Source organism: Pseudomonas sp. GM48, from assembly GCF_000282335.1.
In the GTDB taxonomy this organism is placed as follows: domain Bacteria; phylum Pseudomonadota; class Gammaproteobacteria; order Pseudomonadales; family Pseudomonadaceae; genus Aquipseudomonas.
In genome coordinates, this window is the sequence record NZ_AKJM01000106.1 from 1 (window position 1) to 57,671 (window position 57,671).

General features: G+C 58.7%; 46 protein-coding genes, 3 tRNA genes and 1 pseudogene (1 of these 50 running past the window's edge). 12 read left to right on the forward strand and 38 right to left on the reverse strand.

Annotated features, from left to right (window positions below):
• Positions 1-391 precede the first annotated feature (391 nt).
• From PMI28_RS10645 to PMI28_RS10625, 5 genes are all read left to right on the forward strand, one after another.
• On the forward strand, positions 392-1,108 hold the full coding sequence (locus PMI28_RS10645; RefSeq protein ID WP_007988628.1) for an ABC transporter permease: 717 nt from the start codon (positions 392-394) through the stop codon (positions 1,106-1,108).
• A 20-nt stretch (positions 1,109-1,128) separates the two neighbouring features.
• A complete protein-coding gene (locus tag PMI28_RS10640) occupies positions 1,129-2,022 on the forward strand; it encodes a glycine betaine ABC transporter substrate-binding protein (RefSeq protein ID WP_007988629.1) in 894 nt (297 codons plus the stop codon).
• 12 nt (positions 2,023-2,034) lie between these two features.
• Positions 2,035-2,688 carry an ABC transporter permease gene (locus PMI28_RS10635; RefSeq protein ID WP_007988630.1) on the forward strand — a complete coding sequence of 218 codons (654 nt, stop codon included), beginning with the start codon at positions 2,035-2,037 and terminating at the stop codon, positions 2,686-2,688.
• Positions 2,685-3,842 carry an osmoprotectant ABC transporter ATP-binding protein OsmV gene (locus tag PMI28_RS10630; protein WP_007988631.1) on the forward strand — a complete coding sequence of 386 codons (1,158 nt, stop codon included), beginning with the start codon at positions 2,685-2,687 and terminating at the stop codon, positions 3,840-3,842. Before PMI28_RS10635 ends, PMI28_RS10630 begins: the two co-directional genes overlap by 4 nt.
• Positions 3,843-4,495: 653 nt before the next feature.
• The gene (locus PMI28_RS10625) at positions 4,496-5,659 is read left to right on the forward strand and encodes a type III PLP-dependent enzyme (RefSeq protein WP_007988632.1); all 1,164 of its coding nucleotides are present in this window, start codon (positions 4,496-4,498) and stop codon (positions 5,657-5,659) included.
• A 45-nt stretch (positions 5,660-5,704) separates the two neighbouring features.
• Here the strand turns inward: PMI28_RS10625 and PMI28_RS10620 are convergent, their stop codons facing one another.
• From PMI28_RS10620 to PMI28_RS10605, 4 genes are all read right to left on the reverse strand, one after another.
• Positions 5,705-6,583, reverse strand: coding sequence for a hypothetical protein (locus tag PMI28_RS10620; protein ID WP_007988635.1), 879 nt, complete (start codon positions 6,581-6,583; stop codon positions 5,705-5,707).
• A 49-nt stretch (positions 6,584-6,632) separates the two neighbouring features.
• A complete protein-coding gene (locus PMI28_RS10615) occupies positions 6,633-8,846 on the reverse strand; it encodes an alpha-xenorhabdolysin family binary toxin subunit A (protein ID WP_007988637.1) in 2,214 nt (737 codons plus the stop codon).
• 279 nt (positions 8,847-9,125) lie between these two features.
• Positions 9,126-9,884 (reverse strand): tetratricopeptide repeat protein, encoded by a 759-nt coding sequence (locus PMI28_RS10610; protein WP_007988639.1) that lies wholly within the window; start codon positions 9,882-9,884, stop codon positions 9,126-9,128.
• Positions 9,885-10,565 carry a Fe2+-dependent dioxygenase gene (locus PMI28_RS10605; protein ID WP_007988641.1) on the reverse strand — a complete coding sequence of 227 codons (681 nt, stop codon included), beginning with the start codon at positions 10,563-10,565 and terminating at the stop codon, positions 9,885-9,887. It abuts the gene before it with no gap.
• 207 nt (positions 10,566-10,772) lie between these two features.
• Between PMI28_RS10605 and PMI28_RS10600 the strand changes: the two genes are divergently transcribed.
• Entirely contained in the window at positions 10,773-13,097 is a 2,325-nt protein-coding gene (locus PMI28_RS10600; protein ID WP_007988643.1) for a TonB-dependent receptor, read from the forward strand.
• A gap of 235 nt (positions 13,098-13,332) precedes the next feature.
• Positions 13,333-15,861, forward strand: coding sequence for a sulfite reductase flavoprotein subunit alpha (locus PMI28_RS10595; protein ID WP_007988645.1), 2,529 nt, complete (start codon positions 13,333-13,335; stop codon positions 15,859-15,861).
• 211 nt (positions 15,862-16,072) lie between these two features.
• Here PMI28_RS10595 and PMI28_RS10590 read toward each other — a convergent pair whose 3' ends face one another.
• From PMI28_RS10590 to ptsP, 5 genes are all read right to left on the reverse strand, one after another.
• Complete coding sequence (locus PMI28_RS10590; protein ID WP_007988646.1) at positions 16,073-16,354, reverse strand: hypothetical protein; 282 nt, start codon at positions 16,352-16,354, stop codon at positions 16,073-16,075.
• 154 nt (positions 16,355-16,508) lie between these two features.
• Positions 16,509-18,050 carry an alkaline phosphatase D family protein gene (locus PMI28_RS10585; protein ID WP_007988648.1) on the reverse strand — a complete coding sequence of 514 codons (1,542 nt, stop codon included), beginning with the start codon at positions 18,048-18,050 and terminating at the stop codon, positions 16,509-16,511.
• Positions 18,051-18,215: 165 nt separating this feature from the next.
• Positions 18,216-19,955 carry a PTS fructose-like transporter subunit IIB gene (locus tag PMI28_RS10580; RefSeq protein WP_007988650.1) on the reverse strand — a complete coding sequence of 580 codons (1,740 nt, stop codon included), beginning with the start codon at positions 19,953-19,955 and terminating at the stop codon, positions 18,216-18,218.
• An 11-nt stretch (positions 19,956-19,966) separates the two neighbouring features.
• Positions 19,967-20,908 carry a 1-phosphofructokinase gene (pfkB, locus tag PMI28_RS10575; protein WP_007988652.1) on the reverse strand — a complete coding sequence of 314 codons (942 nt, stop codon included), beginning with the start codon at positions 20,906-20,908 and terminating at the stop codon, positions 19,967-19,969.
• Positions 20,908-23,769 (reverse strand): phosphoenolpyruvate--protein phosphotransferase, encoded by a 2,862-nt coding sequence (gene ptsP, locus PMI28_RS10570; protein WP_007988654.1) that lies wholly within the window; start codon positions 23,767-23,769, stop codon positions 20,908-20,910. The genes pfkB and ptsP overlap by 1 nt, the downstream gene beginning before the upstream one ends.
• 290 nt (positions 23,770-24,059) lie before the next feature.
• Between ptsP and cra the strand changes: the two genes are divergently transcribed.
• Positions 24,060-25,055 (forward strand): catabolite repressor/activator, encoded by a 996-nt coding sequence (cra, locus tag PMI28_RS10565; protein WP_033063467.1) that lies wholly within the window; start codon positions 24,060-24,062, stop codon positions 25,053-25,055.
• 3 nt (positions 25,056-25,058) lie between these two features.
• Positions 25,059-25,835 carry a TatD family hydrolase gene (locus tag PMI28_RS10560; RefSeq protein WP_007988658.1) on the forward strand — a complete coding sequence of 259 codons (777 nt, stop codon included), beginning with the start codon at positions 25,059-25,061 and terminating at the stop codon, positions 25,833-25,835.
• Here the strand turns inward: PMI28_RS10560 and PMI28_RS10555 are convergent, their stop codons facing one another.
• The 5 genes and pseudogenes from PMI28_RS10555 to ampD form a co-directional block, all read right to left on the reverse strand.
• Positions 25,836-26,225 (reverse strand): hypothetical protein, encoded by a 390-nt coding sequence (locus PMI28_RS10555; RefSeq protein ID WP_007988660.1) that lies wholly within the window; start codon positions 26,223-26,225, stop codon positions 25,836-25,838.
• Positions 26,226-26,470: 245 nt separating this feature from the next.
• Positions 26,471-27,184: a methyl-accepting chemotaxis protein gene (locus tag PMI28_RS31610; RefSeq protein ID WP_443200731.1), complete on the reverse strand. Its 714-nt coding sequence runs from the start codon at positions 27,182-27,184 to the stop codon at positions 26,471-26,473.
• 144 nt (positions 27,185-27,328) lie between these two features.
• Positions 27,329-28,468: pseudogene (locus PMI28_RS31615) on the reverse strand (HAMP domain-containing protein); the annotation flags it as partial.
• Positions 28,469-28,785: 317 nt separating this feature from the next.
• Positions 28,786-29,622, reverse strand: a complete 837-nt coding sequence (ampE, locus tag PMI28_RS10545) for a regulatory signaling modulator protein AmpE (protein WP_007988664.1) — start codon at positions 29,620-29,622, stop codon at positions 28,786-28,788.
• On the reverse strand, positions 29,619-30,179 hold the full coding sequence (gene ampD / locus PMI28_RS10540; protein WP_007988666.1) for a 1,6-anhydro-N-acetylmuramyl-L-alanine amidase AmpD: 561 nt from the start codon (positions 30,177-30,179) through the stop codon (positions 29,619-29,621). The genes ampE and ampD overlap by 4 nt, the downstream gene beginning before the upstream one ends.
• Positions 30,180-30,431: 252 nt before the next feature.
• Here ampD and nadC point away from each other — a divergent pair, with 252 nt between their 5' ends.
• Positions 30,432-31,280, forward strand: a complete 849-nt coding sequence (nadC, locus tag PMI28_RS10535) for a carboxylating nicotinate-nucleotide diphosphorylase (RefSeq protein ID WP_007988668.1) — start codon at positions 30,432-30,434, stop codon at positions 31,278-31,280.
• Between the two features lie 131 nt (positions 31,281-31,411).
• On the opposite strand, the gene PMI28_RS10530 is transcribed toward nadC, so the two are convergent.
• A complete protein-coding gene (locus tag PMI28_RS10530) occupies positions 31,412-31,717 on the reverse strand; it encodes a DUF6388 family protein (protein ID WP_007988670.1) in 306 nt (101 codons plus the stop codon).
• 300 nt (positions 31,718-32,017) lie between these two features.
• On the opposite strand from PMI28_RS10530, the gene PMI28_RS10525 reads away from it, so the two are divergent.
• Entirely contained in the window at positions 32,018-32,524 is a 507-nt protein-coding gene (locus PMI28_RS10525) for a hypothetical protein (RefSeq protein WP_007988672.1), read from the forward strand.
• Between the two features lie 12 nt (positions 32,525-32,536).
• On the opposite strand, the gene PMI28_RS0128725 is transcribed toward PMI28_RS10525, so the two are convergent.
• The 16 genes from PMI28_RS0128725 to rlmE all read right to left on the reverse strand — a co-directional run bounded on the left by PMI28_RS0128725 (position 32,537) and on the right by rlmE (position 48,095).
• Positions 32,537-32,612: transfer RNA gene (locus tag PMI28_RS0128725), tRNA-Thr, on the reverse strand.
• A 161-nt stretch (positions 32,613-32,773) separates the two neighbouring features.
• Positions 32,774-34,879 carry a polyribonucleotide nucleotidyltransferase gene (gene pnp / locus PMI28_RS10520; RefSeq protein ID WP_007988674.1) on the reverse strand — a complete coding sequence of 702 codons (2,106 nt, stop codon included), beginning with the start codon at positions 34,877-34,879 and terminating at the stop codon, positions 32,774-32,776.
• Positions 34,880-35,086: 207 nt separating this feature from the next.
• Positions 35,087-35,356 (reverse strand): 30S ribosomal protein S15, encoded by a 270-nt coding sequence (gene rpsO / locus PMI28_RS0128730; RefSeq protein ID WP_011332409.1) that lies wholly within the window; start codon positions 35,354-35,356, stop codon positions 35,087-35,089.
• 117 nt (positions 35,357-35,473) lie between these two features.
• Positions 35,474-36,391 carry a tRNA pseudouridine(55) synthase TruB gene (gene truB, locus PMI28_RS10515; protein ID WP_007988676.1) on the reverse strand — a complete coding sequence of 306 codons (918 nt, stop codon included), beginning with the start codon at positions 36,389-36,391 and terminating at the stop codon, positions 35,474-35,476.
• A 3-nt stretch (positions 36,392-36,394) separates the two neighbouring features.
• Positions 36,395-36,796 (reverse strand): 30S ribosome-binding factor RbfA, encoded by a 402-nt coding sequence (gene rbfA, locus PMI28_RS10510; protein WP_007973108.1) that lies wholly within the window; start codon positions 36,794-36,796, stop codon positions 36,395-36,397.
• A 159-nt stretch (positions 36,797-36,955) separates the two neighbouring features.
• Positions 36,956-39,481 carry a translation initiation factor IF-2 gene (infB, locus tag PMI28_RS10505; protein WP_007988678.1) on the reverse strand — a complete coding sequence of 842 codons (2,526 nt, stop codon included), beginning with the start codon at positions 39,479-39,481 and terminating at the stop codon, positions 36,956-36,958.
• Positions 39,482-39,508: 27 nt separating this feature from the next.
• Positions 39,509-40,990, reverse strand: coding sequence for a transcription termination factor NusA (gene nusA, locus PMI28_RS10500; protein WP_007988680.1), 1,482 nt, complete (start codon positions 40,988-40,990; stop codon positions 39,509-39,511).
• A 59-nt stretch (positions 40,991-41,049) separates the two neighbouring features.
• On the reverse strand, positions 41,050-41,508 hold the full coding sequence (rimP, locus tag PMI28_RS10495) for a ribosome maturation factor RimP (protein WP_007915250.1): 459 nt from the start codon (positions 41,506-41,508) through the stop codon (positions 41,050-41,052).
• A gap of 138 nt (positions 41,509-41,646) precedes the next feature.
• Positions 41,647-41,723 (reverse strand) — tRNA-Met (locus PMI28_RS10490).
• Between the two features lie 97 nt (positions 41,724-41,820).
• Positions 41,821-41,906: transfer RNA gene (locus tag PMI28_RS10485), tRNA-Leu, on the reverse strand.
• A 22-nt stretch (positions 41,907-41,928) separates the two neighbouring features.
• The gene (gene secG / locus PMI28_RS0128735; protein WP_033063466.1) at positions 41,929-42,312 is read right to left on the reverse strand and encodes a preprotein translocase subunit SecG; all 384 of its coding nucleotides are present in this window, start codon (positions 42,310-42,312) and stop codon (positions 41,929-41,931) included.
• Between the two features lie 4 nt (positions 42,313-42,316).
• The gene (tpiA, locus tag PMI28_RS10480; RefSeq protein ID WP_007988681.1) at positions 42,317-43,072 is read right to left on the reverse strand and encodes a triose-phosphate isomerase; all 756 of its coding nucleotides are present in this window, start codon (positions 43,070-43,072) and stop codon (positions 42,317-42,319) included.
• Positions 43,073-43,138: 66 nt separating this feature from the next.
• A complete protein-coding gene (glmM, locus tag PMI28_RS10475; protein ID WP_007988682.1) occupies positions 43,139-44,476 on the reverse strand; it encodes a phosphoglucosamine mutase in 1,338 nt (445 codons plus the stop codon).
• 16 nt (positions 44,477-44,492) lie between these two features.
• Positions 44,493-45,344, reverse strand: coding sequence for a dihydropteroate synthase (folP, locus tag PMI28_RS10470; RefSeq protein WP_007988683.1), 852 nt, complete (start codon positions 45,342-45,344; stop codon positions 44,493-44,495).
• 8 nt (positions 45,345-45,352) lie between these two features.
• Positions 45,353-47,263: an ATP-dependent zinc metalloprotease FtsH gene (gene ftsH, locus PMI28_RS10465; RefSeq protein ID WP_033047686.1), complete on the reverse strand. Its 1,911-nt coding sequence runs from the start codon at positions 47,261-47,263 to the stop codon at positions 45,353-45,355.
• Between the two features lie 199 nt (positions 47,264-47,462).
• Positions 47,463-48,095: a 23S rRNA (uridine(2552)-2'-O)-methyltransferase RlmE gene (gene rlmE, locus PMI28_RS10460; protein ID WP_007988685.1), complete on the reverse strand. Its 633-nt coding sequence runs from the start codon at positions 48,093-48,095 to the stop codon at positions 47,463-47,465.
• A gap of 105 nt (positions 48,096-48,200) precedes the next feature.
• Here rlmE and PMI28_RS10455 point away from each other — a divergent pair, with 105 nt between their 5' ends.
• On the forward strand, positions 48,201-48,509 hold the full coding sequence (locus PMI28_RS10455) for a YhbY family RNA-binding protein (protein ID WP_007942889.1): 309 nt from the start codon (positions 48,201-48,203) through the stop codon (positions 48,507-48,509).
• 9 nt (positions 48,510-48,518) lie between these two features.
• On the opposite strand, the gene PMI28_RS0128740 is transcribed toward PMI28_RS10455, so the two are convergent.
• The 7 genes from PMI28_RS0128740 to dnaK all read right to left on the reverse strand — a co-directional run.
• On the reverse strand, positions 48,519-48,902 hold the full coding sequence (locus tag PMI28_RS0128740; protein ID WP_033063468.1) for a hypothetical protein: 384 nt from the start codon (positions 48,900-48,902) through the stop codon (positions 48,519-48,521).
• Between the two features lie 49 nt (positions 48,903-48,951).
• Positions 48,952-49,428 carry a transcription elongation factor GreA gene (gene greA / locus PMI28_RS10450; protein WP_033063469.1) on the reverse strand — a complete coding sequence of 159 codons (477 nt, stop codon included), beginning with the start codon at positions 49,426-49,428 and terminating at the stop codon, positions 48,952-48,954.
• Between the two features lie 2 nt (positions 49,429-49,430).
• Complete coding sequence (gene carB / locus PMI28_RS10445; protein WP_007988688.1) at positions 49,431-52,652, reverse strand: carbamoyl-phosphate synthase large subunit; 3,222 nt, start codon at positions 52,650-52,652, stop codon at positions 49,431-49,433.
• Positions 52,653-52,770: 118 nt separating this feature from the next.
• Positions 52,771-53,907, reverse strand: a complete 1,137-nt coding sequence (carA, locus tag PMI28_RS10440) for a glutamine-hydrolyzing carbamoyl-phosphate synthase small subunit (RefSeq protein ID WP_007988689.1) — start codon at positions 53,905-53,907, stop codon at positions 52,771-52,773.
• A 259-nt stretch (positions 53,908-54,166) separates the two neighbouring features.
• Positions 54,167-54,970, reverse strand: coding sequence for a 4-hydroxy-tetrahydrodipicolinate reductase (gene dapB, locus PMI28_RS10435; RefSeq protein WP_007988690.1), 804 nt, complete (start codon positions 54,968-54,970; stop codon positions 54,167-54,169).
• Between the two features lie 10 nt (positions 54,971-54,980).
• Positions 54,981-56,105, reverse strand: a complete 1,125-nt coding sequence (dnaJ, locus tag PMI28_RS10430; RefSeq protein ID WP_007988691.1) for a molecular chaperone DnaJ — start codon at positions 56,103-56,105, stop codon at positions 54,981-54,983.
• A 296-nt stretch (positions 56,106-56,401) separates the two neighbouring features.
• Positions 56,402-57,671: the 3' portion of a molecular chaperone DnaK gene (gene dnaK / locus PMI28_RS10425; protein ID WP_007988692.1), read on the reverse strand. The gene runs 647 nt beyond the window's last position; the window shows 1,270 of its 1,917 coding nt (coding positions 648-1,917); its start codon lies beyond the right edge, outside the window; the stop codon is at positions 56,402-56,404.

Below are 57,671 nucleotides of genomic sequence, written 5' to 3' on the forward strand. Positions count from 1 at the left end.
TGCCGAGCCTGCGAGGCTGCGTCCGGCGGCGCAGCCGTCGTAGAGTCGGCAAACAAGGTCTGCCGATACACCGCAAGTTCCGGTTTTACGACGGCTGCGCCGCCGGACGCAGCCTCGCGAGCTCGGCAGCTGCTACGTGAGTCGAGGTGCGACGACAGGTGGCCGAATAATGTTGGATTGGGGAACCTTTTAAAGCACCGAGGCGTCCACTCCCCCGTTACGACCACTCGTCGGGGGCCTGAAACACCTGCAATTCAGCCTGACGAGGCTGTGCTCATGGCTCGCTATCACGCCGCATTGCCGGCCTGAACGAGCTGCTTCTCGCGAACATTTCTTCGGCAGCCAAGTAAGGCATTGCCAGTGTTCGCCGACTGAAAAAAGGAGTCCGCCTGTGGCTATCCACTATGGCAAAGGGCTGATAGGAGGCGCGCTGGTAATCGCCCTTCTGGCCCTGCTGATCCACTGGATCGGCATCAACACGATCGAACATTACCGCGACGATTTGTTGTTTTACCTGCAAGCTCATCTGATTCTTGTCCTCGCTTCCATGCTGGCCGCCCTTGTCGTGGGCATTCCTGCCGGCATCCTCCTCAGCCGCCCGTCCATGGTCGGCCGCGCCGAACGCTTCATGCAGTTCTTCAATATCGGTAACACCGTGCCACCACTGGCCGTGCTCGCGATTGCGCTGGGCATCCTCGGCATCGGCAGTGGCCCGGCCATCTTCGCCCTGTTCCTCGCTTCATTGTTGCCCATCGTGCGTAACACCTACGAAGGCCTGAAAAACGTCCAGGGCTCGCTCAAGGAAGCAGCGGTCGGCATTGGCATGACCCCGCGCCAGGTGCTGTGGAAAGTCGAACTGCCGAACGCCGTGCCGATCATCATCGGTGGTGTTCGCGTGGCGTTAGCGATCAACGTCGGGACAGCGCCGCTGGCGTTCCTGATCGGTGCTAACAGTCTCGGCAGCCTGATATTCCCCGGCATTGCCCTGAACAATCAGCCGCAGTTGCTGCTCGGCGCGGCGTGTACCGCGTTGCTGGCCCTGCTGCTCGATGGCCTGGTGACCCTCGCCAGCCGCCTCTGGCTCGAACGCGGCTTGCGCCCGTCTTAAGCCCCGGCAAAGGAATCGTCATGAAAACATCAAGCTTTTTACTAGGCTGCGTTCTGCTGTGCGCAGGATTTGCCCAGGCTGCGGAAAAACCGTTGATCCGCATCGGCGCCCGGGTGTTCACCGAACAGACCCTGCTCGCGGAAATCACCGCTCAATACCTACGCAGCAAAGGTTATGACGCTCAGGTCACCGGTGGCCTGGGCAGCAACCTGGCCCGTAGTGCCCAGGAAAGCGGTCAACTGGACATGCTCTGGGAATACACCGGCGTGTCCCTGGTGTCCTACAACCATGTGACGGAGAAACTCGACAGCCAGCAGTCACTGGCACGGGTCACTGAACTGGACGCGAAGAAAGGCCTGGCCTGGCTCTCGCCGTCGAAATTCAGCAACACCTATGCACTGGCGCTGCCGGCAAACATCGCCGCCGAGTACCCGCAAGTCCGCACCATCAGTGACCTCGACCGCACATTGCGCGCCGAGGCCAAGGACAATCCGCTGGTGGCGCTGGACACCGAGTTTGCCAACCGCTCCGACGGCCTGGCCGGCATGGTCGAGCGCTACGGCATGGACCTGACCCGTAAAAACATCCGGCAGATGGACGCCGGTCTGGTCTACACCGCCCTGCGCAACGGCCAGGTGTTTGCTGGCCTGGTCTACACCACCGACGGACGCTTGAGCGCGTTCAAGCTCAAATTGCTGGAAGACGACAAACACTACTTCCCCGACTACACCGCCGCGCCAGTTGTGCGTCAGGCGTATCTCGATGCACATCCGCAACTGGCAGCCCAGCTCAAGCCGCTGGCCGACCTGTTCGATGACGAAACCATGCGTCAGCTCAACGCCCGGGTTGATGTCGATCATCAAAGCCCTGCATCCGTTGCCGCAGATTTCCTGCGCCAGCATCCCTTGAACTGAGGAGGAGACGACATGGATTTTCTCAACGCCTTTTCCCATCTCGACTGGGCGCAAGTGCTGCACCTGACCTGGCAACACATCACCCTGGTCGGCATCGCCGTGAGCCTGGCGATTCTGGTCGGCGTGCCGCTGGGCATTCTGATGACGCGGTTCCCAACTCTCGCAGGTCCCTTGCAGGCCAGCGCCACGGTGCTGCTGACCATCCCGTCGATTGCCCTGTTCGGTTTGTTGTTGCCGGTGTACTCGACATTCGGCCAGGGCCTGGGGCCGATGCCGGCGATCACCGCGGTGTTTCTCTACTCGCTGCTGCCGATCATGCGTAACACCTATCTGGCCCTGACCAGCGTCGAGCCGGGCATCCGCGAAGCTGCGCGCGGCATCGGCATGACCTTCGGCCAGCGCCTGCGCATGGTTGAGCTGCCCATCGCCGTGCCGGTGATCCTCGCCGGCGTGCGCACCGCCGTGGTCATGAACATCGGCGTGATGACCATCGCCGCCACCATCGGCGCTGGCGGCCTCGGCGTACTCATCCTCGCTTCCATCAGCCGCAGCGACATGTCGATGCTGATTGTCGGCGCCGTGCTGGTCAGTGTGCTGGCGATCATCGCCGACCTCTTTCTGCAAGTGCTGCAACGCTCGTTGACCCCAAAAGGACTCCTGAAATGATCGAACTTCAAAACCTCAGCAAGACCTTCCAAAGCAACGGCAAAGATGTGAAAGCCGTGGACTCGGTGAGCCTGACTGTCAATGAAGGCGAAATCTGTGTGTTCCTCGGGCCCTCGGGTTGCGGCAAAAGCACCACGCTGAAAATGATCAACCGCCTGATCAAGCCGACCTCGGGCAAGATCCTGATCAACGGCGAAGACACCACCGACCTCGACGCTGTGACGCTGCGGCGCAATATCGGTTACGTGATCCAGCAGATCGGCCTGTTCCCGAACATGACCATCGAAGAGAACATTGTGGTGGTGCCGAAGCTGCTCGGCTGGGACAAACAGAAATGCCACGACCGCGCCCGCGAGTTGATGAACATGATCAAGCTCGAACCCAAGCAATACCTGCATCGCTATCCGCGGGAGTTGTCCGGTGGTCAGCAGCAGCGGATCGGCGTAATCCGCGCACTGGCCGCAGATGCACCGTTGCTGTTGATGGACGAACCGTTCGGCGCGGTCGACCCGATCAACCGCGAAATGATCCAGAACGAATTCTTCGAGATGCAGCGGGCGCTGAACAAGACCGTGATCATGGTCAGCCATGACATCGACGAGGCGATCAAGCTCGGCGACAAGATCGCGATCTTCCGCGCCGGCAAGCTATTGCAGATTGATCACCCGGACACGTTGCTCGCGCATCCGGCAGACGAGTTTGTCAGCAACTTCGTCGGTCAGGACAGCACACTCAAGCGCCTGCTGTTGGTAAAAGCCGAAGACGCGGCGGACAACGCGCCCTCCGTCAGCCCGCAAACCCCGGTGGCCGAAGCGCTGGAGTTGATGGACGAGCACGACCGACGCTACGTGGTGGTCACTTGTGCCGAGAACAAAGCCCTGGGTTACGTGCGCCGTCGCGACCTGCACCGCCAGACCGGCACCTGCGCGCAGTACCAACGCGAGTTCAACGCCACGGCGGCGTACGACGAACATCTGCGCATCCTGCTGTCGCGCATGTACGAGTTCAATCGGGCGTGGTTGCCGGTGATGGATGCCGAGCGAGTGTTTTTGGGTGAGGTGACACAGGAATCGATTGCGGCCTACCTGAGTTCCGGACGTTCGCGGAGGATGAAGACCAATATCGTCTCGCCTGCCGAGGCAGAGATCGCCTGATCAATAAATAGTCAAAACCGAACTTGTGGCGAGGGAGCTTGCTCCCGCTGGGTCGCGAAGCGGCCCCTCTTTGCAAAAAAGAGCGGGGACTGCTGCGCAGTCCAGCGGGAGCAAGCTCCCTCGCCACAGATTTTTTACGGCTTCAAACGCTGGAAAAAAATATCAACATCACGGTATTTAACAGCCCTGCAAAAGCGCCCGCCGCATCATCCAAAATCCCCCTCAGACCACTCTCTCGCCCCTAACGTCGCCGAAGTTGACGCCATCACACTTATCTATGACTTGGCGCACAACAGCAGCGAACGTGCAGATATTTTTAACACTTAACAAATCCTGGGGAACATCCGACTGTCATCTGAGTCGGTTACAAAGAGTGATGCTCGCAACGCGCGTCAGAAGAGTGCAAAAACGCGACATTTTTTGTTGATCTCAAGCCCCTCACGCCCTAAAGTTCGCGCCGAACGTCCATGCTGGAAACGATCCATCCGGCTCAAGTACTGACGACGAGACAGCAAGGCCAAGGGCGCAGCGCTCCCATGGCCTTTTTGCTTTCGGCGACATGCCTTGGGAAGTAGGCGAACCAAAGTGGGGATACGGAGGACGTTCATTTGCACCCATTGTTTTTACCCGTTTGCCATTAGGAGCTCCCAGGTATGTCGATCCAGGTCGAAGACTATTTCGCGCGCGAAACCTTTCAGAAAATGAAGGCGTTCGCCGACAAACAGGAAACCCCGTTCGTGGTGATCGACACCGCGATGATCGCCCAGGCCTATGACGACCTGCGCGCCGGTTTCGAATTCGCCAAGGTCTACTACGCGGTCAAGGCCAACCCGGCCGTCGAGATCATCGACCTGCTCAAAGAGAAAGGTTCGAGCTTCGACATCGCCTCGATCTACGAGCTGGACAAAGTGCTCGGTCGCGGCGTCAGCGCCGACCAAATCAGCTACGGCAACACCATCAAGAAATCCAAGGACATCCGCTACTTCTACGAGAAGGGCGTGCGCCTGTTCGCCACCGACTCCGAAGCCGACCTGCGCAACATCGCCAAGGCCGCCCCAGGTGCAAAAGTCTACGTACGCATCCTGACCGAAGGCTCGACCACCGCCGACTGGCCGTTGTCGCGCAAATTCGGCTGCCAGACCGACATGGCCATGGACCTGCTGATCCTCGCTCGCGACCTGGGCCTGGTGCCTTACGGCATCTCGTTCCACGTCGGCTCGCAGCAGCGCGACATCAGCGTCTGGGACGCGGCGATCGCCAAGGTCAAAGTGATCTTCGAACGCCTGAAGGAAGAAGACGGCATTCACCTGAAGCTGATCAACATGGGCGGTGGCTTCCCGGCCAACTACATCACCCGCACCAACAGCCTGGAAACCTACGCGGAAGAAATCATCCGCTTCCTGAAAGAAGACTTCGGTGATGACTTGCCGGAAATCATCCTCGAGCCAGGCCGCTCGCTGATCGCCAACGCCGGCATCCTGGTCAGCGAAGTGGTGCTGGTCGCGCGCAAATCCCGCACCGCGGTAGAGCGCTGGGTGTACACGGATGTGGGCAAGTTCTCCGGCCTGATCGAAACCATGGATGAAGCCATCAAGTTCCCGATCTGGACCGAGAAGAAGGGCGAGATGGAAGAAGTGGTCATCGCCGGCCCGACCTGCGACAGCGCCGACATCATGTACGAAAACTACAAGTACGGCCTGCCGCTGAACCTGGCCATCGGTGATCGCCTGTACTGGCTGTCGACCGGTGCGTACACCACCAGCTACAGCGCTGTTGAATTCAACGGCTTCCCGCCGCTGAAGTCGTTCTACGTGTAACCGACACGTTCCAAAAAAAAAGGCCCATGCGTACATGGGCCTTTTTTATTTGCGCAGCCAATTCTCCAATTCGCTGATCATCGCCAGGCATTCGGTTCCGCCTTCGTTAATGGAGGCCAGGTTGAAATTCAACTCGCCAAGCCTGGAGGCACTCTTTGCCTGCAAGAGTTCGTTGATCACACCATCAGTACGATGATAAAGCCCTTCAAGGAACACTCCCATCCGCGAACTGACAGAGGAAAAAGCACTGAACAGAGCTGCCACATCGGCCTTGTATTCTGAGGCCCGCAGAGACGCATTCGAATTGGAATAATCGATGTCCCAGACCGGTGTGGTCACAAGTTGGCGGAACAACTCCTGTACAACAGTGGGCGTTGTATGGCACTGACAGCAGCGATGGTCCATTGCACGTAAAAAGACTGATTTGAGTCCAAATGACTCGTCATACACTTCCACAACCGTGTACTTGAGCTGTCGTATCGCAGCTCTCAATCCATAAAATCGAAGCGCCAACTCATGAATCAAGTCCGGAATGTTCCTGGGTGGAAACAATTGCCAGATCGGGGATCTGGAGAGACTGAATAACCTGAAATCCACCAGGCCTATGGGTTCGTTCCGGGAGGTTTGCCGGGTTATTTCCAGCGCTTCATGGGTGAACACTTGAAGATCTTCAACATACCCGCTGCTCAGAAGTCGTACATCTTCAGTGCGCCCCCAAAAACCCTGCAGATATTGCTCATTGAAGCGGGCATCTTCCAAACGCGAATCCCTGGCCAGAACCGCCAGTTGATGGCCGCTTTTTCTACGCTGCTCGAATACCACCGGTATATTGCGGAAAGTCGGATGCAGGGAACCAAGAAACCGCGTGTATCGATCCAACACTAATCGTTGCGCTACCGTCAATTCATAGTCGAGTATGTTCATGTTCTTTGGAGGAAGGTGAGCGTATGCCCCCCTCCTCAACTCATTATTATTAAGAAATGCGGTTCAAATATTGATTGAAACTCAAGATCCTGGAGATCGCCATGTCCGCTCGATCCTCGACTGGCAACGAGAGATCTTGTTTCAACTGGAGAGAAAACTTCGAAAAATCTTCAATCGCCTTCGAAAATTCAACCAGATATTTCGAACGACCATCATCCAGCTCATCCAGCGCCTCGATCAGCTCAATCTTCCCATCAAGGCTGGCGATATCTTTGGTGTATTTCTGCACTTGCACCTTCAACTCGCTCGCTCTTTCTTTGAGCCGATTGTAGGCGGCCAGCATATTGAGAAAAGAAATCGCCCCTCCAATGCCAGAGATCAGTTTCTTTAGCGTATCAATCGCCAGCAAGGCGACTTGAACCTGGGGAGGTGCCAAACCTAATGTTTTGAGACTATCCATTGAAAGTTGAGCTTCTTCGCCGATTTTTTCGATCCCGGCAGTTGCAATCAAATCAATGGCTTCGGAGACACCTTTCATCTCCTCACCCAGTTCAGCGAGTGTCACATTGGCTTTAGTCTTTTGCGCCTCAGCGAATTCACGATCCTTCACCAGTATCATCACCAATTCCTGGGAGCCACTTCGATCATAAGAGACGCCGAGACCTTTATGAATGCTTTTTAGATCCTGAGTTTCGGTAAACATCTTCCCGTAAACGTCTTTTAAAACAACTTCCATATCTTCACGAACTTCGTCCGCATCGGCTGGATCACTCAGCTCAGCTTTATAAGACTTCAGTTTTTTCTCGGCACGGTCCAGATGGATATTCACTGACTGAGCCTGGCGGCGCAGGTCGAAGGTAGACCCGTTGATGGCAGTCGCCAGATTAGTCATGACGCTTACAGTACCTGGCTGATAATTGAATTGTTCGAAGAGCATCTGTACCGAAGTATTCGTTTCCTGCACAGCGGCACTATGCACACGTAGAGCATCCATGCTGAAGGCGGGTTCGACGGCGTAACTGTTTATTGTACCCATGATCGTCCTACTCCGAAAAACCAATTTATTACTTTCATATTCCTTATCCGCTTCTGCAAATACACCCAACAACTGATCGGCACTGGTCCTTATCTTTTCCCAAGGCGCAATCACATCGAGAATCTGATTCTTGAATCGTCGCAAGGTGGTCGCCTCGGTCATGTTGTTCACGTCACCGACGGACGCAGCGATGTAATCACTGAGCGCATTCCACACCAGCATGAGGTTTTGAGTTGCCAGCTCGGCTTCGACTGCGACGTAGCTCAGGTTTTGCAGGTCATCACGTACCCTGTTCAAGGAGCTCAGCGTCTGGTTTTTGCTGGCCATCTTCTGATTTTCTGTCTGTTGCAGTTGCTTCAATCTATTACGTTCTTTACGAATTTTTTCAGCTTTGACGCCCTGATAGATACCAAGAATCAGCCCACCGATGTTAAACGTTGAAGCAGCCTTGATCGCCTCTTGAACCATCTGATCGTATTGCTTGTTAAGCTCATCAATCTCCTTGGCGCGCCCATCAATTTCACCTTGTAGCGTTTGAATATCGGCCTGATAGGTATTTTTGGAAACTTGTGCCAGCCGCAACTTTATCTCCGGAAGCACCTTTTCGCGCATATCAGTACCAAAACTATCAAGTTCCATTCGGACATGTTCGGCCTTCTGATGACATAGTCGGACCTTTGCCAACAAATCATTGAGATAAGCTCTGATATCCAGTCCATCATCCGCAGACAACTCAAGTTCGGGAAGGCCCGGAATCTGCTTTTTCAGATTCAGATATTCTTCCGGTGTTTTGATGTCGTGCTCTTCCAGATACTTTGATGCTTTCAGGTCTTCATAGACTTCTACAATCCCATTGCCCGTCCTGATAATGCTCCCCGCGAATATCTTCAAGTCAGTGCCGGTCAGCATTATTTTTTCGCGTAAGGGCGACCAGCGCCTGGCATGTTCATAGGTCATGCTGAATGTGCGCAAGAAGTCCGGTGCAGTCAGTCCAGTGCTGCCCTGATCACCAGCGCCATAATTCAAATAGGCAATGACATCTTGCAGCCGTACAGGAAGCGACAGCCCCAAGGTTTCATACCTTCTAAGGCTGATGATCTGCTCCTTGGTCAATTGGATACCGGTTTCCCGGTTGTACTCTTCATCGTGCCCCAGCGAGGCATTCACAAATACTTGTGGCGCCTTGGTGGCAGCCTCGACTATTTTATTACTTATTCCCGACACCATCAGAGACTCCTTGTCTTCTTAGGATTTCAATAAAAACCAATTAATCACAATACTAACTGGACATTTCCAACATCCATCACAATATTGTTGAAGCGACACTAATGCACACAGACAAAGAACCACAAGCCTTCAAATATTAAATTTAAAGACAACTGACAGCGCATTACAAAATTAAAATCAACCCATAACCAAAACTTGCAAAAGGCAACGCACACCTTCATGCAAGGTTATTTAGAGTGCAAAACTGATTAACAGAAAAAAAGAAATAATCACCTGCCGCTACATTGCAACCAGCTGCGACAGTCGTTGTCGATAGGCTTGCGCCATCGCGCAAATGCGTGGGTTATTGGCGCTCTGCAATGACTCGATGCTCACGCGCAGGAAATTCACGTTGCCTGCGGCCAGAGCCTTGCGCAACCATTCCAGTGCCTCGTCGGTTCGTCCTTCTTCAGCTAGTAAGGCGGCAAAACTGAACTGACCACGAAAATCTCCGCCCTCAGCCGAGCGTCGATACCATTCCCGAGCCCATGGTCGATCCTGCGGGCAGTGCACCCCTTCTTCCAGATAACGGCCTAACAGGTTCATGGATTTGGCGTGGCCCAACTCTGCGGCGCGGCGATACAACGCGACGGCTTGCGCCGGGCTTGGCGTGACGCCACGCCCGGTTGCCAGAAGATTGGCGAGGTTGTACATCGCCCAGTCCAGCCCTGCCTCGGCCGCAACCTGATAATGCCGTGCGGCCATCGAAGCATCGGCCTCACAACCCCAACCATGCTCATGACAACGGCCGAGCATGTTGCGCGCCATCACATGCCCGCGTCGCGCGGCGATGTCGAACCAGCGCAGCGCCAGCGGCCGATCCTGAGCAATGCCCTGCCCATCCAGCAAAATCTGCCCGAGCAACGCCTGCGCATCAAGGACGTCTTCGCGGGCCGCGATCAGAATCGCCTGGGCCGCCCGAGCCGGACTTTCGTCGAGCATTGCGCGCAGGCGCTCACCGTCGAGCGTTTCCTCGCGGCGTAAACGAAAATCCGCCACTTACACCTCGACCCAGCGACGCAACAGGTTGTGATAGGTGCCGGTCAGGCGGATCAGCGATGGATGATCAGGCACATCGCGGGTCAGTTGCTGGATTGCCCCGTCCATCTCGAACAACAGGGCGCGCTGGCTGTCTTCGCGCACCAGGCTTTGAGTCCAGAAAAACGAGGCGAATCGTGTTCCACGCGTCACCGCGTTGACCTTGTGCAGGCTGGTGCCGGGGTAAAGCACCATGTCGCCGGCAGGCAGCTTCACCCGCTGGGTGCCGAAGGTGTCCTGGATTTCCAGCTCGCCGCCGTCGTAATCCTCGGGCTCGCTGAAGAACAGCGTGGCGGACAAATCCGTGCGCACCCGCTCGATGCCGCCTTTGGGCTGTCGCACCGCGTTGTCGATATGAAAATCGAAACTGCCACCGGCGGTGTAACAGTTCAGCAGCGGAGGAAAGACTTTGTGCGGTAACGCTGCCGACATGAACAACGGATTTTTCCACAGCCGGTCCAGCATCGCCGCGCCGATCTCCTTGGCCAGCGGGTGGCCTTCCGGCAACTGCAAATTGTGCTTGGCCTTCGCCGATTGGTAACCCGCGGTGATTTTGCCATCGGCCCAATCGGCCTGTTCCAGGGCCTCGCGAATGCGCTGCACCTCGTCTTTTTCGAACAGGCCTGGAATGTGCAGCAGCATGGCAAAGACACCTGAAAACAAAGGGGCGTCAATGATATTGATTCTTATTGCCTGTGTAAAACCCCACAGACGAACGAGACAGCAAAAACCGTAAGGGTAAATTGTAAAGAATGTAAATTCAGCGCGAATAGTAATATTTCGCAATTGATACAAATACGTGTTTACCCTATATTCCGCCGCCTCAAATCCTTGGGGAGGGGAATTCAAATGTCACGTCAACAACCACAAGTACCGGTCAGTTCACCACGTCTGCTCGCATCCGCCATCGGCATGGCGATTACTGCCGGCTCTGCGGGCCACATGGTTTTCGCGGCGGAAAAAACCGACGAAAAAGCACCGGACAAAGTGATTTCGCTGGGCGCCACCGCCATCACCGGCGAAGCCCAGGACGAGACAACCTACAACGTAGAAAAAGCCTCCTCGCCCAAGTACACCGCGCCGCTGATCGACACGCCGCGCTCGGTGACCGTTGTTCCGCAACAAGTCTTGAAAGACACCGGTTCGCTCAACCTGCAGGACGCGCTGCGCACTGTTCCAGGCATCACCTTCGGTGCCGGTGAAGGCGGTAACCCGCAGGGCGACCGCCCGTTCATCCGCGGCTTCGACGCCCAGGGCGACACCTACCTGGACGGCGTGCGCGATACCGGTTCCCAGAGCCGCGAAATCTTCGCCGTTGAATCGATCGAAGTCAGCAAAGGCCCGAACTCCGCCATCGGCGGTCGTGGCGCCGCGGGCGGCAGCATCAACCTGGTCAGCAAAAAAGCGCACCTGGGTGATTCGCTCGATGGTGGCTTCACCTGGGGTTCCGACCAGACCCAGCGCTACACCTTCGATGGCAACTACCAGTTCACCGATACCGCCGCTGGCCGTCTGAACCTGCTGAGCCACGAGAGCAACGTCGCCGGGCGTGACAGCGTCAACTACGACCGTTGGGGTGTTGCACCGTCCCTGGCTTTCGGCCTGGGTACCGATACTCGCGTCAACCTCGACTACTACCATCTCGAAAGCAACGACACGCCGGACTCGGGAATTCCGTACTCCATCCCGGTCGGTGGCTCGACTGCCCGTACCAAGGCCAACCCGGACAAACCGAATGACGGCGGCGACAGCAGCAATTTCTATGGTCTGACCGACCGCGACTTCCGCAAGACCCGCACCGACACCGCGACCTTCGCCATCGAACACGACCTGAGCGACGCGCTGACCATCAAGAACACCCTGCGCCACGGCACCAGCATGCAGGATTACATCCTGACCCAGCCGGACGACAGCAAAGGCAACGTCAACAACGGTAGCGTCTGGCGCCGCGCGAACACCCGCGTGAGCAACACCGAGACCACCACCAACCAGACCGACCTGTTTGGTGATGTCTACATCGCCGGGTTCAAGAACAGCTTCTCCACCGGTGTCGAGTACACCCACGAGGAAAGCGAAAAATCCTCGTACAACGTCAACACGGATACCACCCCGGGAACGGCAGCGGTGACCACCAACTGCTCGCCGGCACTGATTGGCGCGCCAAGCGGTTACAACTGCACCTCGCTGTCCAACCCGAATCCGAATGATCCGTGGAACGGCGCCATCTCGCGCAACTACGCCGGCACCGACACCAAGGCCGACACCTACGCGCTGTACGTGTTCGACACCCTGACGTTGTCCGAGCAGTGGCTGGTGAACATGGGCCTGCGCTACGACCATTTCGACACCAGCTACAAAACCTTCAACGGCTCCAGCGTGACCACGTCCAAGGGCGATGACACCAGCGAATTCGTTACCGGTCAGTTCGGCGTGGTGTACAAGCCAGCCGAGAATGGCAGCATCTATGCGTCCTACGCGACGTCTGCCACGCCACCGGGCAACACCCTGGGCGAAGGTTCGGAAGGCAACCCGTTGGGTGGCACGCCGGATCGCAACGGCAACCTGCTGAAAAGCGACATGGAGCCGGAAACCACCAAGAACTACGAAATCGGTACCAAGTGGGACCTGTTGAACGATCGTCTGTCCGTGACCGCCGATATCTTCCGCACCGAGAAAGACAACGCTCGTGTGCAAACCAACACCACCACGTTTGAAAACGTCGGCAAGACCCGCGTTCAAGGTGTCGAACTGTCGGCCAGCGGCAAGCTCACCGACAAGTGGCAAGTGTTCGCCGGTTACGCCTACATGGACAGCGAGCAAGTCGATGGCGGTGACCTGCCGGCAAACAAAGTCAACAACGGCAACGAACTGCCTAATACGCCGAAAAACAGCGCCAGCCTGTGGACGACCTATCAGGTCACGCCAAGGCTGACCATCGGTGGCGGTGCGTTCTATGTCGATGACGTGTTCGGCAACGTAGCCAATACCACCATGGTTGATTCCTACGTTCGTTACGACGCGATGGCGGCCTACAAGCTGAGCAAAAACGTCGACCTGCAACTGAACGTGCAGAACCTGACCGACGAAACCTACTACGACAAGGCGTTCTCGACTCACTTCGCCAACCAGGCGGCCGGTCGTACCGCTTTGCTGAGCACCAACTTCCACTTCTGATCGATGTAAAAACTGTGAGAGCGGGCTTGCTCGCGAAAGCGGTCCGTCAGCAGACATTGACGTTGACTGACACGACGCCTTCGCGAGCAAGCCCGCTCCCACAGGGAATGCGCTCGAAAGACCAGGCCCCGTTCAACTGAACGGGGCCTTTGTGCGTAAAAAAGAATGCTTCTCGACAACGCCACGGCATAATGCGCGGCGTGATGAATCAATTTGAACGAACAAGGCGAGCGACGTGTTGAAGAAAACCCTGTTCCAGTTGCACTGGTTTTTCGGCATCAGCGCCGGGCTGGTCCTGGCCCTGATGGGCATCACCGGGGCGACGGTGTCGTTTCAGGATGAAATCCTGAGTACGCTCAACCCTTCTGTGTTGCAGGTCGAGAAACAGGTCGCCGGTGTGCTGCCGCCCGCCGAACTGGTGGAGCACATCGAAGCCGTGTCGGGCAAAAAAGTCTCGATGCTCACGGTGGAAACCGACAGTGGCAACGCCGCCAAAGTGTGGTTCACCCCGCCACCGGGTGAACGCCGTGGCGAGATGCGCTACTTCGATCCGTACACTGCCGAATTCCTCGGCGACGCCACCGGCCAGGACTTTTTCGGCCTGATGCTGCAACTGCACCGCTTCCTCGCCATGGGCGAAACGGGTCGGCAGATCACCGGCGCGTGCACATTGATTCTGGTGTTCTTCTGTCTGTCCGGCCTGTACTTGCGCTGGCCTCGCCAGTGGAGAAGCTGGCGTGCCTGGCTGACCCTGGACTGGAAGAAAAAGGGCCGCAGCTTCAACTGGGACCTGCACTCGGTGGCCGGCACCTGGTGCCTGGTGTTTTACCTCCTGGCGGCGCTGACCGGGTTGTCCTGGTCCTACGAGTGGTACAACAAGGGCCTGACCCGGTTGCTCTCCGACTCACCGCAGAACGAACGCGTTCGTGGCGCACGCGCCCCTGCGCCAAGCGGTCCGGCACCGACGGCCGATTATGTGGCGATGTGGAGCAGCATCTACAGCGCGGCCGGTCCGCATCTCAGTTCCTATAACGTGCGCATGCCGCCAGTGGCCAGCCAACCAGCGACCGTTTACTTCCTGCTGAAAACCTCACCCCACGACCGTGCGCTGAACCAGATCACCCTCGACCCGGCCACCGGCGTGGTCAAACGGGTTGACCGCTACAGCGACAAGAGCCTCAAGGCGCAACTGCTGACCAGCATTTATGCGCTGCACGTCGGCAGTTACTTCGGCATCGTCGGGCGCATCATCCTGACCCTCACCGCGCTGACCATGCCGTTGTTCTTCATCACCGGCTGGTTGTTGTACCTGGATCGTCGGCGCAAAAAACGCCAGGTCAAGGCAGCCCGCAAGGACCTCGTGCAAACCGCCAGCGATACGCCGGCGTGGCTGATCGGTTTTGCCAGCCAGAGCGGGTTCGCCGAGCAACTGGCCTGGCAGACCGCCGGGCAATTACAGGCCGCGGGTCTGCCGGTGAAGGTGCAGCCATTGGCGGACGTCAGCGAGCAGGATTTGCAAGATTCGAACAACGCGCTGTTCGTCGTCAGTACCTTCGGTGACGGCGAAGCGCCGGACAGCGCCAGGGGTTTCGAACGCAAGGTGCTGGGCCGCACGCCAAGCCTGGAACGCCTGAACTACGCGGTCCTCGGCCTCGGTGACCGGCAGTATCAACACTTCTGCGGATTCGCCAAACGTCTGCACACCTGGCTCGGTGAGCACGGCGGCAAGACCTTGTTCGCGCCAGTGGAAGTCGACAGCGGCGATCCTTACGCCTTGCGTCACTGGCAACAGCAACTGGGCCTGCTGACCGGCCACGCCCCCGTCGATACCTGGCAAGCGCCCAGCTACGACAACTGGACCCTGGCCCGTCGTGAACTGCTCAACCCGGACAGCAGCGGATCCCCTGTGTATTTGCTCGGCCTCAGTGCTCCGACTACCAGCAGTTGGCTGGCGGGCGACCTGGTGGAAGTACTGCCGCGCAATTGCCCGTGGGCCATCGAGCACTTCCTCGACGGCCTGGGGATTCACGGTGAGACCAAGGTGCAGCTCAACGGCCTGGAGGAAACCCTCGAACAGGCCCTGGCCAGCCGCCAGTTACCGGAGAACCGCGCCCATCTGGTCGGTCTGCACGCGCAGGCGCTGGCAGAGGCCCTCGTGCCGCTGGCCATGCGCGAATATTCCATTGCGTCGATCCCGGCCGATGGTGTGCTGGAATTGATCGTGCGCCAGGAAGTGCATGTCGATGGCAACCTTGGCGTCGGTTCCGGCTGGTTGACCGAACACGCGCCAGTGGGCAGCTCCATCAGCCTGCGCGTACGGCGCAACAGCGGTTTCCATCTGCCGGCCCAACCGGTGCCGATGATCCTGCTGGGCAATGGCACCGGGCTTGCCGGGTTGCGCAGCCTGCTCAAGGCACGGATTGCCGACGGCCAGCAACGTCACTGGCTGCTGTTTGGCGAGCGCAATCGCGAGCACGACTACCTGTGCCGTGATGAGTTGGAAGAATGGTTGATTGCCGGCGACATCGAGCGCCTCGACCTGGCGTTTTCCCGGGACCAGGCTGAAAAGATCTACGTACAGGATCGCCTGCGTGAATCGGCCGACGAGCTGAAGAAATGGCTGGCCGAAGGCGCCGTTATTTACATCTGCGGCAGCTTGCAGGGAATGGCTTCAGGGGTGGACCACGTGCTTAACGAAATGCTTGGCATTGAAGAGGTTGACCGCTTGATTGAGCAAGGTCGATATCGACGGGACGTGTACTGATAAAGCTGAAGTTCAATAAAAGATCGTTCCCATACATGGGAACGATCATATTAATATCTGGACAAGCGGCAGACTCAAGATGACTTTATTTCATCTTCGCCTGCCGATTGATTTTGTTTATTCAACCATGCATCGAGCTCTTCAAGTTGTTCGCGGCCTGGGCATTGGACGTTAGAGCAATTGTTATTCAGGCTGCACATGTAGTTGCAGTCTATGCCCCTGGGGAAGCCACCCTCATCAACGATACATTGATCGCTGGTACCACTTCGGTATCTACCATCTCGATCATTATCTCTACCAAAAAAAACACAAAGTACTGGTCGCCAGGACTACTTATGTCGCAATAATAACCACCGACCAGCCCCCAATTGCCATTACACAAACCAGCATTGGTTTCATTTGCCTCTGCGCAGGCAGTAAGAAAAAGTGTGCAGAAGATCACATACACAACTGTCTTCCATGATGTTTTTGATTGCCCATTAATGACTTTCATCAGTGTTCCTCGCTTGAATTCAAGCTTGAAACATAAATAAAAAACCCAGCGAAAAACACCTATCAGATATGATAGGCATATATATTAACGGGCCATCAATCGCACAACTCTTAACCTGGCAAGTTCTGTAATCAGTTGAGCAATTGACCACTTCTTACATCGACTGCAACTTCTGTTCAAACACACTGACCCCGTCCAGATCACGCAACACCACACTCAACTCCCCGCTCTGCCCATCGATATTCACCTCGCCAAAAAACTGAAACCCGGCAAACGGCGAGACGTTCTGCGCGGGTGGCGCCTTTTCGAACACCACTTCGGGGCCGAAGGTCTTGTCCAGCGGGTTAGGCCCGAAGCTGCCTGCATTCAAAGGTCCGGCGACGAACTCCCAGAACGGTTCGAAATCCTGAAACGCCGCCCGATCCGGGTGGTAATGATGGGCCGCGCAGTAATGCACATCCGCAGTCAGGAAGAGGAAATTGCGCACCTGCTGCGCTCGCAGAAAACCGAGCAATTCGGCGATTTCCAATTCGCGACCCTGGGCCGGCCCCGGGTCACCGTTGGCCACGGCTTCCCAGCGCGCGACACCGGGGCTGACCTCGCCGTCAGGCACGCCGAGGCCAATGGGCATGTCGGCGGCGATCACTTTCCATTGCGCGTTCGAGGCCTGCATTTCGCGCTTGAGCCAGTCCAGTTGCGCACGCCCGAGGAAGGGTTTTTCAGCGCCAAGATTGTCATCGTTGGCGCCACGATAGCTGCGCATGTCGAGCACGAACACATCGAGCAGCGGTCCGTAACCCAGCTTGCGATAGATCCACCCGCCGCCATCGGCGCTCTGCAAGCGCATCGGTGCATACTCGAGCCAGGCCTGGCGTGCGCGGTCCACCAGGCTGTGGATATCTTTGTCCTGGTAACGCGCATCCAGCTGTTTGCCCGGCGACCAGTTGTTCACCACTTCGTGGTCGTCCCATTGCCAGATCTGCGGGACCTCGGCGTTGAAGCGACGGATGTTTTCGTCCATCAGGTTGTAGCGGTAATTACCGCGATACTCATCGAGGGTTTCGGCGACTTTGCTCTTGGCCTCGGTGGTGATGTTGCGCCACATCCGGCCGCCTTCCGTGGTGAGCTGCGCCGGGATCGGGCCGTCGGCGTAAATGGTGTCGCCGCTGTGGATAAAAAAGTCCGGCAAACGCAGGCGCATTGCTTCGTAGATGCGCATGCCACCAATGTCCGGGTTGATGCCGAAGCCCTGGCCGGCGGTGTCGCCGCTCCAGACAAAACGGATGTCGCGCCGGGTTTGCGGCACGCTGCGCAAGTGACCGAACCAGGGTTCGCTGGCAACGCCGCTCTGGGCGTCTTCGAACTGCACGCGATAGAAAATCGCCTGGTCGGCGGGCAACCCGGTGAGTTCGACCCGTGCAGTGAAATCGGTGCGCACATCGGCCAGGGGCGAGACGAATCGTCGAGGGTTCGGAAACAGGCTGCGGGTGTCCCACTCCACCACCATCCGTGCGGGGCGGTCGCAGCGGCTCCAGATGATCGCCCGGTCGCCCAGCAGGTCGCCGGACTGCACGCCGTCGGTGAGTTGCGGCCGATCCTTGACCGAAGCGATCACCGCCGGCGCCAGCCCCGGCAACAACAACCCGGCGCCGACCGCCTGCATGACACGACGGCGGCTGATGTCGAATTCGCTCATGGTGTTCTCCCTGAAAAAGGAAAAACTAAAGCATGGACCTATGACCCTGGCATGACACAGATCCCTTGTGGGAGCGGGCTTGCTCGCGAAGGCGTCGTGTCAGCCGAAATACTCATTGCTGACACGACGCCTTCGCGAGCAAGCCCGCTCCCACAGGGGCAGGTGTCAGGCGGTGACGGGTTCTACCGCCAACTCCAACGTCTCCGGCCGCTTGACCAACGCATACGCCACCGCCGTCAACAGACTTCCCGCGACAATCGCCAGCAGATACAACAGCGCATGGTTGATCGCATTCGGGATCGCCAGCACGAACAACCCACCGTGGGGCGCCATCAATTTGCAGCCGAAATACATCGACAACGCACCAGTCAGCGCGCCGCCAGCGATGCTCGCCGGAATCACCCGCAACGGATCTTTCGCCGCAAACGGAATCGCCCCTTCGGAAATGAAACACAACCCCAGCACCAGCGCTGCTTTACCGGCTTCGCGTTCGGTCTGGGCGAACTTGCGTCGGGCAATGAACGTGGCAATGCCCAAGCCAATCGGCGGCACCATGCCGGCAGCCATGGTCGCCGCCATCGGCGCGTAACTCTGCGACGCCAGCAACCCGACCGAGAACGCATAGGCGGCTTTGTTGATCGGTCCGCCGAGGTCGACGCACATCATGCCTCCCAGCAACACACCCAGCAGAATCGCGTTGGTGGTGCCCATGCTGTCGAGGAAATGCGTGAGACCGGCGAGCATGCCGGCGACCGGTTTGCCGACCACATAGATCATCACCAGACCGGTGAACAGACTCGCCAGCAGCGGGATGATCAGGATCGGCTTCAGCGCCTCAAGACTTTGCGGCAAACGCGCATAACGGTTGATCGCCTTGGCCGCATAACCGGCCAGAAAACCGGCAATGATCCCGCCGATGAAACCGGCGCCCAGGGTGCTCGCCAGCAGACCACCGATCATCCCCGGCGCGAGGCCCGGACGGTCAGCGATGGAATAGGCGATATAGCCTGCCAGCAGCGGCACCATCAGCTTGAACGCGGTGTCGCCACCGATCTGCATCAACGCCGCCGCCAACGTGCCCTGCTCCTTGAATGCGGTGATGCCAAATACGAACGACAGGGCGATCATCAAGCCGCCGGCCACCACCATCGGCAACATGAATGACACACCGGTCAGCAGGTGTTTATAGGCGCCGGTTTTCTCTGATTTGGCTGGGCCCTTGGCGCTGCTCGAAGCGCTTTCCTGCTGGCCTTCGACCAAGGCTTTGTTCAAGGTCGCTTCAGCTTGCTTGAGGGCAATGCCGGTGCCACAGCGATAGATTTTCTTGCCGGCGAAACGCTCGGTGGCGACTTCGATATCGGCCGCCAGCAGCACCACATCAGCCTCGGCGATCGCTTGCGCGCTCAATGGATTGCGCGCGCCGACCGAGCCCTGGGTTTCCACTTGCAAGTCATAGCCCAGGCACTTGGCCGCTTGCTGCAAGGCCTCGGCGGCCATGAACGTGTGGGCTACGCCCGTCGGGCATGCGGTGACGGCCACCAGTCGCGGCGTGTTTTTGGCGACCGCTACCGGTTCGACGACGGCTTCGACGGCGGCGTACACCTGAGCGTCCTGCGCACCGCGCCGCAGCACGGCGTCCACGTCTTGCAGGGCCTGGGCCGGGGTACTCTGGAACACCCGCTTACCGACAAACCGTGACATGTCCACCGGCGCGCTGGTCACCAGCAGCACCCACTCGGCCGCTTCGAGGGTGGCCGCCGACAATTGCTTTTCGGGATGCGCGGCATCGGTGACTTCGACACTGGTGCTCCAGCCCTGACGCTGGGCCGCGGCATCGAGCAGCCGGGCACACAGCACACTGGTGACCATGCCGTTCGGGCAGGCCGTAATGATGGCTAACTTCATGACAAACCCTCTTATTGTTCTGTCAGGGGACGCACGCGCACACCCTGTTCGAGCTGCGCCAGTTGCGCCGCATCGCCAATGCCGAATCCGATCTGGGTCACCGCCATCGCGGCAATCGCCGTGGCGGTGCGCAAGGTCTGCTCCGGCGTATCGGCGCTGAGCAAACCGTGGAGCATCCCCGCCAGCAACGAATCACCCGCGCCCACCGTGCTGGCGACGCTGACCCTGGGTGGCGTGGCATGCAGCGCCGAGCCGACGCTGAACCAGTTCACCCCCTCGGCACCGTGGGAGATCACCACATGCTCGATACCCTGAGCGTGCAAACGCTCCGCCGCCTCGGCTTGGGCGCTGACCGACACGACCTCGCAATCCAGCACCTCGGCCAGCTCTTCAGTGTTGGGTTTGATCAGCCATGGTCCCGCTTTGAGCGCTGCACGCAACGCATCGCCGCTGGTGTCGAGGGCGACGTTCAGACCCAGTTGCTTCAAGCGCAAAATCAACGCCTGCAACCACTGCGCGCTGACGCCCAATGGCAAGCTTCCGGCGACCACCACCGCATCGTGCCCCGGGGCAATCTGCTCCAGTCGATCCAGCAAGGCCTGCTGCGCCGCTTCGCTGACCTGCGGCCCCGGCCCGTTGATGTCGGTAATGCGGCCGTCGCTTTCCGCCAGTTTGATGTTGCTGCGGGTTTCCCCGGGAACGCGGATGAAAGCGTCGACAAAACCGCGTTTGGCGAACAGCGTTTCGAACGCTTGCAGGTTGTCTTCGCCAAGAAATCCACTGACGGTCAACTGATGCCCGAGGTCCGCCAGCACTTGCGCCACGTTCACGCCTTTGCCGGCGGCGTGGGTGTGCATCACGTCGCTGCGGTTGACCTGGCCAGCTTCCAGGCGCGGCAACTGGACGGTCAGGTCCAGCGCGGGGTTGAGGGTCAGAGTGAGAATCCGGGCCATTACAGGGCCTCCACTAGTGCGCGCACTTCATTGGCGCTGCCCACGGCCAGGGCCTGTCGGGCAAGGGTTTGAGTCTGAGTGAAGCCCAGTTCGCGAATCCGCGCCTTGACCTCGGCAATGCTGCGAGCCCCGACGCTGAGTTCATCCACCCCGAGGCCGACCAGCACCGGCACCGCCAGCGGGTCGGCCGCCAGTTCACCGCACACACCGACCCATTTGCCATGAGCATGGGCCGCGCGCACGGTGATGTCGATCAGTTGCAGCACCGCCGGATGCAAGCCATCGGCCTGGGCCGACAGCGTCGGATGGCCACGGTCGATGGCCAGGGTGTATTGCGTCAGGTCATTGGTACCGACGCTGAAAAAGTCGACCTCCCTGGCGAGCACCGGCGCCAGCAATGCCGCCGACGGCACTTCGATCATGATCCCCAATTGCAGGTCGGCAACCGGGATTTCCAGGCGCAGACGTTCGGTCATGTCACGGGCCTGACGCCATTCATCAACGCTGCCGACCATCGGGAACATGATCCGCAGCGGACGGTTGTCGGCGGCCCGCAGCAAGGCGCGCAGTTGCGCTTCCATGATCTGCGGGCGCTGCAAGGTCAGGCGAATGCCGCGCACGCCGAGGAACGGGTTTTCTTCCTGCGCAATCGGCCAGTACGGCAATGGTTTGTCGCCACCGACATCGAGGGTGCGCACCACCAGCGGCCGCCCGGCCAGACCGTCGAGGACACGGCGGTACTCGGCTTCCTGGGTCGCCTCGTCGGGCGCTTGCGGGTGGGCCATGAAAATCAGTTCGGTGCGCAACAGGCCGATGCCTTCGGCGCCCTGCTCCACCGCGCCAGCCACACCGGCGCTTTCACCAATGTTGGCGAACACTTCGACGGCGTGGCCATCGCTGGTCAATGCCGGTTGATGACGCCGCTCAGCTGCTGCCTTCAAGCGTTGCTCGCGGGTATCGCGTTCGGCCGTGGCGCGCTGCAAGGTCGCCGCGTCAGCGTCCACATGCAGACGACCACGCTGACCATCGAGCAGCAAAGGCGTACCCGGTGCCAGCAACAACACGCCGGGGCCGGCGCCGACTAAGGCCGGAATACCCAGCGCCCGGGCAACAATCGCACTGTGCGCCGTAGCGCCACCCCGGGCGGTGAGAATCCCCGCCACACGTGCCGGATCGAGACGCGCGACGTCGGACGGACCGACCTCGTCCATCACCAGAATGTACGGTTGATCCGGTTCGCTCGGGGTTTCGATGCCACAGAGCTGCATCAGCACCCGACGCCCGATGTCGCGCAAATCGGCAGCACGCTCGGCGAGCAAGGCATCCTGCAACGCTTCCTGCTGCCGGGCCGCCGCTTCAATCACAACCATCCACGCCGCCTCGGCGCTTTCGCCCTGCTTGAGGCGCGTGTTGACCTCATCGGTCAGTTCCGGGTCGTCGAGCATCTCTTGGTGGGTGATGAAGATTTCGCGAATGGCTTTGCTTTTGCTGCGCTCGATCAAGCCCTGGATGTCGCGACGCACCTGCGCCAGGGCGAGCTGGAGACGTTCACGCTCGATGGCGGCGGACTCGCCGCGCAACGGGTAATCGATGGCTTGCAGCACTTGAATATGCGCCGGCCCGATCGCGATCCCCGGCGCGGCGGCAATCGCCTGAACCATGCTGCCCGATTTCGGGGCGAGGACCACTTCAGCCACATCGGCAACGATTTCGCGTGCCTGGCTGACCGGCGGCAGCGGCTCGACTTCTTCACCGAGGCCTTCTTCGATGGCGGCCAGCAAGGCCGGCAACGCATCACGCGCAATGCCTGGCTCGGCGATGATTTCCAGTACCTGTCCCCGACGGGCGCCAAGGCTGAGCAACTTGCTCAAGCTCTTTACCGACACCGCGCTGTCGTGACCATCGACAATGCGCACGCGGATTTCACCTTCGAAACTCTTTGCCAGTTGCGCGAGGATTTTCGCCGGGCGCGCATGCAAGCCGTGGGCGTTGGCCAACGCAATTCGCGCGCTGGGCCAGTCGGCGGGCACTTCACCACCGAGCACCTCGAGGACTTTGCGGCTGCTGGTGGCGTGCCCCAATTCATGGCCACGCCCTTCGATCAACAGCGCGCACAGGCGTTCGAGCAGGGCTTGATGGGCCTCACCGAGGCTGGCCAGGCAGAACAGTCCATTAAGGGGTTGGCCGAGGTAACGCAGCGGTTTGTCCGGGGTGACAAACGCCAGGCCCGGACGTTTCACCGTCTGCTCGCTGTGTAGCCACCACAGGCCATCGCCCAGAGGCAGTGCTTCAACCTGCTGCAGCACGGCGGAGAAACCGTTGCTCACGCAGTCGGCCTGACGCAACAAACGCGCACCGCGCCAGACCAGCTCCTCGAAATCTTCGGCCGCCACACCGAGGCCGATCATCTGCGCATCCAGCGCCAGTTCCTGCGGCGCGCCTTGCAGCAACTTCAGCAAGGCTTCGGCGGACCCGGCGCGGCGCAGGGCCTGGCCCAGGTCCGTCTCGCCGAGGGCGCGGGTCAGCAATTGCAACAGACGCAGATGTTCATCGGATTTGGCGGCGATACCGATCGCCAGGTAAACGATATGACCGTCGCCCCAGTCCACGCCGTCGGGGAACTGCATCAGGCGCACACCGGTGGTGAACACCTGGTCGCGGGTTTCAGGCGTACCGTGGGGGATGGCAATACCTTGACCGAGAAAGGTCGAGCCCTGGGCTTCCCGTGCCTGCAAACCGGCGAGATAGCCCTCGGCAACCAGGCCGTCGACGACTAGATGGCGGGCCAGCAATTGCAGCGCTGCGGACTTATCCACAGCCGACTGGCCCATGGAAATCTGCTCTACAGTGAGCTCGAGCATGCTTTCTCCTTTTTGGCGCCTTGGGGCACCAGGTATTGTTTTGAATGAATCAGCTCAGGCGCCTGGCCATCGCTTTTGGCGGTTTCACGGCAGTACCGGCCAAAGGCGCCTTTAACGTAGAAAATACGCTTGCTGAAACGTTTAATCTAGAATGAATGGCACGTTACTCGATAATGTCCCATCCTTGAAGCCCAACTTGTCGGATGCGTTACGACAATGGTCGCCTGCCTGAATCGGTTAGGATTGACGAAAATGTCGAGGCAACCTCGAAAAAACAAGGAAACAGCGGGTTGAAACTCAGTGATATCGCCCAGTTGGCCGGTGTGTCCGTCACCACCGCCAGCTATGTCATCAATGGCAAGGCCGAACAGCAGCGCATCAGCAGCGCCACCGTCGAACGCGTGCGTGCGGTCGTCGAACAACATGGCTTCACGCCTAACCCACAAGCCGCCGGTTTGCGCAGCCGACACACGCGCACGTTGGGGTTCATACTGCCGGATCTGGAAAACCCCAGTTACGCACGCATCGCCAAGTTGCTGGAGCAAGGCGCACGGGCCCGGGGTTATCAGTTGCTGATCGCCAGTTCCGACGATGCACCGGACAGCGAACGGCAATTGCTGCAACTGTTCCGCGCCCGGCGCTGCGACGCGCTGATCGTTGCCAGTTGCCTGCCGGCTGGCGACGACAGCTATCGCCAATTGCAGGCCAAGGGCATTCCGATCATCGCCATCGACCGGGTCATGGAACCCGAGCACTTCTGCTCGGTGATCAGCGACGACCGCGAGGCCAGCCTGCAACTGACCCGCAGCCTGCTGGAGCCGCTGCCCAGGCAGATCGCGCTGATCGGCGCCCGCCCGGAGCTGAGCATCAGCCGGGAACGTACCGCAGGCTTCAAAGAGGCCCTCGCCGAATTCAACGGTGAGGTGCTGATCGAAGAAGGTGAGTCCTTCAGCCGCGAGTGCGGCAAACAATTGATGGAAGAGTTGCTGCTGCGCCTGGGCCATTTGCCCGATGCCCTGGTGACCACATCCTATGTGCTGCTTCAGGGCGTGTTCGATGCGCTGCACGACTTCCCGCTGAAAAACCGCCCGTTGCGCCTCGGCACGTTCGGCGATACCCAGTTGCTGGACTTCCTGCCGCTGCCGGTCAATGCCATGGCCCAGCAACACCAGTTGATCGCCGACAAGGCCCTCGCACTGGCCCTGGCGGCCATCGAGCAGTCGGATTACCAGCCCGGCGTGCAAGCCATCGCACGGACGTTCAAGCAGCGTATTCTTCAGGACTGAGCCGTGGAGCTGATCGACACCCACACCCATCTTGATTTTCCGGACTTCGACGCCGACCGCCAGGCGTTGCTGGCCGACAGCCGTGCCCTCGGGGTGCGACGGATCGTGGTGCTGGGGGTTTATCAGGCCAATTGGCAGCGGGTCTGGGAGCTGGTGCAGAGTGACCCCGACCTGCACGCCGCGTTCGGTTTGCATCCGGTGTACCTGGACGATCATCGCCCGCAACACCTGAACGAACTCGGTGACTGGCTGACACGTCTGGCCGGTCATCGGCAACTGTGCGCAGTAGGCGAGATCGGCCTGGATTACTTCATCGAGACTCTGGACCGCGACCGTCAGCAGGTATTGTTCGATGCGCAATTGCAACTGGCGGCGGATTTCGAACTTCCGGCATTGATCCATGTGCGACGTAGCCATGCGGCGGTGATTGCCACGCTCAAACGGTTTCGCCTGAAGCGGGCCGGCATCATCCACGCCTTCGCCGGTAGCAAGGAAGAGGCACGGGAATACATCAAGCTCGGCTTCAAGCTCGGCCTTGGCGGCGCCCCGACCTGGCCGCAGGCGCTGCGTATGCACCGCGTGCTCGGCGAACTGCCGCTGGATTCGGTGGTGCTGGAAACCGACTCACCGGACATGGCCCCGGCCATGTTTCCAGGCCAGCGCAACAGCCCGGCACACTTGCCGGCGATCTGCGAGGCACTGGCGCAACGGATGGCGATCAGCCCGGAACAACTGGCGGCTGCCAGCACCGCCAACAGCTGCGCAGTGTTCGGCTGGTAATCAGTCGGCGTGAACCCTGGCGGCTTCCAGGATCAGCGTCAGGTGCTGGCGTCGGCGGAAGTAACGGACCACCGCGAAGTACACGAATATCGCGATCAGCGAAACATTCAGTTGCTCGATGACGCTGAGCATTCCCAGCCACTCCATCACCAACGCCACCAGCAACGCGGTGCAGACCATCAACCGCAGGCTGGCGCGCAACAGCGAAAAAGAGTCGAGAGACTTGAAGCGTTTGAACTGTTCCGGACAACGTAACCTGAGGTGTTTCTGGCAGTGGGCACAGGCAAACGCTTCATTTATCGCGATTGCGTTGAGTTGCCAGGGTTGAAGCAGCAATGTGCGCCGACAATGCGCACAGCGTCCCTGGACTCCTGATGTTGCAACAGACATAACCAAGTTCCTCCATGAAATAAGCCGCGTCACTCTTCCTTGATTGAAATCCAAAATCCAGCGCACGGTGGGAATCAGGAGAGCTCCCACGCGGAAAGGGATAAAGTATTACGAAACTTTCCGACAGTACACCACAACCTGTCGGAGCGGGCTTGCCCGCGAAAGCGATCGTTCAGTCACATTAATGTTGGATGTGCCGCCGTCTTCGCGGGCAAGCCCGCTCCCACTGGGTCCCGAGGAGACATTCAAACCCGGAATGCACTGATCAACTGTTTCAACTCCATGACCTGAGCCGACAACGCCCGACTGGCATCTTCAGTCTGATGCGCACCTTCAGCAGTACGCTCGCCGGCGCGATTGATCTCGACGATGTTCTGGTCGATGTCGTGGGCCACAGCGGTTTGTTGCTCCACCGCGGCGGCAATCTGCTGGTTCTGGTCGACGATCATGCCAACCGCCCCCAAAATGTTTTCCAGCGCCCGCTGGACCTTCTCCGACTGCCCCACCGTGCCGTTGGCCATTTCATGGCTGGTGCCCATGGCCTTGACCGCCGCGCCGACACCGCCATGGAGCTTGGCGATCATCTGTTCGATTTCTTCGGTCGATTGCTGGGTACGCTTGGCCAGGGTCCGGACTTCATCGGCTACCACGGCGAAACCACGCCCCTGTTCACCGGCCCGTGCTGCTTCGATAGCGGCATTGAGTGCCAGCAGGTTGGTCTGCTCGGCGATACTCTTGATCACTTCCAGAACACGGCTGATGGACTGGCTGTCGCTGGCCAGTTGATTGATCACCAGCACCGATTGATCGATCTCGCTGGCCAGCGCGGCAATGCTGCCCTGCTGAGACTCCACCAGACCGCGACCACTGATGGTCTCATCGTTGACACTGTGGGCACTGCTCACCGCCGCCGCGGCACTGCGCGCGACTTCCTGGGAAGTAGCCGACATCTGGTTCATGGCCGTGGCCACTTGTTCGATCTGCGTGCGCTGCCCGGCGACGGCCTGATTGCTTTGCGCGGAAACGTTCTCCACCTGCCCGGCCTGACGCTCGACTTCGCTGACGGTCTGCCCCACCCGCTCGATCAGGTCATGGATTTTTTTCACCGTACCGTTGAACACCTCGCCCAGCTCACCCAGTTCATCGCGGCTGTGGGCGCTGAAGGTCACGGTCATGTCGCCTGCCGCCACCTTGTCCATCACCGCCCCCAGGCGCTTGAGCGTGGTGCGGGTCGAAGCATAGAAAGCGCCGTAGAGATAAAAGATCAACACAAATACGACTGACAACGCCACGGCCTGCAAGACCATGTGCGTGCGATTCTGCTCAAGCCGCTGCTGCAATTGCGGGCCGAGATACTTCAGGACCGCCTCGTTGAGTTGGTAAGTCTGGTCCATCAGGGCACTGACCTGATCGTAAAAGCCCTGCCACGGCGCATCGAGGGTGTCGGCCATGACCACTTGCTCTTCGAACAACTCGCTGGCTTTCTTCAAGGATGCCCGGCTGCTATCGGCCTGAGCGGCCAAGGTGTCGCGTGCGGCTTTGCTGGAGCCCAAGGCATCCTGCAACTTCAGGCCATATTCGGCCTGGAGCTTTTCAATCTGCGCCAACAACTCATCGAAACGGGTACTCGAAGCCGAGTTGATGAAACCCTGCCCCAACGAAAAAGAGCCCATTGCCCGGCCTTCGCCCAGGATCTGGGTGACACGCGGCGTGACGAGGGTGACGAGCTCGCTCAACTGGCGCATGTCGCTCTGATTGTCGCGACTGAGGCCGGCCTGGCTGGTGATGAGCTGGCTGAAAATCTGCGCGCTGCCCACCAGCTTGCCAATCAGTGCACTTTTGCTTTGCAGGGAGTTTTCCGTTTGCTGGGCCTTGAACGCGGCGATCATTTCATCGCGTTTGCCATCAAACACTGCGACCTGCTCCGGGTCGCTGGTCATTGCCGTCAGCCCTTGCAGGCGAGTCAGAATGTTTTGCTCAAGTGTGCTGATTTTCGATTCGACATTGCCGGCCTTGCCGGACTGGCCGAGGCTGACATTGATCTGCACCAGGTTGTTCAGGGTTTCCAGATCGCGCCGTAACGCCAGGCTGCTGCCCAACAGATCGAGGCTCTGCAGTTCGACACGCGTGCCGTGGAATTCACGATAGGAGTCGCGCACCAGATAGAAGTTGGTCACCAGCATCGGCACCAGGAACAGTACGCTGATCAGACTGAACTTCATGCCGAAGCTCAGGCGGTTCATCAGCGCGACAGCGGGATAGAGCAAGCTCTTCACTGGATGTCTCCCTTCGATTTCTTATTTTTTTTATTGGCAGGCGCAGACCGACAGCAGATAGCCACTATTCGGCGCTATCTCTGTATAACTTAAATCGGCAGGAGGTTTTGTAACTTAAGGTTAACGACAGGGCGAAGCACTTCGGACAAGTGATCGCCCTGTGGCGAGGGAGCTTGCTCCCGCTCGGCTGCGCAGCAGTCGTATTGGTGCTGTGGCCGTTTGAATGGGGCGACTGCGTCGCCCAGCGGGAGCAAGCTCCCTCGCCACATTGGCTCCCTACAGGCCTAAGGCAGAACCGTCCACAACGCAAACCCGGCATACCAGAGCACCGCGGCTCGCAGCAGCAGTTCCCAGATGCGGTCAAGATTGTTGATACCTTCTGCGCCCGCCACCGGCGCCGGAATTTCACCGGCCACCAGCCCGACTTTCACGATCAGTTGCGCGGCGCTGATGTTCCAGTTCAGCAGTTCATGCAACATGACCCGGCTGACCGCGACAAAATTGCCAACCAACGCAAGGCTCGCCGCCAGCAGGCGCACTGGCACCCAGTCGAAGGCGTGACGCAATTGCCCGGCGCGCTCGACCACCGCAGGGTTTTTCCCGTGTTCTTCGGCCAGCGCCAGCAGCCGATAGCTCAACGCTGCGACCGGACCCAGCAGGAAGTACCAGAAAATAACCGCGAAAAAACTCTGGTAGGCCTCCCACAGCAAATGCCCTTCGACCTGTTCCAGCAGTTGCTCGCCACTGTCGGCGCAAATGTCCAGATCGCGCTTGGCGACAAGGGCCGCAGCTTGCAGGTCCTCACGGCGCCAGGCATCGCGGAACGGCCCGAGATCTCCCAACAGATCACCGCGTCCGAGGCTGTAAATCACCACCAGCAAATGGACCGGCAGCGCCAGCAACCCGTAGGCCACCGGTTCGATGACTACCAGCAGCACACCCAACAACGCCACCGGCAACAAGGCCATTACCGACAACACCAGCCATGGCCGGCCCGAAAGTCGCGGGCTGGCTTCAAGCTTGTGCAGCTTGTGTATCCAGCCGCCGTCCCGCTGAACCCGATGGCGCAGGGCCGAGAACTTTTCGATCCACACCGCCAATAGCAACACCAGAAAACTCATTGCCCTTCCTCTTGTGCCAGAGCTGCACGATAGCGTGCCCAGTCGAACGCCGGCCCCGGATCGGTTTTGCGCCCGGGTGCAATGTCGCTGTGCCCGCAGATGCGCTCTGTGGTGATCGCAGTGAACGCCTGCTGCAGCTGGCGGGTCAAGGCTGTCAACGCGCAGTACTGCGCATCGGTGAACGGCAGATCATCCGTGCCTTCGAGCTCGATGCCCACGGAAAAATCGTTACAGGTTTCCCGCCCCTGGAAACACGAGACGCCGGCGTGCCAGGCGCGCTCAAGACAAGAGACAAACTGAGTGACGGTGCCGTCACGCTCAATCAGAAAGTGCGCAGACACTCGCAGGTCGGCGATCCCTGCAAAGTAGGGATGTTCCGTGACATCCAGACGATTCTGGAAAAATTCCTGCACCTTGCCGGTCTGAAATTGCGCGGGCGGCAGACTGATATTGTGGATCACCAGCAGGGAAATCTCGCCCTCGGGGCGCGCATTGAAGTTGGGCGAAGGGCATAAACGCACACCCTGACACCAACCGCTCGCGGGGTCCAACTGCATACCGACTCCTTCAACGTCGACTGTGTTGGCACAGTATGCCGCGATAATCCATCGGGGCGCGATCACTTGCCGCGTTTAAGGCGCTTGAGGTTGCCGATCTCAAACAGGCGCTTGTCCGGAATCGACGGCCAACGCCGACAACGTCAGGGACTCGACCAAATGCAGGCACCAGCGCCAACGTAACGCGCTGATGCCTTGGGTTGGTCGCTGACATGGCCCTATAATCGAGCCACTTTGTTTGTGGAGTCCGTTATGCCGAATCTACGTCTCGCCGATCTGACCGCCGAAATCGAAGCCAACGTGCGCCGTGCGTTGCGTGAAGACATTGGCAGCGGCGACATCACCGCGCAGTTGATCCCGGCCGAACGCCTGGCCAAAGCCACCATCATTACCCGCGATGCCGCCGTCATCAGCGGCACCACCTGGGTGGATACCGTGTTTCGGCAACTGGACCCACGGGTGGCGGTGCACTGGCAGGTTGCCGACGGCGAACGGGTGACGCCCAATCAGGTGCTGTTCCACCTCGAAGGCCCGGCGCGCTCACTGCTGACCGGCGAACGCAGTGCCCTGAACTTCCTGCAATTGCTCTCCGGCGTGGCGACCCGCGCGCAATACCTGGCGGACTTCGTCGCCGAGACTCAGGTCAAGCTGCTCGACACCCGTAAAACGCTGCCGGGGCTGCGCCTGGCGCAGAAGTACGCTGTGACCTGCGGCGGTTGCCACAACCACCGCATCGGCCTGTATGACGCCTTCCTGATCAAGGAAAACCACATTGCCGCCAGCGGTGGCATCGCGCAGGCCATTACTGCCGCGCACAAGATCGCCCCGGGCAAACCGGTCGAGATTGAAGTGGAAAACCTGGAGGAACTGAAAGAAGCGCTGGCGGCCGGTGCCGATATCATCATGCTCGACGAACTGAGCCTGGACGACATGCGCGAAGCCGTGCGCCTGAACGCTGGCAAGGCCAAACTGGAGGCCAGCGGCGGGATCAACGAAAGCACGTTGCTGCCGATTGCACAGACCGGGGTGGATTACATTTCGATCGGTGCGATGACCAAGGATGTGAAGGCGGTCGATCTATCGATGCGCCTGAGTCTCTGATCACACGGATGTGAGTTGCCAAAACTGTAGGAGCGAGCTTGCTCGCGATGTACCTGAGAGCGCCATGTTTAACCAGTAAACACGCGTTATCGTTAACGACCATCGCGAGCAAGCTCGCTCCTACATGAGTGTCAGACCACCAAATTGTTCATCTCGCAGTACTCTTCCCACTCGACGCCCAAGACTTCGGCCGCTTCTTTATGCAGCTTCAGTCGTTCTGCTTCGTACTCTTGCGGCGTTGAGGTGTACTTGAGCGTCAGTTCCCACGGCTGCAAGCCCTGGGCCTCCGCCTCGTCCTCGAACGCCCATTGAATCTGGTCTTTCTGATCATCGGCGGACAAGTCCTTGATCTCTTCAGCCAGCTGGGGCGAATCGAGCAAATACTTCTTCAGCGCCTCTTCGTGTCGGACTTGCTGGGTCATCTCTTTAACGGTCATGGCGTTCTCGCTGATCTGGGAATGGAAGATGGATCTGGATCTTCAAGGATCTCTCTGACACAAAAACCGGCTTAAACCCGGTTCATCTGGCCTTCAGAACCATTCTGGATCATCTGAAAACTGCTGGGCGGTGCTCAGGCAGGCTCCGAATATAGGACGTTTGGCTGGGGATTTACATGGCTCTTTACATCATTCCCACAAAAAGCGGCGTACGCGAGAACCAACGGGCCTTGGGAACATAAATTGAACGCCGAAGTCATAGCGATGTGCCATATCGGTACGTCACAAGGAATCTCGGTGATGCGCAGCTTTTTGAAGTTTTCGTCTGTTCTGTCCGCGACGGTGATGACAACCTTGCTGGGAGCCCTGGCGCTGCCGGGAACCGCACTGGCCAGTGTCGAATTGAGTAGCGGTTACACGTCTTCCGGCGACAGACTCACGGTCATTCACAATGAATACGGTAAAGACGTACTCGTCAGAAGCGATTACAGCCTCGACGATCTGAAAAAAATGCAGGACACGATCGACAATCAGACGCGACAGATCGAAGAGTTCAAGCGCAGCAGCGGTTCCAGCTCAAGCTCCAGCAGCAAGGAAATCGACGAACTCAAGCGCACAGTGGCCGAGCAGGAGCGCGACATCAACAACCTCGGCAAGCAGGTTGAAGAACTCAAACGCAATAGCGGCTCCAGTTCCAGTTCAAACAGCAGCGAGATTTCCAGCCTGAAACGGGAAGTCAGCGATCAGGACCGCGAACTCGAGAACCTCAAGCGTACCGTCGAGGACCTGAGCAGAAAGGTGAAATAACCGAGGGGGATATGGTGCCCGAGACAGGAATCGAACCTGCGACCTTCGCGTTACGAGTGCGCTGCTCTACCGGCTGAGCTACACGGGCGGTGGGCTAAACCTAGCACTGAGTTTCGACTCCGGCAACTTGTGGCGAGGGAACTTGCTCCCTCGCCACAACAAATTTCACGCTCAGTTTTTTCCTGCACACAGCAAAACGCCCCGAACCAGTCGGGGCGTTTTGTTATTCAGCGGTTAGCGCGGGGGTAATTAAACGCCCGAAGCCTTGGCTGCTGCCACGTCTTTGATGGACAGCTTGATACGGCCGCGGTTGTCCACGTCCAGTACCAGTACTTCCACTTCCTGGCCTTCTTTCAGAATGTCGGTCACTTTCTCTACGCGAGCGTCGCTCAGCATCGAGATGTGAACCAAACCATCCTTGCCCGGCAGGATGTTGACGAATGCGCCGAAGTCGACGATGCGCTCAACCTTGCCGACGTAGATCTTGCCGATCTCGGCTTCAGCGGTGATACCCAGAACGCGCTGACGGGCAGCTTCTGCCGCTTCCTTGGTTTCGCCGAAGATCTTGATCGAACCGTCGTCTTCGATATCGATCGAAGCCTTGGTTTCTTCGCAGATCGCACGGATGGTCGCACCACCTTTACCGATAACGTCACGGATCTTGTCGGTGTCGATCTTCATCGCGATCATGGTCGGAGCGTTGGCCGACAGTTCGGTACGCGACTGGCCGATGATCTGGTTCATCTGGCCGAGGATGTTCAGGCGCGCTTCCAGGGCTTGGCCCAGAGCGATCTCCATGATTTCTTCGGTGATGCCTTTGATCTTGATGTCCATCTGCAGCGCGGTGACGCCTTTGGCGGTACCGGCTACCTTGAAGTCCATGTCGCCCAGGTGGTCTTCGTCACCCAGGATGTCGGTCAGGACGGCGAACTTCTCGCCTTCTTTAACCAGACCCATGGCGATACCGGCAACCGGAGCCTTCATTGGAACGCCAGCGTCCATCAGGGCCAGGGAAGCGCCGCAAACGGAAGCCATCGAGCTCGAACCGTTGGATTCGGTGATTTCCGAAACCACGCGGATGGTGTACGGGAACACGTCAGCGGCAGGCAGCATGGCCGAAACCGAACGACGGGCCAGACGGCCGTGACCGATTTCGCGACGACCAGCGCCACCCATGCGACCACACTCGCCCACCGAGAACGGAGGGAAGTTGTAGTGCAGCATGAACGGGTCTTTTTTCTCGCCTTCCAGGGTGTCCAGCAACTGCGCGTCACGGGCGGTGCCCAGAGTCGCGACTACCAGGGCCTGGGTTTCGCCACGGGTGAACAGTGCCGAACCGTGGGTCTTAGGCAGAACACCGACTTCGATGTTCAGCGGACGCACGGTGCGAGTGTCGCGACCGTCGATACGTGGCTTGCCGTTTACGATGTTTTCGCGAACGGTGCGGTATTCGATTTCGCCGAAAGCCGCTTTGACGTCGGAAGCGGAAGGCTGGCCTTCTTCACCGGACAGCTTGGCAACGACCTGGTCCTTCAACTCACCCAGGCGAGCGTAACGGTCGGCCTTGACGGTGATGGTGTAAGCCTGGGAGATCGCTTCGCCGAACTCGGCACGGATAGCGCCCAGCAGTTCAGTGGCTTCAGGCTGTGGAGCCCAGGTCCAGGTTGGCTTGGCAGCTTCGGCAGCCAGTTCTTTGACAGCGTTGATCACAACCTGGAACTCGTCGTGAGCAAACAGTACCGCGCCCAGCATCTGATCTTCGGTCAGCTCTTTGGCTTCCGATTCAACCATCAGAACAGCGTCCGAAGTACCGGCAACGACCATGTCCAGGCTCGAAGCAGCCTGTTGCTCGTAAGTCGGGTTCAGCAGGTAGCCGGTGCTTTCGTGGAACGCAACGCGGGCAGCGCCGATCGGACCATCGAAAGGAATGCCGGAGATGGCCAGGGCAGCCGAGGTACCGATCATCGCAGCGATGTCCGGATCGGTCTTCTTGCTGGTGGAAACAACGGTGCAGACAACCTGCACTTCGTTCATGAAGCCTTCTGGGAACAGCGGACGGATCGGACGGTCGATCAGTCGGGAAGTCAGGGTTTCTTTCTCGGAAGGACGGCCTTCGCGCTTGAAGAAACCGCCAGGGATCTTACCGGCAGCGTAAGTCTTTTCCTGGTAGTGAACAGACAGAGGGAAGAAGCCCTTGCCTGGATCGGCTTGCTTGGCACCGACTACGGTCACCAATACGCTGACGTCGTCGTCAACGGTGACCAATACTGCGCCGGAGGCCTGACGGGCGATACGGCCAGTCTCGAGGGTAACGGTCGACTGACCGAACTGGAATTTTTTGATTACCGGGTTCACGGTGTCCTACCTTCTTTGTGGCTCTTGGGGAACTGGTTTCTTGCGAAATTCTTGGGCAACGCCGGGAATCGGCCCGACCGGTTGTCCGGGGTGCACTCACACAGGTAAAGCAGACATCCAGATAAAACTTGAGGCTGGAAGCCTGCCATGCGCTGGCGGGAAACCCGCTGACGCACGACAGACAACCAACCTCTAGCGCAATCGCTATTAGCGACGCAGACCCAGGCGAGCGATCAGAGCGCTGTAACGGCTCACGTCCTTGCCTTTCAGGTAGTCCAGCAGCTTACGACGCTGGTTAACCATGCGGATCAGACCACGACGGGAGTGGTGGTCTTTACCGTTGGCCTTGAAGTGACCTTGCAGTTTGTTGATGTTGGCGGTCAGCAGTGCAACTTGCACTTCTGGCGAACCAGTGTCACCAACAGCTTGCTGGTAGTCAGCTACGATTTGAGCTTTTTCTTGAACGTCGAGAGCCATGAGGCAATCCTTTTATCAGGAAACTGTTTCAGAAAAACAGTTTCAACAGGCCAGGGACAAATCCCTGTATCTAAAAATGAGTAGTGACCGTGCCTGTTAACAGCCACCCTCGTCCGGTCATTCTGACCGAATCAGTCGACGCGGCGCGATGCGCCCGTCTTCGCTCACTTCACCGATACCGATGAAGCGACCATTGTGATCCTGTACCCGCACCATGCCGAACTTCGGAGCATCCGGGGCACGTACCGGCTGGCCGTTGAGCCAGTAGAACGCACTCGCTTCCGAGAACTGCAACAGTGGCCAATCCAGCAGGCCGCTGTCCGATGGCATCAGGAAGCGATCGACCGCCTCGTTGCCGCCTTCGGCATGTACCGCTTCCAGCTCTTCCAGGGTAACCGTCTGCGCCAGGGTGAATGGCCCGGCCTGGGTACGTCGCAGTTCTGCAACGTAAGCGCCACAACCGAGTTGCTCACCGATATCCTCCACCAGGGTACGGATATAGGTGCCTTTACTGCAATCCACCGCCAGCCGCGCAGTATCACCTTCGAAGGCCAGTAATTCCAAGCGCGTAATAGTAACAGAACGCGGTTCGCGCTCCACTACTTCGCCAGCACGAGCCAGCTTGTACAGCGGCTGACCATCACGCTTGAGTGCCGAGTACATCGGCGGTATCTGACTGATTTGCCCACGAAATTTCGGCAGTACAGCCTCGATATCGGTGCGACCAACGGTCACCGGGCGCTCCCGCAAAACTTCACCCTCGGCATCCGCCGTGGTGGTGGTTTTGCCCAATTGCGCCAGGGTTTCATAACCCTTGTCGGAATCGAGCAGGTATTGCGAGAACTTGGTGGCCTCACCGAAGCACAGCGGCAATACGCCGGAGGCCAGGGGATCGAGACTGCCGGTATGACCTGCCTTTTCGGCATTGAGCAACCAGCGCACCTTCTGCAAGGCCGCGTTGGAGGTGAACCCCAGCGGCTTGTCGAGCAGGATGATGCCGCTGACGTTACGACGGATACGTTTGACCTGAGCCACCGATTACTCCTTGGTGTCTTCGGCTTCTGCCGCAACCGGATGCTGATTGTCTTCAGCCACTGCGCGCTCGATCAATGCCGACAGGTGCGCACCACGCACGACGCTTTCGTCGTAGTGGAAGTGCAACTGTGGAACGCTGCGCAGCTTCATCTCACGGGCCAGCTGCATGCGCAGGAAACCCGCGGCAGAGTTGAGCACCTTGATGCTTTGTGCGATTTCTTCGGCGCTGTCCTGGCCCATCACGGTGATGAAGATCTTGGCGTGACCGACGTCACGGCTGACTTCCACTGCGGTAATGGTGACCAGGCCGACGCGCGGGTCTTTGACTTCACGACGGATCAGTTGTGCCAGCTCACGCTGCATCTGATCGCCGATACGTTGGGTACGGCTATATTCTTTTGCCATGTCTTGTTACCTGTAACTGCCCCACGGTGAAACCCGCAAGGTCTGAAAGCGGCAAACGCCCGGCCTGACAAAAGCCAGACCGGGCGTTGCGTTTAGAGTCCTGGTGACGAATTGCGCATTTGCATGCGGCGACCCGTCACGGCTCTTGAAGTGCGCGAGTTAGAGGCTGCGAGCAACCTGCACCTTCTCGAAGACTTCGATCTTGTCACCGACCTTGACGTCGTTGTAGCTCTTCACGCCGATACCGCATTCCATGCCGGCACGCACTTCGGAAGCGTCATCCTTGAAGCGACGCAGGGATTCCAGCTCGCCTTCGAAGATAACGATGTCTTCACGCAGCACACGGATTGGACGGTTACGGTGCACAACACCTTCGATAACCATGCAACCGGCGATCGCGCCAAACTTCGGCGAACGGAATACGTCACGCACTTCGGCGATACCCAGGATGTTCTCGCGAACATCGCTGCCGAGCATACCGGTCAGGGCTTTCTTGACGTCTTCGATGATGTCGTAGATCACGTTGTAGTAACGCATATCCAGACCTTCCTGCTCGACGATCTTGCGCGCGCCGGCATCGGCACGCACGTTGAAGCCGAACAGTACAGCGTTGGAGGCCAGTGCCAGGTTGGCATCGGATTCGGTGATACCACCGACGCCGCCACCGACCACACGCACTTGCACTTCGTCGTTACCCAGGCCGTTCAAGGCACCGTTCAACGCTTCCAGCGAACCACGGACGTCGGATTTGAGGACGATGTTGAGCGTCTTCTTCTCTTCCTGGCCCATGCTTTCGAAGATGTTTTCCAGCTTGCCGGCGTGAGCGCGAGCCAGTTTGACTTCGCGGAACTTGCCTTGACGGAACAGAGCCACTTCACGGGCTTTCTTCTCGTCGGCAACCACGCTCATCTCGTCGCCAGCGTCCGGGGTACCGTCCAGGCCGAGGATCTCGACAGGGATGGCCGGACCGGCTTCCTTGATTGGCTTGCCGTTCTCGTCGAGCATGGCACGCACGCGGCCATAGTTCGAACCGACCAGGACCATATCGCCCTGGCGCAGCGTACCGTCCTGAACCAGAACGGTAGCTACCGGGCCACGGCCCTTGTCCAGACGGGATTCAACCACGACACCACGGCCAGGAGCCGATGGCGTTGCAGTCAGTTCCAGAACTTCGGCTTGCAGCAGTACGGCTTCGAGCAGTTCGTCGACACCGGTACCCATCTTCGCCGAGACCGGTACGAATGGCGTGTCACCACCCCACTCTTCCGACGTCACACCGTGAACCGACAGTTCGCTACGGATGCGATCGAGATCGGCGCCCGGCTTGTCGATCTTGTTCACCGCGACAACCAGCGGAACGCCAGCAGCCTGAGCGTGCTGAACAGCTTCGATGGTCTGCGGCATCACGCCGTCGTCCGCTGCGACCACGAGGATCACGATGTCGGTTGCCTTCGCACCACGGGCACGCATCGCGGTAAACGCGGCGTGACCCGGGGTGTCGAGGAACGTCACCATGCCACGGTCGGTTTCAACGTGGTATGCACCGATGTGCTGGGTGATGCCGCCGGCTTCGCCTGCTGCAACCTTGGCACGACGGATGTAGTCGAGCAGGGAAGTCTTACCGTGGTCAACGTGGCCCATTACGGTCACGACCGGCGCACGGGCAACTGCCTCGCCTTCAAACTTCAGGGACTCGGCCAGGGAATCTTCCAGGGCGGTGTCGCTGACCAGGGTCACTTTGTGGCCCAGCTCTTCGGCAACCAGTTGAGCAGTTTCCTGATCGAGTACCTGGTTGATGGTCGCTGGAGTACCCAGTTTGAACATGAACTTGATGATTTCAGCAGCCTTCACCGACATCTGTTGAGCGAGATCGCCAACAGTGATGGTTTCGCCGATCTTCACTTCGCGCACGACAGGGCCGGTTGGGCTCTGGAAACCGTGAGCGTTGCGCTTCTTCAGCTTGGCCTTGCCGCGACCACCACGACGGAAGCCATCGCTTTCTTCGTCGGTAGTACGTGGAGCAACGCGTGGGGCAGGCGCCTTTTCCTTGACCGAAGCACGATGTGGAGCGTTTTTGCGCTCGCCATCGCCGCCACCGCGACGACTGTTGTCATCGGCACGTGGTTTGTCCGGACGACGCTGTTCGTCGCGCTTGCGAGTGTCGGCCGCAGGAGCCGGGGCTGCTGCCACAACCGGAGCGCTTTCGCGCACAGGCTCGGCCACAGCAACAGGCGCTGCAACAGGTTCGGCAGGAGCGGTCGGCGCAGCAGCAGGCTGGCGACGCGCTTCTTCTTCGGCGCGACGCTTGGCTTCTTCTTCAGCCTTCTGACGTGCAGCATTTTCTACTGCGCGACGTTCATCCAGTTCACGCTTGCGCTCGGCTTCGATTTCTTCCGGGCTGCGCTGTACGAAGACTTTCTTCTTGCGTACTTCAACGCTGATGCTTTTGCTGCCAGCAACACGCAGGGTGCTGGTGGTTTTACGCTGCAGCGTAATCTTGCGTGGTTCTTCCACTTTCGCCTTGTGGCTGCTTTTCAAGTGAGTCAGCAACGATTGCTTCTCACTGTCAGTCACACTTTCTTCGGCGGCGGTGTGCGGCAGACCTGCCTCACGCATCTGCTGCAACAGGCGCTCTACCGGTGTTTTGACCTCATCGGCCAGTTGTTTCACCGTGACTTGCGTCATGCACTTCTCTCCTCAGGCCGCGCCTAATTACTCGAACCAGTGGGCTCGGGCGGCCATGATCAACTTGCCGGCACGATCATCGTCAATGCCGTCGATGTCGAGCAGGTCGTCAATAGACTGCTCGGCCAGGTCTTCGCGGGTAATTACGCCGCGCACCGCCAGTTCCATCGCCAAATCCTTGTCCATACCCTCAAGCGAGAGCAGGTCTTCGGCCGGATGGGCGTCTGCCAGCTTTTCCTCAGTAGCGATGGCTTTGGTCAACAAGCGATCCTTGGCACGAGCGCGAAGCTCGTTGACGATTTCCTCGTCAAAGCCGTCGATGTTGAGCATTTCTTCCAACGGTACGTAGGCAATCTCTTCCAGGCTGGTGAAACCTTCATCTACCAGCACCTGAGCCAGCTCTTCGTCGACTTCCAGCTCGTCGATGAAGTTGCGCAGGATGTCGCCGGTTTCTGCTTGCTGCTTAGCCTGGATGTCCGATTCGGTCATCACGTTCAGGGTCCAGCCAGTCAACTGGCTGGCCAGACGCACGTTCTGACCACCGCGACCGATGGCCTGAGCCAGATTGTCTGCGCCAACGGCGATGTCCATTGCGTGGGCATCTTCGTCAACGATAATTGCCGCAACCTCGGCCGGGGACATGGCGTTGATCACGAACTGAGCCGGGTTGTCGTCCCACAGAACGATGTCAACACGCTCACCGCCCAACTCACCCGACACTGCCTGGACGCGCGAACCGCGCATACCGATGCAAGCGCCTTGCGGGTCGATGCGTTTGTCCTTGGAGCGAACGGCGATCTTGGCGCGCGAACCCGGATCACGGGACGCAGCCATCACTTCGATCAGGCCTTCGGCAATTTCCGGCACTTCGATGCGGAACAACTCGATCAGCATTTCCGGCGCGGTACGCGACAGGATCAACTGCGGGCCGCGGTTCTCGGTGCGGATTTCCTTGAGCAGCGCACGCAGGCGCACGCCAACCCGGAAAGTTTCGCGAGAAATGATGTCTTCACGGGCCAGCAACGCTTCAGCGTTGTTGCCCAGATCAACGATCACGTTGTCGCGGGTCACTTTCTTCACGGTGCCGGAGATGATTTCACCCAGGCGCTCGCGGTAAGCGTCAACAACCTGTGCGCGCTCGGCTTCGCGAACTTTCTGCACGATGACTTGCTTGGCAGTCTGTGCAGCAATGCGGCCGAACTCGATGGATTCGATTTTCTCTTCGACAACGTCACCGACCTTGGCGCCAGGATGCGTTTCGGCAACCTTGCTCGGCCAGGTTTCGATGGCCGGATCGTCCAGGTCAGCTTCCTCGACAACCGTCCAGCGACGGAAAGTCTCGTAAGCGCCGGTGTGGCGATTGATTTCCACACGCAGATCAACTTCGTCTTCAAAACGCTTTTTGGTAGCAGTGGCCAGAGCCAGCTCCAGCGCTTCAAAAATCACGTTTGCCGGTACGCCCTTTTCATTGGATACCGACTCAACAACCAGCAGTACTTCTTTGCTCATCGTACGCCTCGCCTTTCGCAAGCCATTGGATCCGCGGGATCCGCAGTATCTGGCACGCCTCAGTCAAAACTGGGAATAATGTTGGCCTTGTCGATCATATCGATCGGCAACAGGAACTCATGGTCATCTACTTGCACCACGACATCCTGCTCTTCTACGCCGCGCAGAAGGCCCTGAAAGTTGCGTCGGCCTTCAAAAGGCGAGCGCAGCTTGATCTTCACTTGTTCACCGGCAAATTTTGCAAACTGCTCAAGAGTGAACAGAGGGCGTTCCATGCCAGGCGAGGAAACTTCAAGGGTGTATTCAACGGAGATTGGATCTTCAACATCCAGCACACCGCTGATCTGACGGCTGACGATGGCGCAATCGTCCACCAGCACGCCGCCTTCTTTATCGATATAAACGCGCAACATTGAGTGGCGACCCTGGGCCGAAAACTCAATACCCCAGCATTCATAGCCTAGGGCCACGACCACCGGGGCCAGCAAGGCCTGCAACTCTTCTAGCTTGCTCGACACCTGAACCCCCTAGTGCATGTATGTGCATGCTATGCAAAATAAAAAAATGGGCTAAACGCCCATCCTTGAAACGCCGTCGAACAGCGGCGTTGAAAGTGTCCAGCTAACAAAAAGCCCCTTAAAAGGGGCTCCTTAAACTGGTTGCGGGGGCCGGATTTGAACCGACGACCTTCGGGTTATGAGCCCGACGAGCTACCAGACTGCTCCACCCCGCGACAAAGCTGGGGCGGAAGTATACGACCGATCCCCTACAGGGTCAATGTAACCTTCCACCTGCAAGAAAGCCCGCAACAGCGGGCTCTCCTGACTAATTGGTACCGAGAAGGGGACTCGAACCCCTACACCCTATGGGCACAACCACCTCAAGGTTGCGTGTCTACCAATTCCACCACCTCGGCAATACTACGTTTGAAACCCTTCTTACTTCTGCTCTTGAGCTGGAGGTACGTCAGTCGCTGGAGTAGCCGACTTTTGCTCTTGAAGCACCGGGACATCATCAGAAGCCGGTTGTTGCTTTGGAACTTCCAGTACCGCTGGATTTGGGAGACCTACTTGAGTCAGCTGGTGAGCCTTCTCTTTAGCAAAGTAACCTAACCCCAAGCTGGTCATGAAAAAACCTGCGGCAAGTATAGCAGTAAACTTACTAAGAAAGGTAGAGGAACCTTGGCTTCCGAACACAGTATTTGAAGCACCTGCTCCGAAAGACGCGCCAGCGTCCGCACCTTTACCCTGCTGCAGCAAAACCAGAGCTACTACGCCCAATGCACCCAGCAGATGAAAAACGACTACGACTGTTTCCAGCATTTTTTCAGTTTCCCGCGGCGCGACAAATCGCACCGAACTCATCTGCATTCAGGGAAGCCCCACCAATGAGGCCCCCATCGATATCCGGCATGCCGAACAGTTCGACCGCATTGGCCGCCTTCACGCTGCCGCCGTATAGAAGCCGCACACCTTGCGCGACCTCAGAATTCTCTGCCGCCAACTGGGCGCGAATGGCTGCATGCACATCCTGCGCCTGTTGTGGCGTTGCAGTCAGTCCGGTGCCAATGGCCCAGACCGGCTCATAAGCGATCACTGCCTTGGCAAAGGCACCGACACCCAGCTCCTCAATGATACTGCCCAACTGACGCGAGACAACCTCAAGAGTCTTTCCGGCTTCACGCTGCTCAAGGGTTTCCCCTATGCACAACACCGGAATCAAGCCACATGCCTGTGCCGCTGCGAACTTGCGGATCAGCATTCCGTCCTGCTCGCCCATAATCTGGCGGCGTTCGGAGTGCCCGACAAGCACCAGGGAACAACCTGCATCCACCAACTGACTCGGTGCAACTTCACCGGTCAACGCACCTTGCCCGGACTCCACCGCAGAATTCTGCGCGCCGACCGAAATCGACTTTCCTTTCAAGCCATCAATCACTTGATTGATATGCAGAAAAGGCGGGAATACCGCTACATCAACATCGCTCGGCAAGGCCAAGTCACGAAGGCCGTTGATCAGCTCAGCGACGCTGGCGCGGGTACCGTGCATCTTCCAGTTACCAGCTACCATAGGGCGACGCATGCTGTACCTCGTCGGTCAAAGTGGGCGCAGATGTTACCCAACACAATCAAGGCTGGCAAGCCGAATTCAGGCAGAAACTTCAGTAACCAGTTTTGCCAGCTCTTCGGCATAGCCGCGAACCAGGGTTTCGTCTTCGCCTTCGACCATGACGCGCACCAGCGGTTCTGTCCCGGACTTGCGCAACAGTACCCGCCCACGCCCAGCCATCGCCTGGGTAACACGCTCGCTGGCTTCCTTGACCGATGGATGCTCGAGGGGATTTGCACCACCGCCGAAACGCACATTGATCAGCACCTGAGGGCACTTGCGCAGCGCCTGCCGGGATTGCGCCAGACCTTCGTCACGCGCGCGCAGCGCCATCAACACCTGCAGCGCCGCAATGATTGCATCACCCGTGGTGGTGTGACTGAAACACACGATGTGCCCGGAGTTTTCGCCACCCACGATCCAGTTGCGCTCCAGCAGCTCGGCAATGACATAGCGGTCACCGACATTGGCACGCACAAGTGGAATACCCAGATCAGCCAGGGCCAGCTCCAGCCCCAGGTTACTCATCAGGGTTCCGACCACGCCGCCCTGCAGCTGGTTGCGAGCATGCAGATCACGAGCAATGATGAACAGCAATTCGTCGCCATCCACCACCGCACCTGTGTGATCGACCATCTGAACGCGGTCGCCGTCACCATCGAAGGCGATACCCAGATCGGCGTGCTCAGCCACGACGGCAGCCTGCAGCTGTCCCATATGGGTCGAACCGCAATTGTCGTTGATATTCAAACCATTCGGCTGCGCCGACAGTACGACGACTTCAGCACCCAACTCGCGGAACACGCTCGGCGCCACTTTGTAAGTCGCACCGTGCGCGCAGTCGATCACGATTTTCAGACCCGAGAAGCTAGTGCCGGTCGGCACGCTACTCTTGCAGAATTCGATATAGCGCCCCGACGCATCGTTGATTCGCGACACCTTGCCAATCTTGCTCGACTCCACCACGGTCATTGGCGTATCGAGCAATTCTTCGATCATCAGTTCGACTTCATCCGGAAGCTTGGTGCCCTTGCCGGAGAAAAACTTGATGCCATTGTCATCATGCGGATTGTGCGACGCACTGATGACGATGCCAGCCTCGGCATGAAAGGTGCGCGTCAGGTAAGCAATCGCCGGGGTCGGCATAGGCCCCAAAAGCATCACATCGGCACCTGCCGACGTCAGCCCTGCTTCAAGTGCCGACTCGAACATGTAACCGGAGATCCGGGTGTCCTTACCTACCAATACCTTGCAGGCGCCCATCTTGCGGAACGCCATACCTGCAGCCCAGCCAAGCTTGAGCATGAAATCAGGAGTAATCGGGTATTCACCGACGCGCCCACGAATACCATCGGTGCCAAAATATTTTTTGCTCATAAGTGCTCCTTCATTCTTATTCGGCTGATTCCACTGCGGTGATCATCCGGACCACATCCACTGTTTCGGCTACATCATGGACGCGCAATATACGCGCACCTTTCGCCGAAGCCAGCGCCGCGAGCGCCAAACCACCATACAGTCGGTCTTCCACCGGACGATTCAATGCCTGACCAATCATGCTCTTTCGCGAAACCCCGACCAACAGGGGCCGCCCGAAGACATGCAGGGCTTCCATATGCTTGAACAAACTCAGGTTGTGCTGCAAGGTTTTGGCGAAGCCAAAGCCCGGATCAAGAATGATCCGCTCAGCCGGAATCCCCGCCAATGAACATTGATGCATGCGCTCGGCGAGAAACTCACCGACTTCCCTTGTAACGTCCTGATACTGCGGATTGTCCTGCATATCGCCTGGCTCTCCCAGCATATGCATCAGACAAACCGGCAGCCCGGTGGCTGCCGCAGCATCCAGCGCACCATCGCGGCGCAACGAACGCACATCATTGATCAACCCGGCACCCAGGCGCGCAGTTTCACGCATGACCGCTGGCGTGGAGGTGTCGACCGAGATAATGACGTCCAACTCGCGACTGATGCGCTCGACGATGGGCGCTACGCGCTCCAGCTCCTCCAGTGGCGACACCGCCCTGGCACCAGGGCGGGTGGATTCGCCACCGACATCGATCAGCGTCGCGCCGGCCACCACCATGGCTTCGGCGTGGCGCATGGCCGCGTCGAGCTGGCTGTATTGGCCACCATCGGAGAATGAATCAGGAGTGACATTGAGAATACCCATGACATGCGTCTGGGCCAAATCAAGAACCCGGTTGCCGCAAGGCAACCGGGTCGAGGACTGAACAGAAGTCATTTCAAACCTTATACGTCAGCAGCAGGACCACCGATCGGTGTTTCCGGACGCTCATCCTGCACCACCGGCGGGGTGCCGGAAGTACCCGTGCCACCCGACCAGTCACGCGGCTCGCGAGGCGTACGACCCGCCATGATGTCGTCGATCTGCTCGGCATCGATGGTTTCGTACTTCATCAAGGCATCAGCCATGGCATCGAGCTTGTCACGGTTGTCCGTGAGAATCTGCTTCGCCGTGCCATAGCACTGATCGATGATGCTGCGCACTTCGGAGTCGATAAGCTTGGCTGTTTCGCCAGAGAAGCTTGCATTCTGACCGCCACCGCCGCGACCGAGGAACACCTCTCCCTCTTCTTCGGCATACATCAACGGACCGAGCTTTTCCGAAAGCCCCCACTTGGTCACCATGTTCCGCGCAATCTGGCTGGCGCGCATGATGTCGTTGGAAGCACCGGTGGTTACGCCATCGAAGCCCAGGGTCATTTCTTCAGCGATACGACCGCCGTACAGCGAGCAGATCTGGCTGATCAATGCACGCTTGGACAGGCTGTAACGATCTTCTTCCGGGAGGAACATGGTCACACCCAGCGCACGACCGCGCGGGATGATCGACACCTTGTACACCGGATCATGCTCAGGCACGACACGCCCCACAATGGCGTGGCCAGCTTCGTGATAAGCCGTGTTCTGTTTTTCTTTCTCGGACATGACCATCGATTTGCGCTCGGCGCCCATCATGATCTTGTCTTTCGCCAGTTCGAATTCTTTCATCTCGACGATGCGCTTGCCGGCACGGGCAGCGAACAACGATGCCTCGTTCACCAGGTTGGCCAGATCGGCACCCGAGAACCCCGGGGTACCACGAGCGATCACGGCCGGAGCAACGTCGTCGCCCATTGGCACTTTGCGCATGTGAACCTTGAGAATCTGTTCGCGGCCACGAATGTCCGGCAGACCGACCACAACCTGACGGTCGAAACGGCCTGGACGCAGCAACGCAGGGTCCAGCACGTCAGGACGGTTGGTCGCGGCAATCACGATGATGCCGTCATTCATTTCGAAGCCGTCCATCTCGACCAGCAACTGGTTGAGAGTCTGCTCGCGCTCGTCGTGACCACCACCCATGCCCGCGCCACGATGGCGACCGACCGCATCGATTTCGTCGATGAAGATGATGCATGGAGCGTGTTTCTTGGCCTGTTCGAACATGTCGCGAACACGGCTGGCACCCACACCGACGAACATCTCGACGAAGTCGGAGCCGGAAATGGTGAAGAACGGTACTTTGGCTTCGCCGGCGATAGCCTTGGCCAGCAAGGTTTTACCGGTACCCGGAGGACCAACCATCAGCACGCCGCGAGGAATGCGGCCACCCAGGCGCTGGAACTTGCCCGGATCGCGCAGGAACTCGACCAGCTCACCGACTTCTTCCTTGGCCTCGTCGCAACCGGCAACGTCAGCCAGGGTAGTTTTCACCTGATCCTCGGAGAGCAGGCGTGCCTTGCTCTTGCCGAAACTCATCGGCCCGCCCTTGCCACCGGCACCGCCCTGCATCTGCCGCATGAAGAACATGAACACGGCGATGATCACCAGGATCGGGAAGCTGGCGACCAGGAGTTGGGTCCAGATACTTTGCTGCTCAGGCTGCTTGCCTTCGACCACGACGTGGTTATCCACCAGGTCGCCGATCAGGCCGTTGTCCTGGATCGCCGGGCGAATGGTCTTGAAGCTGTCGCCATCGTTGCGCTTGCCGGTAATCACGTAGCCATCAACTGCCACGCGCTCGACCTTGCCATCCTTGACCTGCTGGATGAAGTCGGAATAGTTGAGGGTCTGCGGCTCGTTAGGGCTGGAGAAGTTGTTCATCACCGTCACCAGGACAGCCGCGATGATCAACCACAGGATCAGATTCTTTGCCATATCGTTCAATTAACTACCCTCTGAAGCAAGCTCCGCTACTGGCGCGCGCTTCGCATGATATTCACCGGCCTAACTTACTACATTACCTACAACTTGGCAGGCGCCGTCTGTAACCCTTTGTGAAACACTTCCTACACAATATTCGCTAATTCTGACAAGGCGTAATACAAAAATCCTATCAACCCTATCGAAAATTCACTCATTCCTCACTGCGGCCGCGGAAACCACGGCCCAGCAGGTACTGCTCGCGAGAACGGTCGCGCGACGAGGTCGGTTTGCGCATCTGCACCTTCTCGAACTGCTGGCGAACGCTCTTGTGAAATTCGTCGAAACCTTCGCCCTGGAAGATCTTGATCAAAAAATCACCACCGGGCTTGAGCACCCGCGTCGAAAGATCCAGCGCCAGTTCGCACAGGAACATCGCCCGCGGCATATCAACGGCCGGCAATCCACTCATATTGGGGGCCATGTCGGAAATCACAAGGTCTACTTCTTTATTTCCGACCGCGTCGAGGATCTGAGCCAGCACGGCATCCTCGGTAAAGTCGCCTTGAATGAAGGTGACGTCGGGGATGCTGTCCATTTCCAGAATGTCAGAAGCGATCAGTGTGCCCTGCCCACCAATCAGACGACTGGTCACCTGGGACCACCCACCGGGGGCCGCACCAAGATCGATTACGCTCATCCCAGGGCGGATCAGGCGATCCTTTTCCTGGATCTCCAGCAGCTTGTAGCTGGCGCGGGAACGGTACCCGTCTTTTTGTGCCATTTTGACGAATGGGTCGTTGAAATGTTCTTGCAGCCACTTAAGGCTTGTCTTGGAACGGGCCACGGGATACCTCGGAAATAAAACGGGTCGTGATTAACTGGGCGGTCCCGGACTCGCTCGGGTAAACTGGCCGCCGCTTTTTACAAGATCAGACGCAGGGGTCAGATTATGCCGCTCACTCAAGAGCAGAAGAAACAGTACAAATCCATTGGCCACCATCTGAAACCAGTTTTGATTGTGGCAGACAATGGTTTGACTGAAGGTGTGTTAGCCGAACTCGAACGCGCTTTGGCGGATCACGAGCTGATCAAAATCAAGCTCAACATCCTCGATCGCGAATCGCGCCTGGCGTCCATTGCAGAGCTCTGCAAGGTCGGCAAAGCGGATCTGGTTCAGGTCATCGGCAAGATGGCACTGATCTACCGCAAGAACTTCAGCGTCAACAAGCAGCTGTCGAACGTCCATCGCTTCAAGTGATGGCAAGGGTCAAGGGTGTGCTTCGCGCACCCTGCCACTCCATCCCGGTATCGGTTGCAACACCAGCACCAGCCCGGAAAACCCCAGAACAAGATAGCTGAACGCCTGCCAACGCACGGCATCCGGCCAGCCGAATCGCACCGCGAAGTACATCGCGCACGCACTCAGCGCCATCATCAGCAGTTGCCCGCGAATATCCCGCCATAGACTGACAAGGGCCTCGGCCTTTATCAGCACCAAAGCCTGAAATATCACACACGCGGTAGCGAATCCCACTACCAGCGCATTGAGCGTGCCTGCAATTTCGTCGATCAGTAGCGGCGCCAGGCCAATTCGTCCCAGCACCGGCAACAGACCGATTTGCAATAGCCACAAGCCGCCGACCCACAACATCTGGGTCAGCTGCCAAAGCGTGGCGCCCGCACGAAACGGGCGCCGGCCTTCAGATGTGGCGAACTTCGACAATCTCGTACTCGATAACGCCGCCAGGCGTTTTGACTGCAACCACATCACCCTCCTCCTTGGCAATCAAGGCGCGGGCAATCGGCGAGCCGACAGAGATCTTGCCGAGCTTGATGTCAGCCTCGTCCTCACCAACGATCTGGTAAGTCACGCTTTCATCGGTTTCGACGTTGGCGATTTCGACGGTTGTGCCGAAAATCACCTTGCCACTGTGAGGAATGGTCGTCACATCGATAACCACCGCATTCTGCATGCGGCCTTCGATATCACGGATCCGCGCCTCGACCATACCCTGCTGCTCACGGGCAGCATGGTATTCGGCGTTTTCCTTCAAGTCACCCAACTCGCGGGCCGTACCGATGTCCTGGCTGAGCTTCGGACGAACGACCTTGGTCAGGTGAGTGTGCTCTTCTTCCAGGGCGCGAGCGCCCTGAACGGTCATTGGGTACTTCGTTATGCTCATGCCTTCAATCCTGCGTGTAGATCCTGCAAGCGGCGTACGGTCTTCTCGGGACCGAACTTCAGCGCTTCGCAGATGGCTTCGCCAGCAGCAATGGTGGTGGTGCAGTAAATCTTGTGCTGCAGGGCATTACGACGAATGGAGTACGAATCAGCGATCGACTGACGACCTTCGGTGGTGTTGATGATCAGCGTGACTTCGTCATTCTTGATCATGTCGACCACGTGCGGACGACCTTCGGTCACCTTGTTCACACGGCGCACTTTCAGGCCTGCCGCTTCGATCAGCTTGGCAGTACCGGCAGTGGCGACCACTTCGAAGCCCAAGTTGATCAGATCACGGGCCACGCCTGCAACCAGCGGCTTGTCGTCGTCACGCACGCTGATAAATGCAGTACCGCCGGTCGGCAATACTTCACTGGCACCCATCTGGGCCTTGGCGAACGCTTCACCGAAGGTGTCACCAACGCCCATCACTTCGCCGGTCGACTTCATCTCCGGGCCGAGGATCGGGTCAACGCCTGGGAATTTGGCGAATGGGAACACCGCCTCTTTCACGCTGTAGAAGTTCGGAATGATTTCCTTGGTGAAACCCAGTTCTTTCAGGGTTTTACCGGCCATCACGCGAGCTGCGATCATCGCCAGGGAAACACCGATGCACTTGGACACGAACGGTACGGTACGGGAAGCACGCGGGTTGACTTCGATGACATAGATGTCTTCGCCTTGCAGCGCCAACTGTACGTTCATCAGGCCGACCACGCCCAATTCCAGGGCCATTTTCTTGACCTGTTCGCGCATCTCGTCCTGGATGTGCGCCGGCAGCGAGTACGGCGGCAGCGAGCAAGCGGAGTCACCGGAGTGAACGCCGGCCTGCTCGATGTGCTGCATGATCGCGCCGATTACCACGTCCTTACCGTCGCAAACCGCATCCACGTCCATTTCGATGGCGCAGTTGAGGAAGTGGTCCAGCAGCACCGGGCTGTCGTTGGACACCTGAACCGCTTCACGCAGGTAGCGCTTGAGTTCTTCTTCTTCGTAAACGATTTCCATCGCACGACCGCCCAGTACGTAGGACGGACGCACCACCAGCGGGTAACCGATCTTGGCCGCGGCACGAATGGCTTCGTCTTCGCTGCGCACGGTGGCGTTTGGCGGCTGACGCAGGTTCAGGCGCTGGACCATTTGCTGGAAGCGCTCGCGGTCTTCAGCACGGTCGATGGCGTCCGGGCTGGTGCCGATGATCGGCACGCCAGCGGCTTCCAGGGCACGCGCCAGCTTCAGCGGGGTCTGGCCGCCGTACTGAACGATCACGCCTTTCGGCTTCTCGACGCGAACGATTTCCAGCACGTCTTCCAGGGTAACCGGTTCGAAGTACAGGCGATCGGAAGTGTCGTAGTCGGTGGAAACGGTTTCCGGGTTGCAGTTGACCATGATGGTCTCGTAGCCGTCATCGCGCAGGGCCAGTGCCGCGTGTACGCAGCAATAGTCGAACTCGATGCCCTGGCCGATACGGTTCGGACCGCCGCCCAGGATCATGATCTTGTCGCGACCCGATGGTGCGGCTTCGCACTCTTCTTCGTACGTCGAGTACAGGTAAGCGGTGTCGGTGGCGAACTCGGCAGCGCAGGTGTCGACGCGCTTGTAGACCGGGAAGATTTCCAGCTTGTGGCGGTGAGCACGCAGGCTCTTCTCGGTCACACCCAGCAGCTTGGCCAGGCGCATATCGGAGAAGCCTTTGCGCTTGAGGCGGAACATCAGGTCGCGGTCGATGCTGGTCAGACCCAGGGTCTTGACCTTCTCTTCGTCCTTGATCAGATCTTCCATCTGCACCAGGAACCAAGGATCGATCATGGTCATGCCGAAGATATCTTCAACGCTCATGCCGGCGCGCATTGCATCCGCCACGTACCAGATACGCTCGGCACCCGGCACGGTCAGCTCGCGCTTGAGTACGCTCATGCTTTCCGGATTGGCCAGGTCAACCTTCTCGTCCAGACCGCAAACACCGACTTCCAGGCCACGCAGGGCTTTCTGCAGGGATTCCTGGAAGGTACGGCCGATGGCCATGACTTCACCGACCGACTTCATTTGCGTGGTCAGGCGCGCATCAGCCTTGGAGAATTTCTCGAAGGCGAAACGTGGCAGCTTGGTGACGACGTAGTCGATGGACGGCTCGAAGGACGCCGGAGTCTTGCCACCGGTGATGTCATTCGACAGCTCGTCGAGGGTGTAACCGACGGCCAGCTTGGCCGCGACCTTGGCGATCGGGAAGCCGGTGGCCTTCGAAGCCAGTGCCGAGGAACGCGATACTCGCGGGTTCATCTCGATCACGACCATGCGGCCAGTGTTCGGGCAGATACCGAACTGCACGTTGGAACCGCCGGTTTCGACGCCGATCTCGCGCAATACCGCCAGGGAGGCGTTACGCAGAATCTGGTATTCCTTGTCGGTCAGGGTCTGTGCCGGAGCCACGGTGATCGAGTCACCGGTATGCACGCCCATCGGGTCGAAGTTTTCGATGGAGCAGACGATGATGCAGTTGTCCTTCTTATCGCGGACAACCTCCATTTCGTATTCTTTCCAGCCGATCAGCGATTCGTCGATCAGCAGTTCCTTGGTCGGCGACAGGTCCAGACCGCGGGCGCAGATTTCTTCGAACTCTTCACGGTTGTAAGCGATGCCGCCACCGGTGCCGCCCATGGTGAAGGACGGACGGATGATGCACGGGAAGCCGAGCTTCTCGAGGACTGCGTTGGCCTCTTCCATGCTGTGGGCGATGCCGGAGCGCGGGCACGCCAGGCCGATGGACTTCATCGCCTTGTCGAAACGCGAACGGTCTTCGGCCTTGTCGATGGTGTCAGCGTTGGCGCCGATCATTTCTACACCGAACTTCTCCAGAACGCCTTCGCGCTCCAGGTCCAGTGCGCAGTTCAGGGCAGTCTGGCCGCCCATGGTTGGCAGCAATGCGTCCGGACGCTCTTTCTCGATGATCTTGGCAACGGTCTGCCACTTGATCGGTTCGATGTAGGTGGCGTCGGCCATGGCCGGGTCGGTCATGATGGTGGCCGGGTTGGAGTTCACCAGGATGACGCGGTAACCCTCTTCGCGCAGGGCTTTGCAGGCCTGGGCGCCGGAGTAGTCGAATTCGCAGGCCTGGCCGATCACGATCGGGCCAGCACCGAGAATCAGGATGCTTTTAATGTCTGTACGTTTTGGCATGGGTTTGTCACTCAAATCCGCAGGTCAGTCGGCAAGCCGTCTTGTTCAATCTCTGAAGACTTGAGGGGGCCACCGGTGTCGGGACCACCCTCAAGCTTTGCTACATCAAGGCGAGTGATCAGCGTCGCTTGGCCATCTCGTTGATGAAGCGATCGAACAATGGCGCTACGTCGTTCGGGCCAGGGCTGGCTTCCGGGTGACCCTGGAAGCTGAAGGCGCTCTTGTCGGTACGCTCGATCCCTTGCAGGGTGCCGTCGAACAGCGATTTGTGGATCGCGCGAACGTTGGCTGGCAGGGTCGCTTCGTCTACGGCAAAACCGTGGTTCTGGCTGGTGATCATCACCACGCCGCTGTCCAGGTCCTGGACGGGGTGGTTGGCACCGTGGTGGCCGTGCCCCATTTTCAGGGTCTTGGCACCGGAGGCCAGGGCCAGCAGTTGGTGACCGAGGCAGATACCGAAGACCGGGATCTCGGTTTCCAGCACGTCCTTGATCGCCTGGATCGCGTAGTCGCAAGGCTCCGGATCACCAGGGCCGTTGGACAGGAACACGCCGTCCGGCTTCAGAGCCAGCACATCGGCAGCAGGCGTTTGCGCAGGCACGACGGTCACGCGGCAACCGCGCTCGACCAGCATGCGCAGGATGTTCACTTTGACGCCGTAGTCGTAAGCCACTACGTGGTACGGCAGTTCGGAGGCCTCGATGGTTGCGTGGCTGTCGGTTTTCAGATCCCAGACAGTCGAGCGCCACTCATAGCTTTCCTTGGTGCTGACGACTTTCGCCAGGTCCATGCCCTTGAGACCAGGGAAGCCCTGGGCGGCGGCGATGGCGGCTTCTTCGGAAATGTTGTCACCGGCCATGATGCAGCCGTTCTGCGCGCCTTTTTCACGCAGGATGCGCGTCAGGCGGCGGGTGTCGATACCGGCGATGGCCACAACATTGTTGGCCTTCAGGTAGTCGGACAGGGACATCGTGTTACGCCAGTTGCTCGCAACCAGTGGCAGGTCACGAATGACCAGGCCGGCAGACCAGACGCGATTGGACTCGGCGTCTTCCGGCGTGGTGCCGGTATTGCCAATGTGCGGGTAAGTCAGGGTAACGATCTGTTGGGCGTAGGAAGGATCGGTAAGGATTTCCTGATAGCCGGTCATTGCGGTGTTGAACACCACCTCACCAACGGTTTGACCGTCGGCTCCAATGGCTTCGCCGCGAAAAATGCTGCCATCAGCAAGGGCGAGTATGGCTGGCTTAGTCAAGAAGACCTCCCGTAAATAAAGCCTGAAAGGGCGATCGCAGGTTGTAAAAAAGCGGAGTGACGTATGGACACGTCACCCCGCTTCTTCACTGAATTATTCTGCGCGCTTTTAGTGGACACACTAAAGCTGTAGCTTACAGAAAAAGGCATTTTTGGTCTACCGCCAATGAGCCTTAAAGGCTGGAGAATGCGACAGGACGTCGCTTGGCGGAACAAAACCGGGCTCTAACGCTGTGCGCGAGCCCGATTTCGAGTGCATCTTAACGCAGGTCGAGCACGTCTTGCATGTCGTAAAGACCAGGCTCGCGCCCGTCCAGCCACAACGCAGCACGTACCGCACCCTTGGCGAAGGTCATGCGGCTGGACGCTTTGTGAGTGATTTCGACACGCTCACCATCGGCGGCGAACAGCACGGTGTGATCACCAACAATGTCGCCGGCACGCACCGTGGCGAAACCGATGGTCTCACGATCACGAGCGCCGGTCTGGCCTTCACGACCATACACCGCCACCTTCTTCAGATCGCGACCCAGCGCATCGGCAATCACCTCGCCCATGCGCACGGCAGTGCCGGACGGCGCATCGACTTTATGCCGATGGTGAGCCTCGGTGATTTCAATGTCGACATCGTCACCCAATACGCGAGCCGCTGTGTCGAGCAACTTCAGGCACAGGTTGACCCCGACACTGAAGTTGGCCGCGAAGACGATAGGAATGTCCTTGCCCGCGTCCGCCAGCAACTGCTTTTCTTCAACACTGAAGCCCGTGGTACCGATGATCATCGCCTTGCCGTGCTTGCGGCAGAAAGCGAGATTCTTCAGGGTCACGGTCGGGTGCGTGAAGTCGATCAGCACGTCGAACTCGTCGACCACCCGATCCAGATCGCCGGACAGAGGCACACCGATACGACCCAGCGCAGCCAGCTCGCCGGCATCCGCGCCGACCAACGTGCTGTCAGGACGATCCACTGCCGCCGTCAGACCGGCGCCCGGGGTTTGCTGCACCGCTTCAATCAGGGTCTTGCCCATGCGCCCGGCGGCGCCCATCACTGCAATACGTCGCATGCCTGTCTCCTTACAAATCGCCGAAGAAGCGTTTCACGCCTTCGAACCAGCCGGTGGTTTTCGGCGAATGGCTATTGTCGTCCGCCAGAGAGCTACGGAATTCCTCGAGCATTTCACGCTGGCGACGGCTCAGGTTCACCGGTGTTTCCACCGCCACCCGGCACATCAGGTCACCGGCACCGCCACCGCGCACGGGTGCAACACCCTTGCCTCGAACACGGAACTGCTTGCCGGTCTGGGTTCCCTCAGGGATCTTCAGCTTGACCCGGCCATCAAGGGTCGGAATCTCCAGTTCACCGCCCAGCGCCGCATCGACGAAGCTGATCGGCACTTCGCAGAACAGGTGCTTGCCATCGCGCTGGAAAATCGAGTGCTCGCGCACGTTGATCACCACGTACAGGTCGCCAGTCGGACCACCATGAGCGCCCGCCTCGCCTTCGCCGGACAGTCGAATGCGATCACCGGTATCGACACCGGCCGGCACTTTCACCGACAGGGTCTTGTACTCTTCGACACGACCTTCGCCATGGCAGGAATCGCACGGATCGGAAATGATCTTGCCCTGGCCATGGCAGCGCGGGCAGGTCTGCTGCACCGAGAAGAAGCCTTGCTGCATGCGCACCTGGCCGATACCGCCGCAAGTCGGGCAGGTCACTGGCGAAGAACCTTTCTTGGCCCCGGAGCCATCGCATGGCTTGCAGTTGACCAGTGTCGGAACGCGGATATTCACGGTCGTACCGCGCACTGCCTCTTCGAGGTCCAGTTCCAGGGTATAGCGCAAGTCACTGCCGCGCTGGGCACCACCACGGGAACCGCCACGACCGCCACCGAAGAAGTCACTGAAGACATCGCCAAAGATGTCGGAGAAGTTCTGGCCACCGAAACCGGCACCGCCGCCACCCATGCTCGGGTCGACACCGGCATGGCCGTACTGGTCGTACGCCGCGCGCTTGCTGGAATCCGACAGCACTTCGTAGGCCTCGTTGGCCTCTTTGAACATTTCTTCCGACGCTTTGTCATCGGGATTACGGTCCGGGTGATGCTTCATCGCCAGGCGACGGTAGGCCTTTTTCAGGTCTGCTTCGCTTGAGCCACGCTCAACACCCAACACTTCGTAATAGTCACGCTTTGCCATAAGTCTTTGCACTCTTAAGGACGTCCGACAAAACCCTCCTGAGTTTGCCGAACTCGTTGAGCCCCAATACAGGCCCGGACCCAACTCACGTCAATTCAACGATCCTGGTCTTTGTTTCAAAGTGGCACTTTCGGCTCGGAAAGCAGGAGCATTCCCGGGCATGCCAGCAGTACGCGAGCGCTGTCGCATGCTGTAAAAATTCGCGTATTCCAGACACGCCAACGCGGGAGCAAGCTCCCGCGCGGCGACATCCTACCAGTCACCGCCGCAAGGCAGTCAACCGGCCGACCAACAACTTACTTGTGGTCTTTGACTTCTTCGAACTCGGCGTCGACAACGTCGTCAGCCTTCTCAGCCGATTCGCCTTTCGGTGCCGCGCCCTCAGCAGGCTGAGCCTGTTCGGCATACATCTTCTGCGCCACTGGAGCGGAGACTTTCGACAGCTCTTCAACCTTGGCGTCGATAGCAGCCTTGTCGTCGCCTTTGACAGCGGCTTCCAGGGCAACTACGGCAGCTTCGATTGCAGTCTTCTCTTCGGCAGTCACTTTATCGCCAGCATCGACAACCATTTTGCGCGTCGAGTGAACCAGTGCATCACCCTGGTTACGGGCAGTGGCCAGTTCTTCGAACTTGCGGTCTTCCTCGGCGTTAGCCTCGGCATCGCGCACCATGCGCTCGATTTCTTCGTCGGACAGACCGGAGTTGGCCTTGATCACGATCGACTGAGTCTTGCCGGTAGCCTTGTCCTTCGCACCAACGTGCAGGATGCCGTTGGCGTCGATGTCGAAGGTCACTTCGATCTGCGGCACACCACGTGGAGCTGGTGGAATGTCGGCCAGGTCGAACTTGCCCAGGGACTTGTTCTGTGCGGCTTGCTTACGCTCGCCCTGCAGCACGTGAATGGTCACGGCGCCCTGATTGTCGTCGGCAGTCGAGAACACTTGCGATTTCTTGGTAGGAATCGTGGTGTTTTTCTCGATCAGCGCAGTCATCACGCCACCCATGGTTTCGATACCCAGGGTCAGCGGGCTGACGTCGAGCAGCAGAACGTCTTTCACGTCGCCGGCCAGTACCGCGCCCTGGATGGCAGCACCCATGGCAACCGCTTCGTCCGGGTTCACATCTTTACGAGCTTCTTTACCGAAGAACTCGGTTACCAGCTTCTGAACCAGTGGCATACGGGTCTGACCGCCCACCAGGATCACGTCGTTGATCGCGCCAACGTCGATACCAGCATCTTTCATTGCGATGCGGCAAGGTTCGATGGTGCGCTGAACCAGGTCTTCCACCAAAGCTTCGAGCTTGGCGCGGGAGATCTTCACGTTCAGGTGCTTGGGACCGGTGGCGTCTGCGGTGATGTACGGCAGGTTCACGTCGGTCGACTGGCTCGAGGACAGTTCGATCTTGGCTTTTTCAGCGGCTTCTTTCAGGCGCTGCATGGCCAGCGGGTCACCCTTGAGGTTCATGCCGCTTTCTTTCTTGAATTCGTCGACGAGGTAGTCGATCAGACGAATGTCAAAGTCTTCACCGCCCAGGAACGTGTCACCGTTGGTGGCCAGTACTTCG

Coding starts and splice junctions, on each gene's coding strand:
- PMI28_RS10605 (WP_007988641.1), bottom strand. CDS start 10,565: ATGCTGCTGCACATTCCAGGCCTGTTCGAAAAAGACGAGGTGCAGCGC.
- infB (WP_007988678.1), bottom strand. CDS start 39,481: ATGACGCAAGTCACGGTGAAACAACTGGCCGATGAGGTCAAAACACCG.
- PMI28_RS10615 (WP_007988637.1), bottom strand. CDS start 8,846: ATGGTGTCGGGAATAAGTAATAAAATAGTCGAGGCTGCCACCAAGGCG.
- rbfA (WP_007973108.1), bottom strand. CDS start 36,796: ATGGCAAAAGAATATAGCCGTACCCAACGTATCGGCGATCAGATGCAG.
- pfkB (WP_007988652.1), bottom strand. CDS start 20,908: ATGGCCCGGATTCTCACTCTGACCCTCAACCCCGCGCTGGACCTGACC.
- PMI28_RS10625 (WP_007988632.1), top strand. CDS start 4,496: ATGTCGATCCAGGTCGAAGACTATTTCGCGCGCGAAACCTTTCAGAAA.
- PMI28_RS10635 (WP_007988630.1), top strand. CDS start 2,035: ATGGATTTTCTCAACGCCTTTTCCCATCTCGACTGGGCGCAAGTGCTG.
- PMI28_RS10525 (WP_007988672.1), top strand. CDS start 32,018: ATGCGCAGCTTTTTGAAGTTTTCGTCTGTTCTGTCCGCGACGGTGATG.
- PMI28_RS0128740 (WP_033063468.1), bottom strand. CDS start 48,902: ATGTTGTGGGTCGGCGGCTTGTGGCTATTGCAAATCGGTCTGTTGCCG.
- PMI28_RS10620 (WP_007988635.1), bottom strand. CDS start 6,583: ATGAACATACTCGACTATGAATTGACGGTAGCGCAACGATTAGTGTTG.
- carB (WP_007988688.1), bottom strand. CDS start 52,652: ATGCCAAAACGTACAGACATTAAAAGCATCCTGATTCTCGGTGCTGGC.
- secG (WP_033063466.1), bottom strand. CDS start 42,312: ATGCTGGAAACAGTCGTAGTCGTTTTTCATCTGCTGGGTGCATTGGGC.
- ampE (WP_007988664.1), bottom strand. CDS start 29,622: ATGAGTTTTCTGGTGTTGCTATTGGCGGTGTGGATCGAAAAGTTCTCG.
- PMI28_RS10600 (WP_007988643.1), top strand. CDS start 10,773: ATGTCACGTCAACAACCACAAGTACCGGTCAGTTCACCACGTCTGCTC.
- ftsH (WP_033047686.1), bottom strand. CDS start 47,263: ATGGCAAAGAATCTGATCCTGTGGTTGATCATCGCGGCTGTCCTGGTG.
- PMI28_RS10640 (WP_007988629.1), top strand. CDS start 1,129: ATGAAAACATCAAGCTTTTTACTAGGCTGCGTTCTGCTGTGCGCAGGA.
- PMI28_RS10530 (WP_007988670.1), bottom strand. CDS start 31,717: ATGACCGTTAAAGAGATGACCCAGCAAGTCCGACACGAAGAGGCGCTG.
- PMI28_RS10555 (WP_007988660.1), bottom strand. CDS start 26,225: ATGTCTGTTGCAACATCAGGAGTCCAGGGACGCTGTGCGCATTGTCGG.
- PMI28_RS10630 (WP_007988631.1), top strand. CDS start 2,685: ATGATCGAACTTCAAAACCTCAGCAAGACCTTCCAAAGCAACGGCAAA.
- glmM (WP_007988682.1), bottom strand. CDS start 44,476: ATGAGCAAAAAATATTTTGGCACCGATGGTATTCGTGGGCGCGTCGGT.
- tpiA (WP_007988681.1), bottom strand. CDS start 43,072: ATGCGTCGCCCTATGGTAGCTGGTAACTGGAAGATGCACGGTACCCGC.
- ampD (WP_007988666.1), bottom strand. CDS start 30,179: ATGCAGTTGGACCCCGCGAGCGGTTGGTGTCAGGGTGTGCGTTTATGC.
- rpsO (WP_011332409.1), bottom strand. CDS start 35,356: ATGGCTCTCGACGTTCAAGAAAAAGCTCAAATCGTAGCTGACTACCAG.
- nadC (WP_007988668.1), top strand. CDS start 30,432: ATGCCGAATCTACGTCTCGCCGATCTGACCGCCGAAATCGAAGCCAAC.
- PMI28_RS10455 (WP_007942889.1), top strand. CDS start 48,201: ATGCCGCTCACTCAAGAGCAGAAGAAACAGTACAAATCCATTGGCCAC.
- PMI28_RS10590 (WP_007988646.1), bottom strand. CDS start 16,354: ATGAAAGTCATTAATGGGCAATCAAAAACATCATGGAAGACAGTTGTG.
- PMI28_RS31610 (WP_443200731.1), bottom strand. CDS start 27,184: ATGAACCAGATGTCGGCTACTTCCCAGGAAGTCGCGCGCAGTGCCGCG.
- dapB (WP_007988690.1), bottom strand. CDS start 54,970: ATGCGACGTATTGCAGTGATGGGCGCCGCCGGGCGCATGGGCAAGACC.
- ptsP (WP_007988654.1), bottom strand. CDS start 23,769: ATGCTCGAGCTCACTGTAGAGCAGATTTCCATGGGCCAGTCGGCTGTG.
- PMI28_RS10585 (WP_007988648.1), bottom strand. CDS start 18,050: ATGAGCGAATTCGACATCAGCCGCCGTCGTGTCATGCAGGCGGTCGGC.
- nusA (WP_007988680.1), bottom strand. CDS start 40,990: ATGAGCAAAGAAGTACTGCTGGTTGTTGAGTCGGTATCCAATGAAAAG.
- PMI28_RS10580 (WP_007988650.1), bottom strand. CDS start 19,955: ATGAAGTTAGCCATCATTACGGCCTGCCCGAACGGCATGGTCACCAGT.
- dnaJ (WP_007988691.1), bottom strand. CDS start 56,105: ATGGCAAAGCGTGACTATTACGAAGTGTTGGGTGTTGAGCGTGGCTCA.
- folP (WP_007988683.1), bottom strand. CDS start 45,344: ATGACTTCTGTTCAGTCCTCGACCCGGTTGCCTTGCGGCAACCGGGTT.